At 49.2% G+C, this 44,768-nt stretch carries 38 protein-coding genes and 2 pseudogenes; 19 read left to right on the top strand and 21 right to left on the bottom strand.

Annotated elements, in window-relative coordinates; translation table 11 throughout:
• The first annotated feature begins 433 nt into the window (after positions 1-433).
• Together BZG81_RS13170 and BZG81_RS13165 are read left to right on the top strand one after the other, a co-directional pair.
• Entirely contained in the window at positions 434-1,582 is a 1,149-nt protein-coding gene (locus tag BZG81_RS13170; RefSeq protein WP_077669352.1) for an efflux RND transporter periplasmic adaptor subunit, read from the top strand.
• The gene (locus BZG81_RS13165) at positions 1,575-4,703 is read left to right on the top strand and encodes an efflux RND transporter permease subunit (protein ID WP_077677595.1); all 3,129 of its coding nucleotides are present in this window, start codon (positions 1,575-1,577) and stop codon (positions 4,701-4,703) included. The genes BZG81_RS13170 and BZG81_RS13165 overlap by 8 nt, the downstream gene beginning before the upstream one ends.
• 18 nt (positions 4,704-4,721) lie before the next feature.
• Here BZG81_RS13165 and BZG81_RS13160 read toward each other — a convergent pair whose 3' ends face one another.
• From BZG81_RS13160 to sohB, 3 genes are all read right to left on the bottom strand, one after another.
• On the bottom strand, positions 4,722-5,645 hold the full coding sequence (locus BZG81_RS13160; protein ID WP_077577266.1) for a TIGR01212 family radical SAM protein: 924 nt from the start codon (positions 5,643-5,645) through the stop codon (positions 4,722-4,724).
• 133 nt (positions 5,646-5,778) lie between these two features.
• A complete protein-coding gene (topA, locus tag BZG81_RS13155; RefSeq protein ID WP_077669351.1) occupies positions 5,779-8,409 on the bottom strand; it encodes a type I DNA topoisomerase in 2,631 nt (876 codons plus the stop codon).
• A gap of 410 nt (positions 8,410-8,819) precedes the next feature.
• Positions 8,820-9,872 carry a protease SohB gene (sohB, locus tag BZG81_RS13150; RefSeq protein ID WP_021023935.1) on the bottom strand — a complete coding sequence of 351 codons (1,053 nt, stop codon included), beginning with the start codon at positions 9,870-9,872 and terminating at the stop codon, positions 8,820-8,822.
• A 125-nt stretch (positions 9,873-9,997) separates the two neighbouring features.
• Between sohB and BZG81_RS13145 the strand changes: the two genes are divergently transcribed.
• Positions 9,998-10,741 (top strand): YciK family oxidoreductase, encoded by a 744-nt coding sequence (locus BZG81_RS13145; protein WP_077677594.1) that lies wholly within the window; start codon positions 9,998-10,000, stop codon positions 10,739-10,741.
• A gap of 47 nt (positions 10,742-10,788) precedes the next feature.
• Here the strand turns inward: BZG81_RS13145 and BZG81_RS13140 are convergent, their stop codons facing one another.
• The 3 genes from BZG81_RS13140 to rluB all read right to left on the bottom strand — a co-directional run bounded on the left by BZG81_RS13140 (position 10,789) and on the right by rluB (position 15,047).
• Entirely contained in the window at positions 10,789-12,927 is a 2,139-nt protein-coding gene (locus tag BZG81_RS13140) for a TonB-dependent siderophore receptor (protein ID WP_241827393.1), read from the bottom strand.
• 76 nt (positions 12,928-13,003) lie between these two features.
• Positions 13,004-13,927 carry an AraC family transcriptional regulator gene (locus BZG81_RS13135; RefSeq protein WP_077677592.1) on the bottom strand — a complete coding sequence of 308 codons (924 nt, stop codon included), beginning with the start codon at positions 13,925-13,927 and terminating at the stop codon, positions 13,004-13,006.
• A 142-nt stretch (positions 13,928-14,069) separates the two neighbouring features.
• Positions 14,070-15,047, bottom strand: coding sequence for a 23S rRNA pseudouridine(2605) synthase RluB (gene rluB / locus BZG81_RS13130; RefSeq protein WP_021023931.1), 978 nt, complete (start codon positions 15,045-15,047; stop codon positions 14,070-14,072).
• Between the two features lie 330 nt (positions 15,048-15,377).
• Between rluB and dhaR the strand changes: the two genes are divergently transcribed.
• Positions 15,378-17,303: a dihydroxyacetone kinase operon transcriptional regulator DhaR gene (dhaR, locus tag BZG81_RS13125; protein WP_077677591.1), complete on the top strand. Its 1,926-nt coding sequence runs from the start codon at positions 15,378-15,380 to the stop codon at positions 17,301-17,303.
• A 66-nt stretch (positions 17,304-17,369) separates the two neighbouring features.
• Here the strand turns inward: dhaR and ptsP are convergent, their stop codons facing one another.
• Genes ptsP through dhaK form a run of 3 tightly spaced genes read right to left on the bottom strand, consistent with a single transcriptional unit; the run spans position 17,370 to position 21,481 of the window.
• Positions 17,370-19,772, bottom strand: a complete 2,403-nt coding sequence (ptsP, locus tag BZG81_RS13120) for a phosphoenolpyruvate--protein phosphotransferase (RefSeq protein WP_077677590.1) — start codon at positions 19,770-19,772, stop codon at positions 17,370-17,372.
• 1 nt (position 19,773) lies between these two features.
• Positions 19,774-20,409, bottom strand: coding sequence for a dihydroxyacetone kinase subunit DhaL (dhaL, locus tag BZG81_RS13115; RefSeq protein ID WP_025673984.1), 636 nt, complete (start codon positions 20,407-20,409; stop codon positions 19,774-19,776).
• Between the two features lie 13 nt (positions 20,410-20,422).
• Positions 20,423-21,481, bottom strand: coding sequence for a dihydroxyacetone kinase subunit DhaK (dhaK, locus tag BZG81_RS13110; protein ID WP_021024313.1), 1,059 nt, complete (start codon positions 21,479-21,481; stop codon positions 20,423-20,425).
• Positions 21,482-21,827: 346 nt separating this feature from the next.
• Between dhaK and BZG81_RS13105 the strand changes: the two genes are divergently transcribed.
• Positions 21,828-22,910: a glycerol dehydrogenase gene (locus tag BZG81_RS13105; RefSeq protein ID WP_077677589.1), complete on the top strand. Its 1,083-nt coding sequence runs from the start codon at positions 21,828-21,830 to the stop codon at positions 22,908-22,910.
• A 168-nt stretch (positions 22,911-23,078) separates the two neighbouring features.
• Here the strand turns inward: BZG81_RS13105 and BZG81_RS13100 are convergent, their stop codons facing one another.
• Entirely contained in the window at positions 23,079-23,699 is a 621-nt protein-coding gene (locus BZG81_RS13100) for an L-threonylcarbamoyladenylate synthase (protein ID WP_077577260.1), read from the bottom strand.
• A gap of 90 nt (positions 23,700-23,789) precedes the next feature.
• Positions 23,790-24,692, bottom strand: a complete 903-nt coding sequence (rnm, locus tag BZG81_RS13095; protein ID WP_021024310.1) for an RNase RNM — start codon at positions 24,690-24,692, stop codon at positions 23,790-23,792.
• A 569-nt stretch (positions 24,693-25,261) separates the two neighbouring features.
• On the opposite strand from rnm, the gene aroF reads away from it, so the two are divergent.
• From aroF to trpA, 7 genes are all read left to right on the top strand, one after another.
• Positions 25,262-26,275 (top strand): 3-deoxy-7-phosphoheptulonate synthase, encoded by a 1,014-nt coding sequence (gene aroF, locus BZG81_RS13090; protein WP_077461176.1) that lies wholly within the window; start codon positions 25,262-25,264, stop codon positions 26,273-26,275.
• The gene (locus BZG81_RS13085) at positions 26,272-27,876 is read left to right on the top strand and encodes an anthranilate synthase component 1 (RefSeq protein ID WP_077677588.1); all 1,605 of its coding nucleotides are present in this window, start codon (positions 26,272-26,274) and stop codon (positions 27,874-27,876) included. The genes aroF and BZG81_RS13085 overlap by 4 nt, the downstream gene beginning before the upstream one ends.
• Positions 27,873-28,496, top strand: coding sequence for an aminodeoxychorismate/anthranilate synthase component II (locus BZG81_RS13080; protein ID WP_077677587.1), 624 nt, complete (start codon positions 27,873-27,875; stop codon positions 28,494-28,496). Before BZG81_RS13085 ends, BZG81_RS13080 begins: the two co-directional genes overlap by 4 nt.
• Positions 28,497-28,597: 101 nt before the next feature.
• On the top strand, positions 28,598-29,617 hold the full coding sequence (gene trpD / locus BZG81_RS13075) for an anthranilate phosphoribosyltransferase (RefSeq protein WP_217706523.1): 1,020 nt from the start codon (positions 28,598-28,600) through the stop codon (positions 29,615-29,617).
• Positions 29,614-31,002, top strand: coding sequence for a bifunctional indole-3-glycerol-phosphate synthase TrpC/phosphoribosylanthranilate isomerase TrpF (trpCF, locus tag BZG81_RS13070; protein ID WP_077677586.1), 1,389 nt, complete (start codon positions 29,614-29,616; stop codon positions 31,000-31,002). The genes trpD and trpCF overlap by 4 nt, the downstream gene beginning before the upstream one ends.
• 75 nt (positions 31,003-31,077) lie before the next feature.
• Positions 31,078-32,268 carry a tryptophan synthase subunit beta gene (trpB, locus tag BZG81_RS13065; protein ID WP_077677585.1) on the top strand — a complete coding sequence of 397 codons (1,191 nt, stop codon included), beginning with the start codon at positions 31,078-31,080 and terminating at the stop codon, positions 32,266-32,268.
• Complete coding sequence (trpA, locus tag BZG81_RS13060; protein WP_077677584.1) at positions 32,268-33,092, top strand: tryptophan synthase subunit alpha; 825 nt, start codon at positions 32,268-32,270, stop codon at positions 33,090-33,092. Before trpB ends, trpA begins: the two co-directional genes overlap by 1 nt.
• A 74-nt stretch (positions 33,093-33,166) precedes the next feature.
• On the opposite strand, the gene cls is transcribed toward trpA, so the two are convergent.
• Complete coding sequence (gene cls / locus BZG81_RS13055) at positions 33,167-34,627, bottom strand: cardiolipin synthase (protein ID WP_077677583.1); 1,461 nt, start codon at positions 34,625-34,627, stop codon at positions 33,167-33,169.
• A gap of 518 nt (positions 34,628-35,145) precedes the next feature.
• Between cls and BZG81_RS13050 the strand changes: the two genes are divergently transcribed.
• Positions 35,146-36,489, top strand: a complete 1,344-nt coding sequence (locus BZG81_RS13050; RefSeq protein WP_021024596.1) for a sodium-dependent transporter — start codon at positions 35,146-35,148, stop codon at positions 36,487-36,489.
• A 114-nt stretch (positions 36,490-36,603) separates the two neighbouring features.
• A complete protein-coding gene (gene yciA / locus BZG81_RS13045) occupies positions 36,604-37,002 on the top strand; it encodes an acyl-CoA thioester hydrolase YciA (protein WP_021024595.1) in 399 nt (132 codons plus the stop codon).
• A 52-nt stretch (positions 37,003-37,054) separates the two neighbouring features.
• On the opposite strand, the gene BZG81_RS13040 is transcribed toward yciA, so the two are convergent.
• Positions 37,055-37,342 (bottom strand): YkgJ family cysteine cluster protein, encoded by a 288-nt coding sequence (locus BZG81_RS13040; RefSeq protein ID WP_021024594.1) that lies wholly within the window; start codon positions 37,340-37,342, stop codon positions 37,055-37,057.
• Between the two features lie 178 nt (positions 37,343-37,520).
• On the opposite strand from BZG81_RS13040, the gene BZG81_RS13035 reads away from it, so the two are divergent.
• Positions 37,521-38,285, top strand: a complete 765-nt coding sequence (locus BZG81_RS13035; protein ID WP_077461025.1) for a hypothetical protein — start codon at positions 37,521-37,523, stop codon at positions 38,283-38,285.
• 79 nt (positions 38,286-38,364) lie between these two features.
• On the opposite strand, the gene BZG81_RS13030 is transcribed toward BZG81_RS13035, so the two are convergent.
• The 7 genes from BZG81_RS13030 to BZG81_RS12995 form a co-directional block, all read right to left on the bottom strand.
• A complete protein-coding gene (locus BZG81_RS13030; protein ID WP_198533658.1) occupies positions 38,365-38,634 on the bottom strand; it encodes a Txe/YoeB family addiction module toxin in 270 nt (89 codons plus the stop codon).
• Positions 38,621-38,881 carry a type II toxin-antitoxin system Phd/YefM family antitoxin gene (locus BZG81_RS13025; RefSeq protein WP_077677582.1) on the bottom strand — a complete coding sequence of 87 codons (261 nt, stop codon included), beginning with the start codon at positions 38,879-38,881 and terminating at the stop codon, positions 38,621-38,623. Before BZG81_RS13025 ends, BZG81_RS13030 begins: the two co-directional genes overlap by 14 nt.
• 158 nt (positions 38,882-39,039) lie before the next feature.
• A complete protein-coding gene (locus BZG81_RS13020) occupies positions 39,040-39,537 on the bottom strand; it encodes an ASCH domain-containing protein (RefSeq protein ID WP_077677581.1) in 498 nt (165 codons plus the stop codon).
• Between the two features lie 75 nt (positions 39,538-39,612).
• Positions 39,613-39,999, bottom strand: coding sequence for a hypothetical protein (locus BZG81_RS13015; RefSeq protein ID WP_077461021.1), 387 nt, complete (start codon positions 39,997-39,999; stop codon positions 39,613-39,615).
• A gap of 187 nt (positions 40,000-40,186) precedes the next feature.
• On the bottom strand, positions 40,187-40,669 hold the full coding sequence (locus BZG81_RS13010; protein WP_021024588.1) for a DUF1456 family protein: 483 nt from the start codon (positions 40,667-40,669) through the stop codon (positions 40,187-40,189).
• A 651-nt stretch (positions 40,670-41,320) separates the two neighbouring features.
• On the bottom strand, positions 41,321-41,749 hold the full coding sequence (locus BZG81_RS13000; RefSeq protein WP_198533659.1) for a GFA family protein: 429 nt from the start codon (positions 41,747-41,749) through the stop codon (positions 41,321-41,323).
• A gap of 104 nt (positions 41,750-41,853) precedes the next feature.
• A complete protein-coding gene (locus BZG81_RS12995) occupies positions 41,854-42,387 on the bottom strand; it encodes a hypothetical protein (protein ID WP_077677579.1) in 534 nt (177 codons plus the stop codon).
• A gap of 21 nt (positions 42,388-42,408) precedes the next feature.
• Here BZG81_RS12995 and BZG81_RS12990 point away from each other — a divergent pair.
• From BZG81_RS12990 to BZG81_RS15515, 4 genes and pseudogenes are all read left to right on the top strand, one after another.
• Positions 42,409-42,705: pseudogene (locus BZG81_RS12990) on the top strand (transposase); the annotation flags it as partial.
• An 84-nt stretch (positions 42,706-42,789) separates the two neighbouring features.
• Positions 42,790-43,032 carry a type II toxin-antitoxin system ParD family antitoxin gene (locus BZG81_RS12985; protein WP_077677578.1) on the top strand — a complete coding sequence of 81 codons (243 nt, stop codon included), beginning with the start codon at positions 42,790-42,792 and terminating at the stop codon, positions 43,030-43,032.
• Positions 43,029-43,328, top strand: coding sequence for a type II toxin-antitoxin system RelE/ParE family toxin (locus BZG81_RS12980; RefSeq protein ID WP_077577371.1), 300 nt, complete (start codon positions 43,029-43,031; stop codon positions 43,326-43,328). The genes BZG81_RS12985 and BZG81_RS12980 overlap by 4 nt, the downstream gene beginning before the upstream one ends.
• Positions 43,329-43,516: 188 nt before the next feature.
• Positions 43,517-43,816 (top strand): annotated as a pseudogene (locus BZG81_RS15515) (transposase); the annotation flags it as partial.
• Positions 43,817-44,065: 249 nt separating this feature from the next.
• Here the strand turns inward: BZG81_RS15515 and BZG81_RS12970 are convergent.
• The gene (locus BZG81_RS12970) at positions 44,066-44,518 is read right to left on the bottom strand and encodes a hypothetical protein (protein WP_077677576.1); all 453 of its coding nucleotides are present in this window, start codon (positions 44,516-44,518) and stop codon (positions 44,066-44,068) included.
• Positions 44,519-44,768: the final 250 nt, after the last annotated feature.

The following is a 44,768-nucleotide window of genomic DNA, read 5'->3' as shown; positions in this document are numbered from 1 at the left end:
AAACAGCCTCTCTTATTCAATAAAACCCTGTACCGCTACGTTAAAATCGTAAAAAAAACCCTTTCTTTTTTTATTGTGGACAATAACAAGATTATAGCCGCGTGGATCGCTTGTTTTTTACCAACAAATTCAGAGAAATCACGTAAAAAACGTAAAAATAAGTGAGATAAAAACTAACTATGTAATTATCTATTGAAAAAAAAGAACAGGTTTGCGTTTTAGCAAAAGACACATGCCGGATGACCGAAACGAGGCGATCGGGAGGACACACTCAGTCGTAACGTGTTGAGTGCAACAAAAAATGATGAAATTCAAAAGATCAGTTAGCGTGTCATCACAGTACTGACGTTACATGATAAATTAGTTAATAGACATATAACCCGAATCGGCTGTCACACTACACWTGGCGACGCACAGAAAGGACTCATCATTAATGAAAGGACTACGTTGGATTCTGCCCTTAGTGGTATTAGGGCTCGGCTACCTTGGCTATACTGCTATTGCGGCAACGGAATCAGAGACACAGGTCGATAATCCCGCTCCTCCTCCGCCGATCGTCGATACGCAGTTCATCACGCCTACGCAACATCAAGTAGTCATCACGGGGCATGGTGAATTAATGCCGCTGGAAACCACGCAAATCTCCGCGCAAGTATCGGGAGAAGTCATGGATTGGCACCCGAATTTTGTCGCCGGTGGCATCGTAAAACGTGGCGACGTGCTCTTCTCTATTGAGGCGGATAATTATCAGGCGGCGGTGCTCAGTGCAGAGGCCGATCTCGCCAGCGCGCAAGCCGCTCTCATTGAAGAACAAGCGCAAGCCGCAGTGGCAAAGCGCCAAGCAAAAAGCTTGCCTCCGACACAGGTCACCGATCTCTATTTACGCAAACCACAACTATTAACAGCCAAGGCGCGGGTGAAGTCGGCCCAAGCGACATTAAAACGCGCTCAACGCGATCTTGATAACTGTCAAGTCACTGCACCCTATGATGCCCTAGTGGTCTCACGCGATATCGGTGTGGGTCAATATATTAGCGCAGGCACGACTGTGGGTACGATCAACAATGTTGAAGTGGCGGAAGTCCACGTACCTGTGGCTGGGTTTGACAGTGCATTTCTGCCCGAACAACTCGAAGGTATTCAGGCCTCGCTGACACGAAATGGCACATCGCCGATTCATCGCGAAGGCACCGTGGTGCGTGATTTAGGGATTGTGGAACAAAGTACACGGATGATGCGTGTGGTGGTGCGTCTTGATGACCCCTACGGTATCAGCTCGCCTAAACCAACTCTGCCCTTCGGCAGTTATGTTGAGGTGGCCTTTAACGGCACCACGTTAGACGCAGTATTTAAACTTCCCCAAGCCTTGGCAAATAATCGACAAGTTTGGGTGGTCGATGGCAAGGGCCAACTTTCATCTCGCGCCTTGAATATTGTCCGTGCCGAAGGGCAATACCTTTATGCGGACCAAGGGCTAAGTGCCAATGACCAGATTGTGACAACGCCCCCCGAGTTTCCTGAAGCGGGAATGACGGTACGCGTGGCATCGCAGGTTGCGCAGGAGAACGACGACGATGAATGAAGCCCCTACGCCACCTCGTGGTCTCATTGCGTATTTTGCACATAACCCTGTCGCGGCGAATCTGATCATGATTTTTGTATTGATCATGGGGATCGCGAGCTACTTCTTTATTCAACGTCAGATGTTCCCCAACATCGAAATTAATTATATCCATATCACTGCTGACTACCCAGGCGCCTCGCCACAAGAGGTTGAAGAGAGCATCCTCGTAAAGGTGGAAGAAGCCATTAAAGATGTCACCGGCATTGAGTCTGTGGTATCGACAGCACGCCGAGGCTTTGGCCGTGTCGAAATCGAAGTGGATGTTGGCGAAGACCTCAATGTGGTGTTGGATCGGGTGAATCAGAAAGTCGATGCCATTTCTAATCTGCCCGCGTCTATGGAGCCGCTCAATGTGTCGCAAGTTGAGTTTCGACAAACAGTGATACGCATGGCGGTGGTGGGCGACAAGCCACTGACCGAGCTAAAACCCGTCGCACAAAACATCGAAGACGAGTTACTTCAACTTAACGATGTGACATTAGTCGAGCTCAGTGCCCCTAACTACGAAATCGCCATTGAAGTTGCACCCCAACAATTAAGAAAATACGACCTCACTCTGGGTCAAGTCAGTGATGCCATAGCCCGCTATTCAGCCAACTTCTCAGCCGGTGAAGTGCGCACCGATAGCGGTATGATCGCCATTCGCGTGGAAAACCAACGCTATCGCGGCGACGAATTTCGACAGATCCCGATTAAAATTGGTCCAAATGGTAGCCGACTACGACTGCAAGATATCGCAACCATTAAAGATGGCTTTACCGAAGGTGAGCGCTATTTTAAATACTCTGGGCAAAATGCCATCTTTCTCTCGGTGAACGCGACAGCGTCGCAAAACATGGTTACCGTCGCCTCCGCAGTCAAAGATTACATCGAGACGAAAAACAACACGCTTCCAGCCGGCTTGGCGCTAAAGTCCGTGGTTGATATGACCCACTACTTAAACGCGCGCTTGGACATGATGCTCAAAAACTTGCTGCAAGGGGCGGTGCTCGTCGCGTTGTTACTGACCCTCTTTTTACGCTTTAAGCTAGCAATGTGGGTGCTCGTTGGACTGCCCGTTTGTTTTCTTGGCGCGGTTATGCTGATGCCAGTGATAGGGGTCAGTATTAATATTGTGTCGTTATTTGCCTTTATTATGGTATTGGGGATCGTCGTTGATGATGCCATTGTGATAGGCGAAAGCGTTTATACCGAAGTCGAGCATAAGGGCGGTGGTGTGAATAACGTGGTTGCCGGTGCTCAACGGGTTGCAACGCCCGCTACCTTTGGGGTATTAACGACCATTGCAGTGTTTGCCCCTTTTTTGATGTCTAGTGGACCAGAGCGTGCCTTCTTCTTTGGTATCGCCGCCATTGTCATCTTGTGTCTGGTATTTAGTTTGATTGAATCCAAACTCATCCTTCCAGCACACCTTGCTCATACCCACTTTTCTACCCCTAAACCAAATAGCTTACGCCAACGCTTTAACCGCCGTTTTCAGCAATTCATTCACGGCCCTTATCGCCGTACAGTCACCCGGGCCACACACTGGCGTTGGTCTGTACTTACCGTATTCATTGCCCTATTGGCAATCAGTATTGCTTTGGTGGTGGCCAGCCACGTTCGTATGGTGCCGACGCCGAAAGTACCACATGACTTCCCCAATATTCGTTTAGAGATGAATAACAACGCATCGAGCGAACAAACCATCGCTGCCCTAAAAGCTATCGAGCGAATGGTCTACGACGTTGATAACAACACTCAAGCGGAAACCGGCCAAGCCATGATCAAAGAAACCCTGGTATTTAATGAGGGCCGAACCGCTGGGCAGCTGGTGATCCCCTTAGTGGATGATGCCGTTCGCCCCTTTACCACTTTTGAACTCTCTCGGCGCTGGCGCGATGCCATGCCTGATATTCCGGGGGTGAAAAAGCTCACCATTCAAGACGATGTCAACGGCGGAGAACAAGGTGATGAATTTGGTTACCTGTTATTCGGCCCCGATATTGATACCCTCAATGCCGCTGGGCGGGCGCTGATGTCACGCCTTAATCAGCAACCAGGGCTTTTCGATATATCCTCTTCGATGGATTCTGGCAGCCAGGAAATTCTGATCTCGCTCACTCCCGTCGCCCATGATCTGGGGCTGGATCTGACGACCATTGCCCAGCAAGTTGGGGGCAGCTTTTATGGCGGTGAAGCACAGCGATTGATCCGAGACGGTGAAGAAATCAAAGTCATGGTGCGGTATCCAAAGCGCACGCGAGAAACCTTCTCATCGCTACGCTATGCCGTGATTACGACGCCAACGGGGCAACAAGTGATGCTGGGTGATGTGGTCAACTTTGAGCAACAGCCTGGGATCAGTAGCCTTCGCCGTGAAGCAGGGTTTCGCACTGTCTACGTCTATGGCGCCATTGATGAAGAGCAAGTAGAACCCAACCAAGTGGTTGAAACGATTCGACAATCGGTAATACCTGATGTGTTAGCCGATTATCCTGAAGTCACCAGTGAGCTCAGTGGCTCGATTGAGGAGCAACAAGCTCAGCAAAGTGAGCAACTGCTGTTTTTTATCGCTGGCATGATCGTGGTCTATGCATTGCTTGCCGTACCATTAAAAAGTTACACCCAGCCATTGATCATTATGTCGGTGATCCCATTTAGTCTCACCGGCGCCATTTGGGGACATTATTGGTTTGATATCGATTTGAGCTTGATGTCGACCTTTGGCTTAATTGCCGCGGCAGGTGTGGTGGTCAACGATTCATTGGTAATGACCGATTACATCAACCGAGCTCGGCAAGCGGGCGTTGCGGTCAAACAAGCGGTGATTGACGCCGGCTGCGCGCGTTTTCGTGCCATCACTCTCACCTCCATCACCACCTTTGCCGGGGTACTGCCGATCATGTTTGAAACTAGCTTACAAGCACGGTTTGTGATCCCCATGGCAGTGGCGTTAGGCTTTGCCGTGATGTTCGCAACCTTGCTCACACTGATTCTTGTGCCTTGCTTGTACCTGATATTGCAAGATATTGGCAGAATGTTGCAAAGACTGATGCAACGCGTCTTGCCAACGGCATCAGAGGATCAACTCCGCTAGATCAAAAGATTCAATCGGCTAGCGCCCTACAAAGGGGTGGCCCAGCGCGGCCCCTTGTGCGCCTGTTTGTGTGAGTGTCTCGGCGATCGCTGTCATCGCAAGCCAGCGATTTTCACACCAGGCAGGTGCTAACAATGTGGGTGGACGTGCACTTGCCGACACCCGATGGTAAACCACCTCTGGTGGCGTTCGCTGAATCATCATCGAGGCGCTAGCGATGTAATCGTCGAACGAAATTTCCCTTTGTCGCCCAGCTCGCCACGCCTTTGCCATGGTGCTTCCTTCAACGATGTGCAGCGGATGCAATTTGATCCCATCGGTGCCCGTATTTACCACAGTATCAATCGTCTGTTGATGGGCCGTTATCTCCTCACCTGGCAGGCCGACAATTAAATGGGTGCATACTTTGATCCCTAAGGCACGGGCCTTTGTTGCGACCTGTTGGTATACCGCGACGTTATGTCCACGATTAATGCGTTTGAGCGTTTTATCATGGCCGGTTTGTAAGCCAAGCTCTAACCACACCTCAAAGCCTTGTTGATAATAATCTGCAAGCAAATCGAGCACGGCATGCGGCACGCAATCAGGACGTGTTCCCACACATAATCCCACCATGTGCTCTTGGGCCAGTGCTTGCTCGTACAACACTTTTAAACGGGCGACTTCATCATAGGTGCTGGTATAAGCCTGAAAATACGCTAAATAACGGCGGGCACGATCCACTTCTTTGGCGCGTTGACTGAGTTGTTGACTGACCGATGCATGTTGCGCTTTTTCATCCGCAAACGAGGCCACATTACAAAACGTGCAACCGCCCCGTCCCAACGTACCATCGCGGTTTGGGCAGCTAAAACCACCGTGCAACGTCAGTTTATGCACCCGTTCGCCATAGCGGTGCTTGAGATCTTGGCCAAGTGTATTAACTAACTGGTGCAGCTCCATGGTGCCTCGTGGCTCAATACAAAGTCGCATCTTAGCAGCACAAACCAGAGGCACTTTGGTAGAGATCAAACGTCGGTATCACGGCCGCTAAAAACGACGAAAAAAACCCGCCGTGATGGCGGGTTGAATCTCATTAGGCTTTGGCCTTCTTCTTGCGCTTGTCAGTGACTTCCCACTGACCATCGACAAAGAAAGCTGACCAGCCGGATGGCTTACCGTCTTCTTCACTTCGCACGTAGTTTTCTTTGGTTTTACGTGCAAAACGAACTACCGTCGGTCGTCCATCAGGATCCTGTTGTGGTGCATCCGCAAGGTATTGGAATTTCTCCGAGATACGATCTCTAAAGCGATCGAGCTCTTCCACCAGCGGCGCGCGAGTTTCACGCGATTTAGGGAAGTTACTTGCCGCCATAAACAGCCCCGAGGCGCCGTCTCGCAGCACAAAATAGGCGTCCGAATTTTCGCAAGGCAGTTCAGGGAAATGCACAGGATCTTCTTTCGGTGGTGCAACATCACCGTTTTTCAAGATCTTGCGCGTATTCTTACATTCATCATTGGTGCAACCCATGTACTTCCCGAAACGGCCATTTTTCAGCACCATATCGTTACCACATTTGTCACACTCAACGACCGGACCGTCATAGCCTTTCGGTTTAAACTCACCCTTTTCGACCACATAACCTTCACAGCTTGGGTTATTACCACAGACATGAAGCTTACGATGTTGGTCAATCAGGTATGAATCCATCGCCGTTTCGCAAATCGGACAACGTTTCATGGCACGAAGATCCGCGGTTTCAACATCCTCTTCTAGGACGTTAACAATGCCGTCTTCATCCATCAGATTGATGGTGGTTTTGCAACGCTCTTTCGGCGGTAATGCATACCCTGAGCAGCCCAAAAAGACGCCAGTTGATGCAGTACGAATACCCATTTTACGGCCACATGTTGGACAATCAATATCCGTCATGACCATATTGTTCGGTTTCATCCCGCCTTCTTCTTCGTCTTGTTCCGCTTGCTCTAGCTCTGCGGTGAAGTCGGCAAAGAAGTCGTCAAGCACGCCTTTCCAATCGGCTTGACCTTCAGCGATTTTATCCAGCGACGCTTCCATCCGGGCGGTAAAGTCGTAATCCATCAAGTCTGCAAAGCTCTGGGTCAGACGATCGGTGACGATCTCTCCCATTTTCTCTGCGTAGAAACGACGATTTTCGACGCGCACATAACCACGATCTTGAATGGTCGAAATGATCGACGCATACGTGGACGGACGGCCAATACCCGCTTTTTCCAGCTCTTTAACCAAAGCCGCTTCCGTGAATCGCGCCGGTGGCTTAGTGAAGTGCTGTTTCGGATCAAGCTGACTCAACGTCAGTGATTGTCCCACTTCCACCGCAGGCAAGATTTGATCTTCGTTTTTACCCGTCGGGCGCTGTACGCGCGTCCAACCATCGAAACGTAAAATCCGCCCTTTTGCTTTCAAAGAAAACTCACCGGCCTCTACGGTCAATGTGGTGGAGTCGTACTTAGCCGGTACCATTTGACACGCCACGAACTGACGCCATATCAGGTCGTACAGTCGATGCGCATCAGGATCCATACCTTGCAAATCGCTCGCCGTCACGCCAACATCCGATGGACGGATCGCTTCGTGGGCTTCTTGCGCATTGGCTTTTGCCCCGTAGACGTTCGCCGACTCAGGTAAATATTGTTCACCGTATTCGCTGGCAATATGTCCCCGCGCTGCGTCCACCGCCTCTTTACTGAGGTTGGTCGAATCGGTACGCATATAGGTGATGTAACCCGCCTCATAAAGACGCTGCGCTAACATCATGGTTTTCTTCACCCCAAAGCCTAACCGCGTACTGGCGGCTTGCTGAAGTGTTGAGGTGATATAAGGAGCAGATGGCTTACTGGTTGAGGGGCGATCTTCACGATCACGTACCACGTAGCTCGCGTTTTCCAACGCGGCCACCGCGGCCATTGCCTCATCGCTGTTTTTCGGCTTAAAGGCTTTTCCGTTTTGCTGTGCAACGAGCAATCGAAGTGCCTGCTCGTTAGGGGTGAGCGTGTCCGCATGCACATCCCAAAACTCTTCAGGAATAAACGCTTTAATTTGATGCTCGCGTTCGACCAACAATTTCACCGCGACCGATTGCACACGCCCTGCCGACAAACCGCGCGCCACTTTTTTCCAAAGCAGCGGTGACACCATAAAGCCCACCACACGGTCAAGAAAACGCCTTGCTTGCTGTGCATTGACGCCATCAATGTTGACGTCTCCCGGCGCTTCAAACGCCTGGGTAATGGCATTTTTGGTGATCTCGTTAAACACAACACGCTTAAAACGATCTTCATCGCCACCGATCAGCTCCCGCAGGTGCCAAGCTATGGCTTCCCCTTCGCGGTCCAAATCCGTTGCGAGATAAACATGGTCAGCTTGCTCGGCCAGTGATTTGAGTTCGGCAACGACTTTTTCCTTGCCCGGCAGCACTTGATATTTCGCCTGCCAACCGTTGTAAGGATCGACGCCCATCTTATTGATGAGCGCCTTCTTTTCTTTTTGTTTCTTAATTTGCGCTTTTTCTTCGGCGCTGAGCCCTTTCGTAGACACAGGTGCAGCTTTTTTACCGCCCTGGGTCGCTCCAGTAGGCAGATCACGCACATGCCCGACACTCGACTTCACAATGAAATCTTTGCCGAGATATTTGTTGATCGTTTTCGCCTTTGCAGGGGACTCCACGATAACGAGAGATTTGCCCATAATGACCTAATTGACGCCCTTTGCGCTAAAACTGTCGAAAATTCGTTGCGTTGCACTCCGATATTGGAATGCCGCTATCTGTTTTACAATATTGAGCGAGTCTAGCCGAATATCAACTAAATTCGCAGTAAAACACGCTGATTGCTCGTACCTTCCACAATTGTTAATCAATTGTGATAGTAGTGTATCGGTTATTCGCTATGCCACTTTTCGGCAAAAAGCGCGCTAATCATTACCATTGCCGCCTGTAAAATAGCTAAGTGGATACGGTAATTTTTGGCTTGGCTCACATTATTCTTGATATTTATCCCATCATAGCGTGATTTCGCCAAGCCAAAGGCATGCCAGCAGTCAATACGACGATGCCCTATTTTATGTGCAATATACCGATATCATGCACGCGCGTTTGCTTACACCAGCGGACGCTGGCCTCGGCTAATCCATTTAAGCAACACACGATCGGCCACCTCAGCGGAGGTTCCTGCTAATTTCTCAGCGATATTTTTGCGCTGCTGATAAGAGACCGATAGCACTTTACGATCCTTGTTGGCCGCCTCAAAAAGATACTCGTCGCTGGTGCAGACTTGATCAATCAAGCCAAGTTCTAATGCTTGGTTGCCAAACCAGTGCTCGCCGGTTGCGACCTCATCAACATTTAACGAAGGGCGGTGCTCGGTGATAAACGCTTTGAATAGACCATGCGTTTCTTCCAACTCGGTTTTGAATTTTTCACGCGCTTTATCGGTATTTTCACCAAACATGGTCAAGGTACGTTTAAACTCCCCTGCGGTCAGCTGCTCAAACTCAATATCGTTTTTCTTGAGCAACTTATTAAAGTTGGGGAGCTGGGCAATCACACCAATCGAACCAATGATTGCGAAAGGCGCAGCGATCAGCTTATCGGCCACACATGCCATCATATAGCCACCGCTAGCCGCGACTTTGTCAACCGCGACAGTCAGCGGTACGCCGGCTTTACGAACGCGTGCCAGTTGCGAGGCGGCTAACCCATAGCCGTGCACCATGCCGCCGCCACTTTCCAGTTTAACCAAGACTTCATCTTGTTCGGTCGCTACCGACAAAATGGCGGTCACTTCCTCACGCAATGCCTCGACTTCGCGGGCATCAATACTGCCTTTAAAAGTCAGAACAAAAAGTTGTGGATCGCGCTGTGTTGGCTGCGCCGTTTGCTTCTTCGCTGCGGCCTTTTGTGCCTTTTCTTCTTTCTTTTTCGCCTTTTTCTCGTCTTTATCGCGCGCTTTTAACGATGACTCATTGTAAAGATGATGTTCGAGCGACTGCCGGTAGGTCTTAAAGCTATCGGTTAAATCGGTAAGCTTCAGGCTGCCTTTCTGTCCGCCTTTATCATTCGCCGCGCGTAGCAGTGCCACTAACACCACCGCTGCCATTAAAAAGGTGACGACTTTCGCTAAAAAAAGCCCATAATCCGCAATGAATTCCAATGTTGTATCCTCTTTTTATCTCTGAGTTTGCAATGCCTCAGCCCAGTGCATCACGCACTTGGTTGTCACACATTACCCGCAACCTTACAATAATCTACGTTTAACAATAAATAAGGATTTGTACTGTGGACTATCAAGTAACCTCCGACGCGCTTCAAGGGCGTGTGATTTTGGTCACCGGCGCCGGCGCTGGTATTGGTCGTCAAGCGGCACTGAGCTATGCCGAAAAAGGCGCGACGGTGATTTTGCTCGGCCGCACCGTGAAAAAGCTTGAAGCTGTGTACGATGAAATTACTGCCACGGGCGCACCACAACCTGCCATTATTCCCTTAGACATGCTGGGGGCAACCCGGCAGCATTACCTCGACATGGCGGATACCATTGACCAACAATTTGGTCGTTTAGACGGTGTACTCCATAATGCAGGCCTACTTGGCATGCTAAGCCCTTTCGATCAAATCGATGAAAAATCGCATGACGATGTGATGAAAGTGAACGTCAAAGCCACCATGTTGATGACACAAGCCTTGCTGCCACTGCTGAAAAAGTCTGATGATGCGCGCGTGGTGTTTACCACGTCTACCGTGGGTCATCAAGGCCGTGCTTACTGGGGCAGCTACGCGATTTCTAAGTTCGCCACGGAAGGAATGATGCAAGTACTGGCCGATGAAATGTCAGACACCAAGGTACGAGTGAACGCGATTAATCCAGGTGGCACGCGAACTAGCATGCGCGCCAGCGCCTTCCCAGGCGAGGATCCCGACACATTAAAAACGCCACTCGATATTATTCCGCTCTACGTCTACCTCATGGCCCCGGAAGGTGTTGAAGTGCATGGCCAGTGCATTGATGCGCAACCCAAACGATAAACAAAAACGCCCCCATTGACGGGGGCGTTGTTTTTCACAAACGCGGTTTAAAAATCAAAGGTAATTTTTGCTTTTACATTCCGCTCATCACCATACCAACAGTTCAGCTCGTCAAAGCAGCTATAGGTCGTTTTATCCAGCAGGTTCGTTGCAGATAGTGACAATTTCGCTCCTGATAGCGACGTATCTAGCTGAGCAAGATCATAGTTTAGAGCGGTATCAAACAGGGTATAATCAGGCACTTTAAAGGTATTGTTCGCGTTACCCTGTGACTCGCCCACATAACGCGCCCCCACGCTCACTTCTAATCCGGAGGTTAACTGATGGTTCACCCAAGCACTGGCCGTTTGCTCGGGCACCCAAACCGGTGTCTTGTCTTCAAGGTTAGGATCGTCGGTGATCTTCATATCAATATAGCTATAGGTTAAGGCCACATTGGTATCTAGGCTCAGCGCATGATTCAGTTCAATTTCGACGCCTCGCGAACGGATTTCACCCATTTGAATTTTGGCGTAAGAATCATTGGGATCGTTGACCAAGGCATCTTGCTTAGTCAGCTCAAATAACGCCAAGTTGAGCCCTGTCGTCCCATCCAACGATAAATACTTCAGGCCTGCTTCCCACTGCTCGCCCTTCGATGGATCAAAGACATTACCTCGATTATCCATGTCTGTCGGCTCAAAGCTCTCGGAGTAACTGAGATAAGGGGAAATACCGTTATCAAATTGGTACATGGCTCCGGCGCGAAACGCCAAATTGTAGTGGCGAATGTTCTTATCAGAGGTACTCGGTGACCCAGCAAACAATGTTTGCTGATCATCTTTTAACTCATATTCATCGTATCGCGCGCCAGCGAGAAAGACCCATTGATTCCAAAGGATCTGATCTTGCGCGTAGAGTCCGGTCTGCGTGACCTCAATGTCATGCTGATCCTGATAAACGAAGCTAAGTGAACTTGGGTCAACCTGGTTATTATTGGGCTCAAAGATATCAATAGCCGGCACCACACCTGCAAGGGTATCGTCATAGCCAACATTGGACGACATGTTTTGATAATCCAAGCCAAACAAGGTGTAATGTTGCGCTGCCCCCCAGCGCAAATCGCCAGAAAGCTGAGTATCAACCACCCACGATTCCATGGTTTCATCTGTCAGGTATGCATTACGCGGATAGTGTCTGCCATCACTGCTTTTTTGATGGTACATGTTCTTTTGCAGTAAATCGGCATCGGTGTATCGTGCGGTGTGCAGTAGTGACCAATCAGAAGCGAGTTGGTGTTGCACCTTATAGCCCAGCATTAAAAACTCTCGGTCATAGGTATTCCAGTTGTTGTCACCGGAAAAACTGTCACTCGAAAGGCTGCCTTGGTCACTGTGCAGCACTGAGCCTTTTGCTGGTAGCGACGTATAAATGCCCGCAGCCGGGTCCGCTTGATAATAAAGATTAAAATTCACTAAGGTATCTTGCGAGATACGCCAATCTAGCGACGGAGCCACGACATAGCGTTCTTCTTCTGAATGCCCGGCTTGCCCGTCTTTTTTCCGTGCCAGCGCCACCATCCGATAGGCCAACGAGGTATCTTGAATCGCTCCGGTGCTGTCGACTGATATTTCTCGCAACGCCTCTGTATCAGTACTGACGCCAACCCGATGCGCGGCTTCACGCTGTGGCGTTTTCGCGATCATATTCACCATGCCACCCGGTGGAATATTTCCGTACAACACGGATGTAGGCCCTTTAAAAACCTCGACTTGCTCAATCGCGATCGGATCAATTTGTGGCTGTAAATTCCAGGTGTTGTAAGGGATCGCTAACCCGTCGTAAAAATTTTGATAGTTGATAAAACCCCGAATATTGAAAAGGTCGAGACGGGTCACGGCCCCACCGCGAAGTTCGGTATTTACGCCCGGGGTGTAGCGGACGGCTTCGCTTAATGAACTTGCTTGGCGCTGCTCCAAAGTTTCACGGTTAATCACCGTGATCGCTTGTGGTGTCTCTTCGGGTGCCAATACCGTTTTGGTGGCGGTATTGCGGTACGTGTCACCTAGGACTTGTATGGTTTCCATGTTGGCTTCTTGGGGAGCAGAGTCAGCCGACACAGTCACTACGCTGCTAATCACAGCTAAGGTCAACGGCGACAATCGCCCAATAGCCTGCCGTGGGCACGAAAAACCTGTATGCATCATGATTTCCTCTAATGACGAACCAATAAATCTAAAACGGAATCATTCGTATTTTATGGATACATAGAGGAAATACTGTTCATTTTGGTGCACGATGCACGGGATCGATAGCACGATGCACGGGATTGAGTGGCACCCAATATGTCATTACTGCGCTATTCGAGTGGGGCTGGTAACCACTGGGGTAGATTTCAAGCTCTATACCATCGGTGCATTGATAGCCAGAGTCTGGTAGCCAAGCGTAAATAAACGCCTGCAATGTATCAGGGAGCCCGCTCACCGGTCCGGAGTGCGTGATAACGGCATAGGTCGTTTCCGGAATGATCCAGCTTGTGGTGTCATGTTGAAAGCCTCCTAATGCCTGTTGTCCCGCAAGGTATGGCAACGGTGATTGCAGTGTATCCGCGCTAGCTACATCAATGGCACCGATACTTGGCTGGTTTAGATCAATCACGCCGCGCGCATAGGCTCGCTGCCAAAGCGCTGGCACAACATCATTAAAATCAGGCTCTGGCGCAAATAATCCCAATATCGGTGCAACGTCTCCCGCGATTGTGGCTTGAGGTCGCGTTTTAATCTGCACAGATAACCACAGAGGTTGTGGTGTGGTTAAAGTGGTAATTTGTAACGGTGTACGAATACCATCCATAATGCCTCGTCGACGATATTCTCGAGGCGTCATATTATATTGCTGTCGAAATGCGCGGGAAAAATTAGCCTCAGAGGTAAACCCACAGGATAAGGCAATATCAATGATACGACGTTGGCCAGTCAGTAACTGCTTAGCGGCATCACTCAATTTAAGCTCCCGCACGTAGTGCGCAACACTCATCCCCGTTTGCTCAGAGAACACGCGCTGCAGTTGCCAACGAGACCAGCAACTTTTTGCTGCAAGTTCACTAACCAATAGTGGCTGATCTAAATGGGTATGGATGTAGGCTAATACACGCTCAATCCGATTCAAACGGGTGGCAGCTTGATAAGGCTCAGCAGCGATCGTCATTATTTCCGTATATCGATAGTTCTATAAATTGAGCTGACAATAACACAAATAATAATCGTTATCATGTATACCCTTCTCTTCTCTCTTGAATAAAAAAACCCGACACAAGGCCGGGTTTTCATTCATTAATGCTGAAAGCGTTTTATTTACGCGTCCGAGGCTTTCCTTTCCCTCTTGGCGCGCCAGGGCGTGGGCTACCTTTTTTGGGTCCCGACCCTTTTGGTCCTGCTGCCGGGGCATTACCACGGCGAGCTTGACGGGCTTTCTTTGGCTTATCGTTCGAGTCGATACGCTCTTCATAGCGGCGCACTGCTCGACGAATTTTCTGACGCGACTTTTTACGCTTTTGGTCTTCTGGCGTGATCACTGTTTGCGATTCAGGCTTCATTTCCACCATCTCGCGCAAATAGTTAACTTCTTTAAGTTCCATCTCGCGCCAACCACCACGTGGCAGGTCTTTCTCAAGATAAATGTCACCGTAACGCACTCGCTTCAAGCGGCTCACAGTCACACCTTGAGTTTCCCAAAGGCGACGCACTTCGCGGTTACGCCCTTCGGTGATCACAACATAAAAGGTGTGGTTCATCCCTTCGCCACCCGCGTAAACCACGTCCTCAAAGCGGGCAACACCGTCTTCAAGCTCGACACCGGCCACCACGTTGCGCACCATGTCTTCGTTCACATCACCAAAAACGCGCACCATATATTCACGCTGCACTTGGCGGCTTGGATGCATCAAGCGGTTTGCCAGTTCACCGTCAGTGGTAAACAGCATGAGACCGGACGTGTTGGCGTCCAAGCGGCCAACAGCGACCCAGCGGGCATCTTTGAGCTTTGGCAACCGGTCGAACACGGTACGACGACCTTCTGGGTCGCTACGCGTACATAGTTCGCCCTCTGGCTTGTTGTAAGCCAGCACGCGACATACTGACTCAGAAGGCGCATTGAGCGGCACTGCATGGCCATCGACACGCACCAGCGCACTCGGATCGTCAAGACGGTCGCCCAGCTTGGCCACCACACCATTGACACTCACTCGGCCGGCTTGGATATAGCTTTCCATTTCGCGGCGTGACCCCGTGCCAGCACGCGCTAGCACCTTCTGTAATTTTTCGCTCATGTTTGTCTTACCTTACTGTCGCCTTCACAGGCGTCAAAAACGGAATAACTCTACGTTATGGCTGGTTATAATACGCCCCTAGTAAAACTTGTTGAAACATCTCCAACAAGATAAAGCGCGGCGCTATAACAGGTGCCTAATGATACACGACCGCATCACGCACGCATAGAAAAATACACCCTGACCACTGGATAAAACGGTCAGTTTTTATACGTCTTTTATCTCGCTCATTTCGTCTCTCTGTGCTGAGGCGTGAAAGTTCTCACAGCTGCTGGGCTAAAGTACCTGTAACATGCCGACAGTCCATAACTTGTGCTAGAGCGGTATAGCATGCTTTCGATCGAAGACAATAAAACCAAATGGGACTTTTTCCAAAAACACCACTGGGTGTCTCATGAATTCTCACGTACCCCCGTACTTAAGTCGTGGGAGCGGTGTATAAAGCAATGTAATCCCTACACTTGGTCAAAACCACACATTGCCTCTGGTTTTACCTTGTCGTCTTTGATGAAGCGCAACGAGCATCTTATCGAATGTGCCACCACAGTGCTTGAAGATACTTACGATATGTTAGGCGAAGAAAATTTGCTATTGATTGTGACTGACAACAATGGCTGCATTCTTTCTCTCGTCGGGCATGACGTAATAAAGCAGGAGATGAACGAGCTTGGTATAAAACACGGTTGCTTTCTTTCTGAAGGGAAGATTGGTACCAATGCAGTCAATCTCTGTATCAACACCCATATGCCTTGTGAAGTATTTGCCGCAGAACACTTTAATCGTCACTTACATCCTTATGCCTCCGTGGCAGCACCTGTTTTCGATCAATTTGGCAAGCTACGTGGGACAACGTGTTTGATTAAAAACGCAGAACACTACCAGAAAGAGAGCTTAGTCATCATCGCGTCAAGTGCGAGAGAAATCAGTTTGCAGATACATATTCATTCTGAACAAGAGAATATTAACCGTCTTTCCTGCGCGCACAACGCCACACTAGAGTGCATGGATGATGGTCTCCTGGCATGGGATGAAGACAACCACATCACCATGGTTAACCATCAATCTGAGCGGTTACTGAATATCGAGGCAAGCGATGTCTTAGAAAAAGATGTGTTCTGTGTTTTTCGTTTTCCTCCTAATGTGCTCAACAGTATTGAGTCTGGCACAACGATTAAGCGTAAGCTGACCACAATAGAAGTCAACGGCGAGTTCGTCGAAGCTATTATCACGCTGCGTGCGCTCAATGACGGCACCCATTTACTGTTCTTGCACCCCATCGATAAAATTCGCGAACTAGCTCAACAGCAGATCGGAGGCAGTGCACGATATACATTCAATACGTTGCCTGTTATTTCACGCAAGATGAAACACGTGATTACCATGGCCAAGCGGGCGATAAAATCGAATTCACCGATCTTCATTACTGGAGAGGAAGGTGTGGGAAAAGCGACGTTAGCCATGGCGATTCATAATGAGAGTAGCTATAAAGATGGGCCATTCATTACGCTCAACTGCCGCTCGATCAATACGGAACAACTGGTGAAAGAGACCTTGGGCTATGATGAAGGACAGGGCATGCCTTCTAAGTTTGAGTTAGCTCACGGTGGAACTCTGTTTTTAGAAAAAGTGGAATACCTATCGCCAGACCTACAAGCCGTGTTACTAAAGTTATTAAAGACAGGCTTGGTAAGCCGTAGCGACAGCTTGCGATTGATCCCAGTAGACTTTCAACTCATTACCAGCACGACCGCAGAAATCAGCGAATATGTTACACAGCGCTCATTTGGTCGCCAACTTTACTATGAGTTATCCTCAAACGAGCTCCCTATTTCGCCACTAAGAAAACGCAGAGAAGACATCGAACATCTTGTCCAGCAGCTTGTTAGCCATTACGAGCGTCGCCACAATGTAACCCTCTCGATAGAACAAGTGGCATTGGAAGCATTAATGAATTTTCGTTGGCCAGGAAATAACTCCGAGTTAAGAAACCGAATTGAGCGCATCTTGCTTAATCGAGGTTCAAACTTGATCAAACTGAGTGATATTCCTGAGGACATAAAATTGAACGCCCATCATCGTACAGATAATACGCCGATCATAACCCTAGAAGAAGCCGAGAAAAGAGCCATTGTTCAGGCTTGGAATCAATGTAATGGGAAAATGAACGAGATGGCCAAAGCACTGCAAATTGGACGCACGACACTATGGCGAAAAATCAAAAAATTTGGCTTACATGAACAGATGGAGTGGTACTAACGAGTCATATTAAAAAAGTCATATAAAAAAACCGGCGTTGAACGCCGGTTTATACGTAGAGGAACGCTATGCCTGCAAAGACAGTTGGCGAATCTGAGCTTTGAGTCCAGGCAGCAGGCTAGCGCTAGCGCTGAACTTACGAAGACCAATACCAAGTAACATCTGTGTTGCGTTCGGATCACCCGCCATTTCGCCACACATGCTCACGGGAATACCAGCACGCTCACCGGCAGCACACGTCAATTCAATGGCTTTTAATACCGACGGTTCAAAGTAATTCACAAGCTCTGCGACTGCCGTATTGCCGCGATCTGCCGCCATAACATATTGCGTCAGATCATTAGTACCAATAGAAAAAAAGTCAACTTCTTGCGCCAACGCATCCGCATTTAGGACAGCAGCGGGTACTTCTATCATAATACCGACAGGAAGCTTACTTGCATCCACCCCTAATTGCTGAGCTTGATGCGCCAACAATGCTTTCACTTTTTTTACTTCTTCAACCTGCGCGACCATAGGTATCATCAGTTGAATATTCGGCTGTACCTGAAACGCCTTTAAAATCGCGCGCAGTTGCGTGTTAAATAAAGCTTCATGCTTGAGGCACAAACGTACCCCTCTCAAGCCTAAAAAAGGATTATCTTCCTCAGGCATAGGATAAGCCGCTAGAGGTTTATCCCCTCCCACATCGAGACTACGAATGGTGAGTGGTTTATCGCCGAGCGCAGCGGCAATGTCTCGATAAACTTGGTATTGTTCATCTTCAGTCGGTAAGGCTTCACTGTCTTGGAATAGAAACTCGGTACGAAATAGACCAACACCTTCTGCCCCCGATGTTAACGCATTTTCCAAATCATTCGGTCCACCAATATTCGCTAAAACGGGAATAGCGATACCATCGCGAGTCATCGCCACTTGCTGTGCGCTCGCTAGCGCACTTTTTCGCGCGTTTTGCCATTCAATTTTCTGTGCGTCTAGCGCCTGCTGTATCTCATCTGACGGCGCAAACCATAAGTGCCCTTTGAAGCCATCAAGCGTCACCATTTGACCTGACCGAACGGCATCGAGACACCCTTGCGCTTTTACCATCGCGGGGATCCCCATCGCGCGAGCAAGTATCGCACTATGGGACGTTTTACCGCCTTCACTTAAACAAATACCGAGCACTTTTTCTTTATCGAATCCAGCCACATCCGAGGGCATAAGGTCATGGGCCAATAAAATACTTGGCTCCTGAATCTCAATGGCCTGAGGCTTGGCACCTGTCATTTCAATCATCACTTGGCGGGCAATATCATGTACATCAGCTTCACGTTCGCGCATGTATAGCGTCTCAGCATGACGATATTCTTCCGCCAGCGCGTGAAGGGTTTCTAGCCAAGCTTGCTCGGCAATCATGCCTGACTGAATATGCGATTCGACCGATTGCCACAATTCAGGGTCACTTAACATCATGCTATGCGCCGAAAATATGTCTCCTTTCGCTTGCTTTGCTTGACGTTGTAAACGCTGAACAACGCACTCTATGGCTTGCTTAACATGCGCAATTTCATCGGTTTCATGACCAAAGGGACGATCGGGTACGGAGGGCATATCACTGGTAAAAAGAACAACGGGCGCCGTTACAATACCTTCATTCACGCTAATCCCCGTGATCGCACCTTCAATGGTTTGCGCATTCACCTCATACTGTAATGCATCAACTTCATCGCTTTGATGTTCGAGAGCACCATCATCAACGGCCTGTTTTTCGCCAAAGTGATCATGTGCGAGAGCTTTAAATGCTGCTATCGCATCCACGGCTTGGGAACCAAGGGCATGTATGGTTATGGTCTCATTGCAACGGACACCAAGCTTCGCAATACTATTGAGACTTTTTGCATTGACCTGTCGGTCGCCCTTTTGTAGCCAGAGTTGACAGTCAAAGCGCGCCAGTGCGCCAACAATGGCGGCGGCTGGCCGAGCATGTAATCCATGCGGATTTTGCACGATCCAGTCGTATGTCAGCGCTTCTTTATCCTGCGTCGCCGTTTGCGCGGGTTCCGCATTTGTTGATGGCTGATCACCTAGATGCGCTTGTTTTACACCCAAGGCATTCTGCGCTTCCTCAACCACGGTTGCCAACGGTAACCCTGCCGCTGCTGCCACCGATGCCGCCATCGTCCCTTCGACGATGGGCGCTGATATTAACGTCACACTTTCCTTTATTTGATCATCAAGGAGATCTAGCGCCATTTCTGCACTTAGCAATGCGCTTCCGAGATCCATCAAGACAATAACGCCTTTTTCATCATTCACCCGCTCTATCGCTTCCATGACAGCAATGGTATCGGTACCTATCGGGTTTTCAGGATCATCAACACCTGCAGCAATGGCGATATTCGCTTTGCCTTGGGTCATTTGGGTCGCTAATTCAGCGACCCCCTCAGCAAGGCGACGACTATGAGAGACAACAACAATTCCCACCATCTTAATTACCTGCTATTGCTTGCTTTAGTGCTTTAATCATTAATAAAGAGGACGTTGCACCGGGATCTTGATGGCCGATACTGCGCTCACCTAAATAGCTCGCTCGTCCTTTTTTCGCTTGCATTTCAATGGTGGCTAATACATTCGCTTCTGCGAGCTCAACCATCTCATTATGTAAGTGATCAGCACTTGTGCCCTTATCTAACGATGCCTTTATACTCGTCAAAACCGGTAGCCAAACATCACACATGGTTTTGTCGCCTAATTCAGCTTTACCACGAGAAACCACACCATCGACCCCACTTTTTAGCGCGTCGATCAGCTCTTCAAAGGTTAATTGTTCTCGAGTCCCGACAGCCGCCGCTGTGCGAATAAATAACGTGCCATATAAAGGGCCGCTTGCGCCTCCGACACTAGACAATAATGTCATTCCCGTATTTTTTAGAATGCTACCAATGTTTTGCTCGACAATTTGAGGCAGTTTTTCCGCGACTTTCTTAAAGCCACGATTCATGTTGAGACCATGGTCGGCATCGCCGATATCACGATCAAGATCCGTGAGAAAATCTTGGTTGTCTTGATAGGTCGTCGCACACAACTCTAACCAGTGAATAATATGTGTTTTTTCAATTTGCATGTTATTTCCCCTGTTACCAGTTGATTGCGGCAGTATCAACGGGTGCATCAAAAAGTTCTAACATCTCTTTATCCGCTTTGAGTAAGGTGATTGACACCCCTTCCATATCAAGCGACGTACAGAAGTTACCTACCCTATTTCGTACGATGCGGAATCCCGCTTGCTCGCAGTTATGCGCTAGACGGCGATACACGCCGTAAAGCTCAGAAATTGGCGTGCCTCCCATACCATTGACCATCACGATGTAGTCATGATCGGCAGAAAAAGGCTCAATACTAGACACGACCTCATCCCATTCGCCTTCTTCACGATTCCAAATCCGTAACGTGCGCTGATAAGGTGCGTTTTCAGCGAGTTCAGCAAACATGTCATCCACCAAAGTATCGACGTCTGTGTATTGCATGCGTTTAATACCTGGCTCACCATGGATACCAACACCAAACTCCACTTCATTATCTTCTAAGATAAACGACGGCTTACCTGCGGCTGGCACAACACAAGCATTAAGCGCGACACCAAAGGATCGGCACTGGTTATTGACGCGTCGAGCAAGCGCTTCACACTGTGCCAACGTATAACCTTTACTTGCCGCAGCGCCGACTAATTTCTCCACTAACACAGTACCTGCCACGCCACGACGGCCAGCGGTGTAAAGGCTATCTTTCACGGCCACATCATCATCCACCAAGACTGATCCAACACTGATACCATCGGTATGAAGTAGCTCCACGGCCGTTTCAAAATTCAACACATCGCCCGTGTAGTTTTTAATGATAAAAAGCACGCCCTCACCGGTGTTTACTTGGTTACCACACTCATACATTTGATCCGGTGTGGGCGATGTAAAGACTTCTCCCGGGCACGCTCCGGTCAACATACCTTTACCAATAAAACCCGCATGCAATGGCTCATGACCACAACCGCCACCAGACACTAACGCGACTTGTCCTGGTGTTTCCTCATGCCACATATAACGAGGTTCGTAATTGGCCTTTAACTCAGGACGGGACAACGCAAGGCCTTCCATTTGTTGCAAGACAACATCATCGACTTGATTGATTAGTTTTTTCATCGTTCTATCTCATTCCATTTATTTTCACGTAGGGTATGAACTCATCTTAAGCAGAGAAAACAGGGGCTCAACAAAAATAATTTTGTTCCATACTGGAACAATTTATCTTTTTATTTCGTTTCAATATGGAACATGAATGACGCAAACAGTCTGAATAGTGATCAATGCCATAAAGCAGGGTTTGTCGTTTTTTCTTTCGCGACGGATTTGACACTGCGGTCATAAAAGCTCAATTCAAATCCGCGATATCCTTTCTCGTTTGAGCTGTCAGTCCTAATATAGCGCCTTCCCTACAATGGTTTTTCATTGCAGAAAACACACAGAATAAAGAATAAAGGTCTGAATTATGGACAAAATAATTATTAGCCCCAGTAAATACGTCCAAGGTGAGCAAGTACTGAGCTCGATTGCACACTATGTAAAAAGTCTTGGTGAGAAACCATTAGCCATCGCTGATGCGTTCGTGACCGACTTGGTGGGTGCAGAGGTAAAACAGAGTTTTGCTGATGAAGAGATATCACTCACAACCAATATTTTTAATGGCGAGTGTTCGCGTGCTGAGATTGAGCGCATCACCGATATTTGTGCGACACAGCAACATGATGTCATCGTCGGTATTGGCGGCGGGAAAACATTAGATACGGCAAAATCCGTTGCTTTCTATACCAAAATTCCCGTTGTTGTTGTGCCGACCATCGCGTCTACAGATGCGCCAACGTCGGCTCTCGCCGTTATCTATACCCCAGAAGGTGAATTTTCTGAATACTTGATGATTCCTAAAAATCCGGACATGGTGATCATGGATACGTCGATCATCGCTAAAGCACCGGTTCGCTTACTGGTTTCCGGGATGGGTGACGCGCTATCAACTTACTTTGAAGCTCGTGCAAATATGACGTCAGGTAAAGCAACCATGGCCGGTGGGCTTGCGACCCGGTCCGCGCAAGCGCTAGCAAAACTGTGTTATGAAACATTACTTGAAGATGGCTTGAAAGCGAAAATCGCAGTAGAAAATGGTGTGAGTACCAAGGCGGTAGAAAACATTATTGAAGCCAACACCTACCTAAGCGGTATCGGTTTTGAGAGCAGTGGCCTAGCTGGCGCACATGCCATCCATAACGGTCTCACCAAGCTTGAGGAGTGCCACCACCTTTACCATGGCGAGAAGGTGGCATTTGGTACACTTGTTCAACTCGTACTCGAAAACGCGGCAATGGAAGAGATAAATACCGTCCTCGCTTTCTGCCGTTCCGTTGGCCTACCGACCAATCTTTTTGATATGGGCGTAAAAACGCTGAATCATACGACGTTGCGTGCGGTGGCAGAAGCATCAACTGCTGAAGGAGAGACTATCCATAACATGCCATTTCCTGTAACGGCAGATAATGTTTATTCCGCAATTTTAACGGCGCATCAACTGGGTCAATAGTGTATCGCCTACCGCATAAATTGAGACATATCGAATCATAAAAAAACGCCCAGCAAGGCGGCTGGGCGGGAATGGAAGGTCAACCACTGGCTGACGCAACATCAGAACAAGAACATTGCACTGATAATTACGCAGTGCAATGTTTGTTGGTTCACTGGCAATAAAGGATTAATCAAACGGCGTCGAATCACCACGACCCTGGCGTCGAATTTCAGGCGCACCGTCGCTAAAATCGACCACCGTCGTTGGATGCTCACCCAACACCCCACCGTGCATGATCAAATCCACACTGTGCTCTAAATGATCGCGTATCGCTTCGGGATCGGATTCGGTGAAATCATTACCGGGCAGAATCAGCGAGGTCGACATTAATGGCTCACCCAAAGCTTCGAGCAAATCTAGGGCGATTTGATTATCGGGAACACGAATGCCAATGGTCTTACGTTTTGGATTCATCAAACGTTTTGGCACTTCTTTGGTCGCTTTAAAAATAAAGGTATACGACCCTGGGGTGTTGTTCCGGATTAGCCGAAACGCAACATTATCCACCCGTGCATACAGTGAAAGCTCAGAAAGATCGCGACATAGCAACGTAAAATTGTGATCTTTATCGAGATCACGAATACGGCAAATACGCTCTAGCGCTTGTTTATTCTCAAGCTGACAGCCAAGCGCATAGCCCGAATCAGTCGGATAAATAATCACCCCACCGTTTCGCACAATTTCCACCGCTTGCTTGATCAGCCGCGCTTGCGGATTCTCTGGGTGGACATAAAAAAACTGACTCATGGTTCCTCCTGCTGTAGCTTGACCACGTTTTGGATGCGCACCGCAACCCAGCGATAGTGGCCGACGCGCCGGATAATCCTTATTATCCTTCTATTGTAACGCGTCTGACTGGTTGCTATCTAGTTGATTTATTGATTGCTGTTTCTGCTCGGCAGCCTCTAACCATGCCCAATTCCACCAAAGCGGCTGGCAGTCTTTAGGCAGCCATAGATTTCGGCCTAGCTCTGTCCATGGTGAAGGGTAATGAAAATCTGAGCCCAATGAGGCCAATAAGCCATAGTCCCGCGCGTAGTCAGCGAGCAAACGACGTTCTTGTTGCGACTGCTGAGGGAGTGCGACTTCGATGGCATCGCCTTTCGCCTCAGAAAACGCCGTTAGCAGTCGCTTCAGCCACTTAGCCTTGAGTTTGTATCGGCCCGGGTGAGCGAGTACTGCCTGTCCACCGGCTTGGTGAATCACCTCAACGGCCTCTGCAATCGAACACCAATTCGGCGGCGCATACCCCGTATTGCCTCGGGTTAAAAAGCGCTTAAAACAAGCCTGCATGGTTTTCGCGTGGCCCTGCTCCACCAGCCAGCGGGCAAAATGCGCACGAGTTAGCGGTGCATCACCGGCCAGCTCACGTGCACCCGCTAACGCGCCTATATAATGCGAGCGCTCTAGCCGTGCAGCAATCAACTCCGCCCGTTGTTGGCGTCGCTCAGCTTGCTCGGCAATCAGCGCGATTAATGCCGGATGGTGCGGATCGATATTTAAGCCCACAATGTGAATATCAAAGTTTTGCCACAGAGTGGAAATCTCAATACCGCTGACCAAGGTAAGGGGCAGCGCTTGGCGGTCAATTTCTGCTTGCGCATCCACCAGCCCGGCAGTGGTGTCGTGATCGGTAATCGCCAACACCCCCACACGGCGCTCAACCGCACGCTGCACTAAATCTTGGGGCGATAAACGGCCATCTGAGGCCGTCGTGTGACTATGTAAATCAATGATCATGGTGTATCGGGTTTCCTTAATATGTCCACGCACTCTGGTGATGCTAACGCAAGCAAGTTAATGCACGTACGCGAACACTATTGATTCATTTGTTATTTTTTATGGTGCGCTTTTTCCGCACTTTTTCTGCATTCTTTTGGTTTTCCCCGTTGACACAGAGACAAAATATCAGTTTACTAGTACACAAGTTAACGCGCACCGTTTCTCGGTCTCGGGGAGCAAGATTGCGCTAAGGGTAACAGTCACAACGGAGTCTCGCAGCATGTATTTCAATACCTCGCCTCGTACAAAGGGCATTTACACGGCACCCACTGCAGTACTGGCCGTCAGCGCGCTAGCGACATCTATGACCTCTGTTGCGCTTATTGGGTGGCACGGCTCCTTACGGGCGGTGTAACGGGCTGTATCAACAGCTACCTTATTCACAACGCCCGCCACTGACGCGGGCGTTTTTGTCTCTGAGCTTTGCCATTAAGCGTTATCGTGCCACTACGCATTTAGCCACTAAGCATTTGGCCACTAAGCATTCAGCCACGGTAATCCACAACCATAGTTTAAAAGGATATTTGATGATTATTGTACTTAAACCCCAAGCCACTGAGCAGGACGCCAAAGGGCTACTCAACCAAATCGAGCAGTGCGGATTAAAACCACTTTACATGCCAGGGGTTGAGCGCATTGTACTCGGCGCGTTGGGCGATGAACGCGTTTTGCAACAATGCCACTTTGAGGCCAACCCGCTGGTTGAAGAAGTGAAACCGATTTTAACCAAGTACAAACGCGTCAGCCGTGATGTGCAGCCGCACGATAGCGTAGTAAATATCGGCAATGTGCCTGTCGGTGGACAAGACTTTGTGGTCATGGCAGGCCCTTGCTCGGTGGAGTCGGAACCTCAATTGCTTTCCGTGGCAGAGCGAGTTAAAACCCACGGCGCTCGCGTGTTACGTGGCGGTGCCTTTAAGCCGCGCACCAGCCCTTATGATTTTCAAGGCATGGGAATAGAAGGGCTTAAGCTGCTAAAAAAAGCCAGTGAGCTCACCGGCATGCCAACCGTGTCAGAAGTGATGGAAATCAGCCAAGTCGATGCCGTGTGTGAATACATTGATTGCTTGCAAATTGGCGCACGTAATATGCAAAACTATGGCTTACTCAAAGCAGTGGGAGAAACTGGCAAACCGGTCTTGTTAAAACGCGGCCTTTCCGCCACTATCGAAGAATGTTTGCTGGCAGCGGAATATATTGTCGATGCGGGCAACCCTAATGTGATTTTGTGTGAGCGCGGCATTCGCACTTACGAAACCGCCACAAGAAACACCTTGGATTTAAACGCGGTGGCCTTTATGAAACAACGCAGCCACCTGCCAGTACTGGTCGACCCAAGCCATGGAACGGGTGTGCGAGAGCTCGTCACGCCGCTATCACGCGCGGCTGCAGCCGTCGGCGCAGATGGCATTATTGTGGAAAGCCATCTGAATCCAAGCGAGGCGTTGTCAGACGGTCACCAAGCATTGACCGGCGATATGTTCGCGCAGCTAATGCAAGAATTAACCCCCTTTGTTCAAGCGGCAGGGAGAAAGCTGTGAACACCCATCACCTCCAATACGGCGAGCTCGATACGCTCCAACTGTCGGTGCCTTATGTGGCCGATCCGACCGAGCTGTATGCCGCCGTGTGCCAAGATAAACCCTTTAGCATGTTGCTGGAGTCAGCTGAAATTGACTCAAAGCGCAACGTGAAAAGCCTGATGCTCGTTGACGCCGCGGTACGGATTGAATGCCGGGCACAAACCGTGACCTTGCAAGCGCTGACCCATAATGGCGCCCATTTGCTCGACAGCATCAGGCAAAGTGCGGCGCTACAAGCGTTACCCTGTGAGGCAGAAAGCACTGAGCGTAACAATCAGCCGGCACTGACACTGACATTCCGCCATCCTAACGACAATGGTGCCCTGCTGGATGAAGACGCCCGTCTGCGCCAAGCGTCGGTGTTTGATGCGCTGCGCGTCGTTAAACAAAGCGTCGCGTTGGAGAACCGGCCTGACGATGCGCTGTTTATCGGCGGCTTATTTGCCTATGACTTAGTCGCCAGTACCGAAACACTGTCCAGCGTAGACGGCACCGAGAGCTGTCCGGATTATCTCTTTTATGTCGCCGAGAGCTTACTGGTGATTGATCACCAACACCGACAAGCACGCTTACAAGGCACCTTGTTTGGTGGCGATAATGCAAGTGCCCACTACGTGGATTTATCGCGCCGCTTGCAACGCATCAAAGAAGCCTGCTTATCGCCTGCGCCACTTCCCGACGCGCCCGTGATGACTGAACACTCAGTCGCAGTTTCAGTCTCCGATTCAAACTTTTGTCAGCAAGTTGAAGCGCTAAAAAAACACGTGATCGCCGGAGATGTGTTTCAAGTGGTGCCCTCGCGCCGTTTTACTCTCGCGTGCCCGTCGCCGCTCAATGCCTATCGCGCGCTGAAACACGGCAATCCTAGCCCATATATGTTTTATCTGCGCGATAGCGAATTCAGCTTATTTGGTGCCTCACCAGAGAGCGCACTCAAATATACCCAAACGACCAATCAAGTCGAAATTTACCCTATTGCCGGTACTCGTCGACGCGGAAAAACGGCCCAAGGCAGCATTGATCATGACTTAGATAGCCGAATTGAACTTGAGCTGCGTAATGATGAAAAAGAAAATGCTGAGCACATGATGCTGGTCGATTTGGCCCGTAACGATGTTGCACGCATTAGCACGCCCGGCAGCCGCCACGTGGCCGATTTGCTCAAAGTGGACCGCTACAGCCACGTCATGCACTTAGTCTCTCGGGTGGTGGGTCAACTTAAACCCGATCTTGACGCGCTGCATGCCTACCAAGCCTGTATGAACATGGGCACGCTCACCGGTGCACCGAAACTTAGAGCGATGCAACTGATCCGTGATACCGAGCATTGCCGCCGCGGTAGCTATGGCGGTGCGGTGGGGTATTTTACCGGTTCAGGCGACATGGACACCTGCATCGTGATCCGCTCAGCGTATGTTGAAAACGGCATCGCCACCGTACAAGCCGGCGCAGGCGTGGTGTTTGATTCTGACCCACAAGCGGAAGCGGACGAAACCCGCGGCAAGGCGCAAGCCGTGATCCATGCGATTCAAGCTGCTCACCAAGGAGGCCAACCATGAGCACCCCGAAAATGGACATTGTCTTGCTCGATAACATGGACTCCTTTACCTATAACTTAGTGGATCAATTTCGCGCATTGGGTTACCCGGTCACGGTGTTCCGGCACCATTTAGATGCTGATGCCATTGTCAGCCACATTCGTGCCCTGCCCCAGCCGCTACTGGTGCTCTCGCCTGGCCCCGGAGCACCCGCCGATGCCGGCTGCATGCCCGCATTGATTGAGGCGCTGCGCGGCCAAGTACCTATGCTGGGGATTTGTCTGGGCCAGCAAGCCATCGTTGAAGCCTACGGCGGCACAGTGGCAGGCGCCGGCACCATTATGCACGGCAAAGCCTCGGCCATGCACCACCAGCAACATGCGGTGTTTGGTCCACTTGCCTCACCATTAACCGTCGCCCGTTACCACTCACTGGTTGCCACTGATGTCCCTGCCAACTTGGATGTCATCGCCACAACCTTTGATGGCAAAGATCAGAAAGTGATGGCCGTGGTTAACAACACCGACTATGTAGTCGGTTATCAATTCCACCCCGAATCGATTTTAACCGCGCAAGGGGCGGCGCTACTCACCCACACCATTGATTGGGCGAGTGAATTTTACCAAGGCAATCGTGATTAATAGCTAAACAAACCAATAAATAAAGAAACGAATAGAGATACAACACGTACAGCACCAATAAGTACGGACGTCAGGACAGACACATCGAGGTAAATGCAGTGATGGATCAAGCAACCGTGGATCACCTACTAGAAGCGCTCTACCAACAGCAGTCGCTCAGCCAAACGCGCAGTGAACAACTATTTAGCGCCATTATTCAAGGCGAGCTCGAGCCTGCTCAATTAGCCGCCGCGTTAACCGCATTGAAGATTAAAGGGGAAACCCCCGAAGAAATCGCCGGCGCCGCGAAGGCACTCACCGATAACGCCGAGCCTTTTCCACGTCCCAGCTATCCGTTTGCCGATATCGTCGGCACGGGTGGCGATGGCGCGAACACCATTAATATTTCGACCACTGCCGCATTTGTGGCCGCTGCCTGTGGCGTGAAAGTCGCCAAGCACGGCAATCGCGGGGTCTCAAGCAAATCCGGCTCGTCGGATCTACTCGCCGCGTTTGGGATTGATTTGGCCATGCCTGCCGAGCAAGCGCGTGCGGCACTGGATACACTTGGCGTGTGCTTTTTATTCGCCCCGCAATACCACACCGGTGTGCGCCATGCGATGCCCGTGCGCCAAGCCATGAAAACACGCACCATCTTTAACCTGCTTGGGCCGTTAATCAATCCAGCCAAGCCCAGTATTGAGCTGATGGGCGTGTACGACCAAGCACTGGTGGCGCCAATTGCGCAAACCATGCAAAACCTCAACATGACGCGCGCGGCCGTGGTTCACGGTGACGGCCTGGATGAAGTGGCGATCCATGGCCCTACGACGGTGGCAGAAATCACGCCAACACAGATTGAGCATTACACCCTAACCCCCAGCGACTTTGGTGTATCCCAATACCCGCTGGACAGCATTGCCGGGGGCACGCCCGAGCAAAACCGCGAGATGATCCGCGCGATTTTGCAAGGTAAAGGCACAGATGCCCAGCAAGCGGCGGTAGCGGTCAATGTCGCCCTATTGCTACGCTTATTCGGACAAGAAGATTTGAAAGCAAATACCCAACAGGCCTTGGACGTGATGGCGTCGGGCAAGCCTTACACCATCATGCAAGCGTTAGCACAAAGGAGCGCAGTATGACCACGTCAGCCCTCAACGACACCATTTTAGGCCGCATTGTCGATGACAAAAAACGCTGGATCGCCGCCCGCAAAAAAGCCCAGCCGTTAGAAAGCTTTGTCGACCAACTGACGCCGAGCGATCGTGATTTTCGTGCTGCGTTAGCCGCACCGGGCTCGCAGTTTATCTTGGAGTGCAAAAAAGCCTCGCCCTCGAAAGGGGTGATTCGAGACGATTTTGATCCAGCAGCCATTGCGCAAGCATACAAGCCATTCGCTACGGCGATTTCGGTACTCACCGATGAAGACTACTTTCAGGGCAGTTTTGATTTTCTCCCCATCGTGCGTGACCAAGTTGATGCTCCGGTGCTGTGTAAAGACTTTATTATCGACCCGTATCAGGTTTACCTCGCGCGTCATTATCAAGCCGATGCGATCTTGTTGATGCTGTCAGTGCTCGACGACGCCGAATACCGTGAGCTAGCCGATTTAGCCGAGTCTTTAAAACTGGGGGTGCTCACCGAAGTGAGTACCGAAGACGAGCTGGCGCGGGCCAATGCCTTAGGGGCGGTGGTGATTGGCATTAACAACCGTAATTTGCGCGATTTAAGTATTGATCGCGATCGCACCAAACGCTTAGCACCACAAGTGGGGGAAAAAGCGATCGTGATTTCAGAAAGTGGCATTCATAGCCACCGCCATGTGCGCGACCTCGCCGATTACGCCGACGGCTTTTTGATTGGCAGTGCCTTAATGGCAGAACCCGATCTCACGCTTGCGCTACGTAAAGTGATCTTGGGCGATAACAAAGTGTGCGGGTTAACCTCAGCCGATGATGCCCTCGCCGCCTATGACGCGGGCGCGGTTTATGGCGGGCTCATTTTTGTTGAACACTCGCCGCGCGCGGTAACCCCAGCCGTGGCCGAACGTATACAGCAAGGCGCGCCACTTCGCTATGTGGGCGTGTTCCAAAACCACGCAATAGAGACTGTCGCAGCGCATGCCCATCAGCTCAACCTACACGCGGTGCAATTACATGGCGATGAAGATGCTGCGTACTTACAAGCACTGCGCGAAAGGCTTCCGACCCACTGTGAAATGTGGAAAGCGCACGGTGTGTCTGATGTCGCCCCAGCGTTAGACGGCATCGACGCAGACCGCCATCTCATCGACAGCCGAGTCGGTCAGCAATCTGGCGGCACCGGCAAAACCTTTGATTGGCACCTGATCCCAAAAGCGGCCAAAGACAAAGTGATGATCGCGGGTGGCTTGACGCCCGACAATGCCGCAAAGGCCGCTGCACAAGGCTGCTTAGGGCTCGATTTTAACTCCGGCGTCGAACATGCGCCCGGAGTGAAAGACGCCCACAAGCTTAACGCGGCGTTTCGTGCCCTACGCCGTTATTAATTGTCCAGAGATGAGTGATTACGCCGGGGTGAACGACGCACCTCGGCACCAAATTAAAGACGTAAAAGGATTATTATGAGCAAGCTTAACCCCTATTTTGGTGAATTTGGCGGCCAGTACGTGCCACAAATTTTGGTGCCTGCGCTCGATCAACTCGAGCAAGCGTTTATTGATGCGCAAGAAGATCCCACCTTTAAAGACGACTATATTCGTCTATTGCAAGAATACGCGGGACGCCCCACCGCACTGACGTTATGCCGTAATCTTACCAAGGGCACCAAGACTAAACTCTATCTCAAACGTGAAGATTTACTCCACGGTGGCGCGCACAAAACCAACCAAGTGCTTGGCCAAGCGATGCTCGCTCAGCGCATGGGCAAATCAGAAATTATTGCCGAAACCGGCGCCGGACAACACGGCGTGGCGACCGCACTCGCATGTGCGCTGTTGGGGCTAAAATGCCGCATTTATATGGGTGCCAAGGATGTTGAACGTCAAAGCCCCAATGTGTTTCGTATGAAGCTGATGGGCGCAACGGTGATCCCCGTGCACGCGGGCTCTTCGACCCTCARAGATGCCTGTAACGAGGCGATGCGCGACTGGTCTGCCAACTATGATACCGCGCACTACTTGCTCGGCACCGCGGCCGGCCCTCACCCTTTCCCGACCATTGTGCGCGAGTTTCAACGCATTATTGGTGAAGAAACCCGCGAACAAATCCTGCGCGCAGAAGGCCGCTTGCCCGATGCGGTGATCGCCTGTGTCGGCGGCGGCTCAAACGCCATTGGCATGTTTGCGGACTTTATTGAAGACAAAGACGTGCGCTTAATTGGCGTGGAACCGGCCGGTAAAGGACTCGATACCGATCAGCACGGCGCCCCCTTAAAACACGGTAAGCCCGGGATTTTCTTTGGGATGAAATCGCCATTAATGCAAGATGAATATGGCCAAGTAGAGGAGTCGTATTCCGTGTCTGCGGGGTTAGATTTCCCGTCCGTGGGACCTCAACATGCCCACCTAAACGCCATTGGTCGTGCTGAATACCCGGCGGCCACGGATGACGAGGCGCTGGAAGCCTTTCAATCACTGGCGCGTAATGAGGGGATCATTCCCGCATTAGAAACCGCCCACGCCCTGGCACACGCGCAAAAAATGATCGCCGCCGACCCCAATAAAGAGCAGGTACTGGTGGTTAATTTATCGGGCCGAGGCGACAAAGATATTTTTTCGGTTTATGAGATTTTAGAAGGCAAAGGAGAGCTGTAATGGTGGCACCATCAACGCGATACTCATCAATGTTTGCAAACTTGGATGCCAAACAGCAAGGCGCCTTTGTTCCCTTTGTGACCTTGGGGGATCCGAATCCTGAGCAATCGCTCGCCGTGGTCGATGCCTTGATTGAAGGTGGCGCGGATGCCCTAGAGCTCGGCATGCCATTTTCCGATCCGCTCGCTGATGGGCCGACCATTCAAGACGCCACCATCCGAGCGCGGGCAGCCGGCACTACACCCGATACCTGTTTTGACATGTTAGCGACCATTCGTGCCAAGCACCCCACGATTCCCATTGGGTTATTAATGTACGCCAACTTAGTCTATGCACGGGGTATCGAAACATTTTACACCCGCTGCGCTGAGGTTGGCGTCGACTCGGTGCTTATCGCCGATGCCCCGATTACTGAATCTGCCCCCTTTCGTGATCACGCCCTAGCGCACGGTATCGATCCGATTTTTATCGCCCCACCCAATGCGGACGATAAAACCCTCGCCAAAGTGGCCGAGCTGGGTCGTGGCTATACCTATTTGGTATCGCGCGCCGGGGTAACTGGTGCGGAAGCCAAAGCCGGCACACCGGTCGAGCACTTGCTAGGTACCCTACTTCATCATCAAGCACCGCGCCCGCTACTTGGGTTTGGTATTTCAACCCCTGAGCAAGTCAAGGCAGCCATTGTGGCCGGAGCCGCCGGTGCAATATCAGGCTCAGCGGTGGTGAAAATTATTGAAACCCATCAGCACGACGTGCCGACTATGCTCAACGCGCTTACTGAGTTTGTCCGAGCCATGAAAGCGGCAACAGCACACGCCTCGTAGCTTTCAGTCGCTTGTCGTCATCAGTACCGATAGCAAAAAGCCCACCAGGCAAGTCGTGCCATGGTGGGTTTTTTTTACAACAGCGGACTAAACATATAAAAAAACTGCTCGATAGGTTTGAGGTAAACCGGCCTCTGTTGCCAGCTCTCAAGGTTTACGCGCGAAGACTGAGCCAGATAATCCTGATGTAATTGGTTAATAGCAGCACAAAATTCAGGGTCATCGACAGTCAAAGTCAATTCAAAGTTTAACCATAGGCTGCGCATATCAAGGTTTACCGTTCCCACTAAGCAGTACTGCTCATCGACAAGCACTGACTTGGTATGCAATAAGCCACCGCTGAAGCGATAGATGTTTATCCCCGCTGACATCAAGTCCTCAAAAAATGAGCGACTCGCCCACTCCACCATCAGCGAATCATTTTTTTCCGGCACAATGATCGTCACTTTCACACCGCGTTGCGCCGCGGTTTGCAGGCTGACCATCAGGCCTTCACTGGGGACCAAATAAGGCGTGGTAATCGTAATACTGGTTTCCGCTTGGTGGATGGCCAAGGTGAGCACTTGTTGGATCATTCCTTCAGGCAACCCAGGCCCTGACGGAATCGCTTGTACGGCATGATTGGCATGTTGATGATCTTCTATCATCAAGCATTCGGGCGCACTGGGCAGGTCACGAATGCCGGTTTCAACTTCCCAGTCCCAGGCAAATACGCTGCTAAGCACCGATACCGTCGGCCCCGACACGCGAACCATCACATCGACCCACTGACCAACACCCGCATTTTGCTTGAAAAATCGTGGATCGACCATATTCATCGAGCCGGTATAAGCCAGTTGGTTATCGATAATAACCACTTTACGATGCTGGCGAATATCGAGGCGACGAAAGAACATCCTGAACGGGTTCACCGCCAGTGCTTCTATCAGCTCAACCCCGGCCTCGCGCATCGCATGAGGCCATTTACTACGGAAAAAAGCTTTGCTCCCTGCAGAATCCAACATGATCCGCACTGGAATGCCCTGTTTTGCTTTATCGCACGCCGCCTGCGCCACCTCATCAGCGTGCCCGCCCGGGTGCCAGATATAAAACACCATATCCACACTTTTTTGCGCCTGACGAATGTCGAGTGCCACAGATTTAAGGATCTCTGCCGGTTCCGTTTTTAGCGCCAATTGATTGCCCGTGAGCTCAGGGACACCAATTCGAGCATGACAGAGCCGGTTCACATGGTGGGACTGCTCATTAATATGATGGGGACGGTGCGCGGGACACGCTTGTAAACTTAACAGCCACTGACGATAAGGCTCAAACATCGCTTTCGCCCGCACGGCTCGGGTTTTCCCCAAGTTCAATTCTCCAAAAAGCAGGTACGCAATCACCCCCACAATCGGCAAAATATAGATAATCATCAGCCAAGCAATCGACACGCCCAGTGCGCGTCGCTTGAATACCACGCGTATCGTTACACCCGCAATTGTTAACCAGTACAGTAACAACAACAGTACGGTAAGGATTTCGTAGACTTTTTCCATGCCCAAGTGCACACCTTGATAGTCATTAATAAAGGGTTAACCCGCTAGCTCTTCCATTCTGCCTAGGTTATGAGCGGGTGCAAGCAACGTCTTGTCTTTAGGTTACGACACAATCAGACTCGACAGTGAGTTAACGCACATCATTGGCGCTTATCTTAGCGCAGTCAGTCATATTATTGTGACAACTCACCGCAATGTTACTAGATTGTTAAATCAGTGATTGCAGCAGAGAAAGTCACTGTGATACTCACTATAGGTAGCGAATCGCGCTTATCACTGTCGAAGAAGTCATCACGAGCAGGAAGAATATGGGGAAATTATGCTTATTTTAGGCATTACATACGGCAAGATCTTCAAATTCTACGCATAAACTGTTTTACTTACGAGTCTTTGAGCTGGGAATCACTCATCCAAGTTCGTAATAAAAAGTTTACACCTTTGACAGTTTCATCAACGACGACATCCTGAGGTGTCGTTAAAAAAAATCAATTAATTATCGCAAACGATAACGAGTAGGTATGGCAAACACACAACGCGCACAATTTTCATCCCGCATTGGGTTTATTTTGGCGGCAGCAGGCTCAGCCATTGGGCTAGGCAACATTTGGGGATTCCCTACCCAAACCGCCTCTAACGGCGGCGCCGTTTTTCTATTCATTTATCTGCTAATGGTTTTTATCCTAGCGTACCCTCTTTTAATAGCAGAACTCACTATTGGTCGTTACGGTAATGCCAACCCTGTTCGCTCTTTGTCGTCGGTTGCCGGCGGACACAAGTGGTTGGGCCGCCTGCTCGGCTTAGTCGGTATGCTGGGAGCGACGGGTATTCTGAGCTTCTATGCCATTGTCGCTGGCTGGCTGGTCGGGTTTATGGTCTCGCCTTTACTCACCGCATTGGGCTTTACCGAAACAGCAACCTGGTTAGAATCATTTAGCGATACCCGAAATCTGGTATTGATGCTGTGTTTTATGGTGCCGACCATCCTGGTTGTGCGCAATGGCATTGCTAACGGTATTGAACGTTGGTCATCCCGCCTTATGCCCGTCCTGTTTTTGTTGTTCGTGGTCATGGTGGTGTACATTTTGTTCCAACCGGGTGCGATCGATGGTTTAAAAATGTACCTGATCCCCGATATGTCACACCTGTCACCTAGCCTGGTTGTGAGTGCCATGGGGCAAGCCTTCTTCTCGTTATCGCTCGGTGTCTGCGTGATGATGGTCTACGGCTCTTACTTATCCAAATCTGCCAGCATTCCTAAAACGGCCGCGCAAGTTGCGCTACTCGATACGGGCATTGCCTTTACCGCGGGGCTACTGATCATGCCCGCCATGTTTGTGGCACAGCACAATGGGGTGGCGATATACAGCGAAGCGGGCGAATTGCTGAGCAGCGACACCCTGGTATTTAGCGTATTACCGGCCATGTTTGACACCATGGGCTCGGCTGGCTTATTCATCGGTTTTGCCTTCTTCCTGCTCATGGTGATTGCGGCACTCACCTCGGCGATTTCCATGCTTGAAGTGCCTGTCGCCTGTGCGACCGAAGAGCTGAAACAATCACGAGAAAAAGCGGTCTGGTGGATAGGAGGCCTGATCACCGCCGCCTCGGCCATCATCGTCTACAACTTTGGCGAGCTGTTTGGCTTGGTCGTCACCGTGACCACCGAATACGCACAGCCAATTCTCGGTCTACTGTTTGCGCTTGTCGCCGGTTGGCTATGGCACCGCAACGAAATATTAAAAGAGTTGGTGCAAGGCAGTCCTGAACTGGGCGACACCTGGTTCTGGAAAATTTGGCCCGGCTATGTGCGCGTTATTTGCCCCATTTTAATGCTGTTGGTCTTCGGCTGGGATTGGGTTTAACGCTTATCGGACCAATAAAAACTTGCCCGAATGCTGTGTTAGCGGTCACAATTCTTATCTTGTACTGTAAAAAAGGGGCGCATTGCCCCTTTTCAATAAGATGTGAAGAGAGCCATGTCTGACAATAAAAACAACTGCCCACGCGGCCAACTGCTACTTCGTACATTAGCGATGCCTGCGGACACTAACGCCAATGGTGATATTTTTGGTGGCTGGATTATGTCTCAGCTCGATCTGGCCGGCGCCATTTTGGCGAAAGAAATCTCAGGCGGTCGCGTTGTGACTGTCTCAGTCAATGACATTACCTTTAAATCACCGGTGAGCGTCGGCGATGTGGTCTGCTGCTACGGTACCTGCCAACGTATCGGCAATACGTCGATAACCATTGAACTCGAGGTATGGGTTAAGCCCGTCAGCCATGATGAAATTGGTGATCGTAATAAGGTCAGTCATGCAACATTTAACTATGTTGCCATTGATGAGAACGGCCGCCCTCGCGCGATCAAAAAATAAAAAAGAGGGCCTGTTTACTCAACAGGCCCTCTTTTTTCACGGTGAATCGTAGTTACATGTTTTTACGCTCATCGATGCATTCATCTGAGCCCATTTCAAACTCTCGACAAATCCAAGGCCGATTTTCATAAATCGTGCACATAAACGTGTCTCGATCAACCGCCGAGCACCAACCATCGTCAAGCCGTTTCATTACCTCTCCGCCCCAAGCATCGATTTCAATATGCTCTCTGGGTACACCGGTATCGGTAATCAGCATCACCTCTAAGCGACAGCAACACGCTTTACACGTCGCGCAGGTAACATCGGAGGTTGGCACGTTTGTTACTTCAATAGTCATAAACAGCTACATGTGACTGGATTACTGGCATCCTACGCTAAATTGACCGTGTTGACGAACCAAGGCCCTAAGATAGAAGGGAGTTTAAGATAGAAAGGAGTTTATGTGTTTGACTCACTGAATTGCTACACTTGGGATCACAACGCATTCGATTCCCATATCTACACTAGGAGCTTCTATGCCAGCTCGCCCCGACTTTCTCGACAACCTCTCTCCCCATCACGGCAAAGTCGTCCCTGGCGTACTGAGCCAAGAGACACAAACGGCTCTCGCTGCCAAACTCGACGCCATGCCCAATGGACAAACGTGGTATGCCGACATCTACAAAAAAGCGATCTATGGACCCATGGTATTCCGCGACCCAGATCTCAACATCGCCGACACCATTGAGGCGCTGCTGCCAGACTATCGTATTTTGGCTGACTTATATTTGGAGAAAACGCCTGAGGATCAAGGCTTTCCTTTTCATACCGATTTTGACTCGATTGGCTTTATGGAGCGGCCAGAGGATATGCTCACGGTATGGATCCCGCTGACGCCTGTGAAAGAAGTCGGCTCAGGGCAGTTATCTATTGTGATGGAAGAAGGCGCAGTGCGTCTTTCGCTGATTCGCGAAGCCAACCAATTACACTCACTGGTGCGCATTGCCGACCCGTCGGTGCCCGAGCACCCACCGTTTCAAATCACCCAGCAAGAGTATGATTATATGGAGAAAGGCAAAGTGACCCCTGCGTTAGATGCAGGTGATGCGCTGCTGTTTTGTAATGCTTTTTTCCATAAATCAGAGGACGTGCACCACGGCAAACGCGCGGCCTACATCATGCGCTTGGTGCCCAAAGATGCCAAGTTCAGCAAAACGCGCCTGCTGGCACTAAGAAAGCTCGGTCAGAACCTGGCGGTGGTCGACGAATTACTGAAAACACACTATCCGGAGGCATTATAAGGCGTGACTTTTATTGAGAGTGGTGAACATGACGCCTCGTACCTTTATTGTGCCATTGTGCACCGCAGGCGCTAGGTGACTAATAGTGATACCGGCAAGATAGGATCGTAATAGACGTATCATCCACGGCGTAAACCAGCCGATTGGTATCATCAATACGCCGCGACCAAAAGCCTGTCAGATTCTCTTTTAGTGCTTCGGGCTTACCTATCCCCTCGAATGGCGTTCGTTTTACATCGAGGATGAGCTTGTTGATTCGCTTGAGTGTTTTTCTATCCTGACTTTGCCAGTATACGTAGTCACGCCACGCATCATGCGTCCAGCAAAGTAAGCGACTACTCATCGTCATCGACTAACGTGTGCTCCATCGCTTTACCCATCTTGTACTGAGTAATAGAGCGATTTAGGTGCTCAGCATTGGCGGGCGAGCGCAACAGATGGACGGTTTCCATAAGGCTGTTGTAGTAGTCAAGCGACATCACCACCGCGTCTTCCGCATCACGTCGGGTAATGATAGCGGTATCAGCGTCATCAACCACCCCATCTAATACCGTTTTGAGGCTATTTCTCGCTTCAGTAAACGAAATAATTTTCATCGGATCACTCCTATTCGTACAACATCGAAGTATAGAGCAACAAACTAGACATGTACAACTTAAGGAACATGTCTAGTGGTTATTCGCTTAACACAATCGCCTAAAACGGCCGCGCGCCAAGTGTTCGGGTTGGATGGATGTTTGACCGACTTGTTTTATCATGCGCTTACCTGCTCAGTTTCATGGTTATCAAACGGATAGACTTTCTCAAAGCGCTCTAACACCAAAGGGGATTGGGTTGTAAACGGCACGCCGAGTGTTCGCCCTTCCTGCTCAAAAAACGTAAGATGTGCCTGCCGCCACCACGCATAGCTCTTGTCGCCTTCACCTTCCGCTGCGGCAAATTCAGCAGTCACTTGATCAAACGGGCACTCGCTCACTTCAGTTACTTTAATAATACAAACCGGCTGCTGCGCCCAGTTAAGCACCACAGTTAAACGGCCCACTTGTGGGTAGGGTTCGTTTTCTATCTCATAGCAGGCTTTTAAGCTGCACGATGCGCGTTTAATGCCTTGATCAATCAAACGAGCGCATTCATTGGCGTTGTATTCATCCGCGCAAAAGTACTCGGCAATGGTTTCAGGCACGGCCTGACGTTCTTCGTCACTTAAAGTGGCAAGGTAGGCGTTTAAGTATTCCTGTTGTTCTGTATTCATTATCATCCTTGATCTTTCTACCTAATTCGCGGTTTGGCACGTTGCGCGAGTTATCAACAAAGTAGTCTTAGCCGTTTAATTCGCACGTTTGTTTCTTTTACATTGCCAGCTATCGTAGTCATCGCCGATTTGCATACGTGATGCTGACAATGCCTCAACGTCGTACTGAAATCGTCGTGTGCCATTCCATGCCGGTGTAATGTATACGGTTTCAATATCGGAGATATAATCTTGACTGAAGCTGTCTTTGCTCTGAAACTCAAACGGATTGTAAACCAACTTAATTGTCTCGTTGATTAACTCCCATTCACCTGTCGCATCATATAAAAAGTGCGCATTCTTTTCGCCAAGAAAATATTCAACACGTCCTTGTAGTGAGAACGCGTTGTTATCTTTTAATGTCCATTGCTCTTTGTAGACTTTATCACCTTGCATGGTAAACGAGCATGTCCACTGCCCCATTAGGTTCTGCTTTTTAATGGGGAGCTCTGCAGCCACAGTACTAAAACATGGCAGCATTACTGTGAATGTTAAAAAGAGAACACAGTTACTTTTCACACAAACATTCCTTTTATACGTGTTTCTGGTAAATAGTCATCCTCATGCTGCTAGGCACGCAGATGAGGAAGCTATTTGACAGTGTTATCGCTTATTCTACATCGAATTGGTCACTACTTGGACGTAACTGACGCTGGAGGCCTGATAAGAAGTTTCGCAGCACTTGGTCTTTGCACTCTTTATAGTGCTTATTATCCGGTTTACGGAAAAAGGCACTGAGCTCATGCTTACTTAATCGAAAATCGGCAAGCTGCAGAATATCTAAAATATCGTCTGCTTTTAAGTTCAAAGCAATGCGTAATTTTTGAAAAACGATATTATTACTTAGCCTTTGCTCTGGCTTAGGCTGCTCACCGTCTCGTTTACCACGTTTAAGATTGATAAAGCCATTCAGAAATATCGCTAGTTCTGTATCGCTAAGTTTAACAAAATATTCATCGTCTTCTTTTTTCAGCCAGCGACTGACTTGATCATTGGTCACTGTATAATCGGCTAAAGCGAAGATCTCAGTTGTTACATTATCTTTTAAATCAAATGTATAGCGTACACGGCGTAAAATGTCATTATTGGTCAAAATAGTTCCTAGTCTTAGGTAAATCCAGTGCTATCAACGTGAAAACTGGAAGACATGGATCATATCAGGTTTACTCTCTATTCCCTATCAATTGTGTTCATTTAAGGCAAAGTCATCACTTCAGGCTTGACTGAGCCTCATCGTCCTTCTTCGATAGCAGGCGATCCAAACTGCGTAATAAATCGCATTAAAAGAATGAACCTGCACCGTTGGTAATATGACGGTGATCGTAAGTTCAATGCTCAGAGACGGCGTAATGTGAGATAAAAACCTCGCCAAAAACGAGTGATTGACGACGTACTAAAAAAACATAGATCAACAGCCTAATTAGCAGGCGTCGAAATGGTAATAGTAAGGTTGCTTTTGCTGAGTAAGTTCTCGTTCTAACTTCTCACCACAATATGGACAGCACTGAATCTCCCGATGTCAGGATAGTTGTTCAGATCTGGCCCATTGAGGCGACCTCTGAGCAGCATTCGACACGATGTTATCCTTCATGCGGGGAGCGGATCATGGTCTGCGTGGGCGTGACAGCCTATCTACCCACTTCTTGGTCGGATCTTTTTCCTTTCCGACACCAGCCGGATCGTAACCTGCTTCTTGAGCTTCTTGGCGTATGGATTCTTAACGGACTCAGAAAAATCGTAATGATCACGCATGTCTATATCCTTCATAAGTCGTTCGTTCTCGTTTGTCCGCTGGATGATTAACCCCATCATTTGTTACAACATCACCTAAATCAAATGGATTTACCCCGTTTAAGCAACCCACATTAAAACCATACTCACTTGGATCTGAACGCCTTTGGTGATGTGTATAAATACCGCAGTTTGAGCAGAAGTAATGCTTTGCTGTATTCGTATTGAATTGATAAAGTTTTAAATGCTCTTTACCTTTCAAAATACGAATGCCATCCAATTTTACTGAGGCTACTATTGCTCCTTTACGACGGCATATCGAGCAATCACAACGCCTAGGCTTTTCGATGCCCTGTGGCAAGTGCAGCTCAAACTCGACTGAACCACAATGACATTGAGCTTTGTGAAACTCTTGAATTACTGTGCTTCCAACTTCCTTGATCATCCGTAACTTCCTAGTTTTCTAACGCTTGCAGCATGCGCACCCTTGGAATGGAGCCAAAGGCGCAATTTAAAGGTCAAAGGGCGCCGCCGTGCTTGGCCGTGTTATGTGTTTAGATCCCTACAGTACAGGACATATTTTTCGAAATCATTCCGGCTGTAGGCGCCCTCTGCGAGCGTCAAAGGTTCACCATTTAGGAAGCGCTTGTGATGGATATACGGCTCTAACGAATCCCAGGCCTTTATAAAAGCAGGACCCCACATTTTTGAAAAATGCTCTCGACTAATAAGCCCTGACATAGCCATATAGGATAATCGTTGCATCACAATACTGACACGATACGCTGCATCAACGGTTTCTTTAGACCAAGCGACCTCATGGTCTTCGCTCCCTAGCTCTCCGTTTAAATAGTCGCCTGCATTATGAAGCAATGATAGGTCTGACTTGATCTTTGACATTTCATCCATTGCCCAAAGCAGCAGGGTACTATCCCTATTTTTTACTTCCTCTTTAATGGTGCGGTAAGCAAAAATTACCGACACGAGTAAGAAAAAATTGATGAGAAGCATCAGGATTGATGTAATTGCTGAAACACCAGACCAATCCAGCGGGTTTAATGCTACCTTAACCGATTCCATCTAACCTCCAAGCTAGAAATACACATAACTAACAAACAAGCGGCGTCACTCATTGGTGTTGCACCCGTGACAAAAGAAAGTGGACGGTATAAAAGCAAACGAGTGATCCAAGGTGGTCGTGCTCAAGTTCGTACCGTGTTGTATATGGCGATGATGTCTGCGATGCAATGTAATCCTGTTTCTAAAGCCACGTATACCCGATTAGTCGCCGCTAAAAATCCGAAAAAAGTCGCCATTATTGCCTGTGTGCGCAAGATGGTCGTGATCTTAAATTCGATGCTCACAGACATAAAAATCTCGCTAAAATTTAGTGCTTGACGACATACTGGTTTGTTGTGCGCCACTTGCGATCAACTCAAATTAATACCATAATTAGGTACTATTTGGTATTAGGAGATTGCAATGGCTAAAAATACTAGCATCACTCTCGGCGAACACTTTGATAGCTTCATCAGTAACCAAATCCAAAGTGGACGCTATGGCTCAGCAAGTGAAGTAATTCGTTCCGCTCTACGTTTACTCGAAACACAAGAAACGAAAATAAACACTTTACGACAACTACTCGTTGAAGGTGAAGAAAGTGGTATGGCTGATTATGACCTCGATTCGTTTATCAGTGTACTAGATAGCGAAGAGAGAAAATGAAACCATTTCAACTAACCAACAAGGCAAAGTCTGATTTAAAAGACATTGCCTTGTTTACCTCCCGCAGGTGGGGCCGCGAGCAACGTAATATTTACCTCAAACAATTCGATGAATCATTTTGGCTACTCGCTGAAAATCCTGATATTGGTAAAACTTGTGATGAAATCAGAGATGGCTACCGAAAATTTCCACAAGGAAGCCATGTTATTTTTTATCAACAAATTGGTAGCCAAAACATCCAGATCATCAGAATCTTGCATAAGAGTATAGATGTGAACCCAATCTTTGGCGTATAACGCCTATGTTTCTTCCTACTCTGCCAATCAGCAGTAGACAGGAGAAACACCATGACCCCTCTACAACAACGCCACTTCGATGCTCTTTATCAACAGCACCTCGACAACTTAACGCTTCAAGGCAAACCAACACAGTACAATGGCTAGAAAGGCAAACCACCAAGTTGTTGCCAACCACGTATTTTATGGTGACCTTCCGGTACACCGACAGCCAGACAAATCAATCGGCGACCCGCTCGTTGCCTACCAATCAGTTCCTGATGTTAATACTTCAGCATGTCTTACCCAAAGGGCTACAACGCGTGCGTGACTATGGCTTATTGCATGGCAGCGCCAAACACAAGCGATACCATATTCAACGTATGTTGCTTCACATGGCACACCATACCTTGCCCGTTGAGGCGGCCCCTGAGCAGCATACGACACGATGTTGTCCTACATGCGGGGAGCGGCTCATGGTCTGCGTCGGCGTGACACGACCGAGGTAGCCGAAAGGCGAACAGAATAAGGAGAATGGCGTTCACTTAAACACAGGAGAGCAAACCGACAAAATCGACATCGTTAACGTAACGTATTGATGTGATGTCTTATCTGCTCACTTCTTGGCTGCGCTCGCGCTGAAAAAAGTGCCAGGCGCAGCGCCCACCTATGCGCATTCGAGCTATTTACTTAATAAAGCAACGGGCTTGTTCAACACCCAAATAAAGTGTCGGCTGCGCGACACTTATTCTTATTTGTTATACGATTTTTTGCCTCAATTCTGAAAGGCTAATCGTATCTTTACCTACCTGAACTTGAAGAGCATCTAGTTGATATTTGAGATCAGCAACATTGAATCCAATTGAAAACTTGTTATCTGGAAGCTTACGATGAGAAACATTAAACTTATTAAGAAGAGCGGTCATATCCGACTGGCTTGCAAGTTTAGCAATTACTACCCCCCTTAGTACATATATATCTCCTTCTTCACCCTCAACTTCACCACAATGTACAATATCTAATACTTTATATATTGTGCTTACTTTTCTGCTACTTGTAACCACACAGGCTAAATCTCCTGTTTTGATATTCTTCCAATCAGAATTGTTGGGGTTGTTAATCTGGGTAAGAGACAAATCAAAGATTACATTTTCGTAATTGGAGAATATCTTTTTATATTTTCGGTCGTGGATATTATTGAATATGAACATCGATGTCTCCGTATAAAAATTGTATAACGCTGCGTTCACCGGCTCGTCCGGTGCAACGCTTTGTATGGATAATCTCACTCGTATTTGGGTAAAGTGAGACCCAGGCTTTAGCTGCAACTAAAGCTTTCTAATGTGCAGTTCGATTGAACGCTGGCTCCTCTGTCGAGAGACCGATAACAAACATGAACGCACCTTAGAACTCCAAGCACCAAACTCGAATACTCGACTGGGTCTCGAACCCGTATTACGC

It is taken from the genome of Salinivibrio sp. MA607, from assembly GCF_001996245.1.
Classification (GTDB): Bacteria; Pseudomonadota; Gammaproteobacteria; order Enterobacterales; family Vibrionaceae; genus Salinivibrio; species Salinivibrio costicola.
The sequence above is the reverse complement of the archived record's forward strand: the minus strand, read 5'-3'. Positions and strand labels throughout refer to the sequence as shown.

What these genes read in the sequence shown, in the direction of transcription:
- BZG81_RS13160 (WP_077577266.1), bottom strand. Translation starts at nt 5,645, where the DNA reads ATGGAGCTGCACCAGTTAGTTAATACACTTGGCCAAGATCTCAAGCAC.
- rluB (WP_021023931.1), bottom strand. Translation starts at nt 15,047, where the DNA reads ATGAGCGAAAAATTACAGAAGGTGCTAGCGCGTGCTGGCACGGGGTCA.
- BZG81_RS12970 (WP_077677576.1), bottom strand. Translation starts at nt 44,518, where the DNA reads ATGTTCATATTCAATAATATCCACGACCGAAAATATAAAAAGATATTC.
- dhaK (WP_021024313.1), bottom strand. Translation starts at nt 21,481, where the DNA reads ATGAAAAAACTAATCAATCAAGTCGATGATGTTGTCTTGCAACAAATG.
- BZG81_RS12995 (WP_077677579.1), bottom strand. Translation starts at nt 42,387, where the DNA reads ATGGAATCGGTTAAGGTAGCATTAAACCCGCTGGATTGGTCTGGTGTT.
- BZG81_RS13165 (WP_077677595.1), top strand. Translation starts at nt 1,575, where the DNA reads ATGAATGAAGCCCCTACGCCACCTCGTGGTCTCATTGCGTATTTTGCA.
- BZG81_RS13080 (WP_077677587.1), top strand. Translation starts at nt 27,873, where the DNA reads ATGAGCACCCCGAAAATGGACATTGTCTTGCTCGATAACATGGACTCC.
- BZG81_RS13170 (WP_077669352.1), top strand. Translation starts at nt 434, where the DNA reads ATGAAAGGACTACGTTGGATTCTGCCCTTAGTGGTATTAGGGCTCGGC.
- aroF (WP_077461176.1), top strand. Translation starts at nt 25,262, where the DNA reads ATGATTATTGTACTTAAACCCCAAGCCACTGAGCAGGACGCCAAAGGG.
- BZG81_RS13140 (WP_241827393.1), bottom strand. Translation starts at nt 12,927, where the DNA reads ATGATGCATACAGGTTTTTCGTGCCCACGGCAGGCTATTGGGCGATTG.
- BZG81_RS13100 (WP_077577260.1), bottom strand. Translation starts at nt 23,699, where the DNA reads ATGAGTCAGTTTTTTTATGTCCACCCAGAGAATCCGCAAGCGCGGCTG.
- trpD (WP_217706523.1), top strand. Translation starts at nt 28,598, where the DNA reads ATGGATCAAGCAACCGTGGATCACCTACTAGAAGCGCTCTACCAACAG.
- BZG81_RS13020 (WP_077677581.1), bottom strand. Translation starts at nt 39,537, where the DNA reads ATGAATACAGAACAACAGGAATACTTAAACGCCTACCTTGCCACTTTA.
- dhaL (WP_025673984.1), bottom strand. Translation starts at nt 20,409, where the DNA reads ATGCAAATTGAAAAAACACATATTATTCACTGGTTAGAGTTGTGTGCG.
- BZG81_RS13025 (WP_077677582.1), bottom strand. Translation starts at nt 38,881, where the DNA reads ATGAAAATTATTTCGTTTACTGAAGCGAGAAATAGCCTCAAAACGGTA.
- topA (WP_077669351.1), bottom strand. Translation starts at nt 8,409, where the DNA reads ATGGGCAAATCTCTCGTTATCGTGGAGTCCCCTGCAAAGGCGAAAACG.
- yciA (WP_021024595.1), top strand. Translation starts at nt 36,604, where the DNA reads ATGTCTGACAATAAAAACAACTGCCCACGCGGCCAACTGCTACTTCGT.
- BZG81_RS13035 (WP_077461025.1), top strand. Translation starts at nt 37,521, where the DNA reads ATGCCAGCTCGCCCCGACTTTCTCGACAACCTCTCTCCCCATCACGGC.
- trpCF (WP_077677586.1), top strand. Translation starts at nt 29,614, where the DNA reads ATGACCACGTCAGCCCTCAACGACACCATTTTAGGCCGCATTGTCGAT.
- rnm (WP_021024310.1), bottom strand. Translation starts at nt 24,692, where the DNA reads ATGATCATTGATTTACATAGTCACACGACGGCCTCAGATGGCCGTTTA.
- BZG81_RS13030 (WP_198533658.1), bottom strand. Translation starts at nt 38,634, where the DNA reads ATGACGATGAGTAGTCGCTTACTTTGCTGGACGCATGATGCGTGGCGT.
- BZG81_RS13015 (WP_077461021.1), bottom strand. Translation starts at nt 39,999, where the DNA reads ATGGGGCAGTGGACATGCTCGTTTACCATGCAAGGTGATAAAGTCTAC.
- BZG81_RS12980 (WP_077577371.1), top strand. Translation starts at nt 43,029, where the DNA reads ATGAAACCATTTCAACTAACCAACAAGGCAAAGTCTGATTTAAAAGAC.
- BZG81_RS13135 (WP_077677592.1), bottom strand. Translation starts at nt 13,927, where the DNA reads ATGACGATCGCTGCTGAGCCTTATCAAGCTGCCACCCGTTTGAATCGG.
- BZG81_RS13050 (WP_021024596.1), top strand. Translation starts at nt 35,146, where the DNA reads ATGGCAAACACACAACGCGCACAATTTTCATCCCGCATTGGGTTTATT.
- BZG81_RS12985 (WP_077677578.1), top strand. Translation starts at nt 42,790, where the DNA reads ATGGCTAAAAATACTAGCATCACTCTCGGCGAACACTTTGATAGCTTC.
- ptsP (WP_077677590.1), bottom strand. Translation starts at nt 19,772, where the DNA reads ATGGTGGGAATTGTTGTTGTCTCTCATAGTCGTCGCCTTGCTGAGGGG.
- dhaR (WP_077677591.1), top strand. Translation starts at nt 15,378, where the DNA reads ATGCTTTCGATCGAAGACAATAAAACCAAATGGGACTTTTTCCAAAAA.
- cls (WP_077677583.1), bottom strand. Translation starts at nt 34,627, where the DNA reads ATGGAAAAAGTCTACGAAATCCTTACCGTACTGTTGTTGTTACTGTAC.
- trpA (WP_077677584.1), top strand. Translation starts at nt 32,268, where the DNA reads ATGGTGGCACCATCAACGCGATACTCATCAATGTTTGCAAACTTGGAT.
- BZG81_RS13040 (WP_021024594.1), bottom strand. Translation starts at nt 37,342, where the DNA reads ATGACTATTGAAGTAACAAACGTGCCAACCTCCGATGTTACCTGCGCG.
- BZG81_RS13105 (WP_077677589.1), top strand. Translation starts at nt 21,828, where the DNA reads ATGGACAAAATAATTATTAGCCCCAGTAAATACGTCCAAGGTGAGCAA.